General features: G+C 45.8%; 50 protein-coding genes and 1 riboswitch (2 of these 51 only partly in view). Of the genes, 35 read left to right on the forward strand and 15 right to left on the reverse strand.

Annotation, left to right across the window (positions count from 1 at the left end; genetic code table 11):
- Window positions 1-849 carry the 5' portion of a hypothetical protein gene (locus V6W81_RS00990; protein ID WP_338541271.1) on the reverse strand. The gene continues 411 nt to the left of window position 1, outside the view, so the window shows 849 of its 1,260 coding nt (coding positions 1-849); the start codon lies at window positions 847-849; its stop codon lies off the left edge, out of view.
- Between the two features lie 289 nt (window positions 850-1,138).
- Between V6W81_RS00990 and V6W81_RS00995 the strand changes: the two genes are divergently transcribed.
- The 7 genes from V6W81_RS00995 to V6W81_RS01025 all read left to right on the forward strand — a co-directional run bounded on the left by V6W81_RS00995 (window position 1,139) and on the right by V6W81_RS01025 (window position 7,920).
- A complete protein-coding gene (locus V6W81_RS00995; protein WP_338541272.1) occupies window positions 1,139-2,092 on the forward strand; it encodes an alpha/beta fold hydrolase in 954 nt (317 codons plus the stop codon).
- A 160-nt stretch (window positions 2,093-2,252) separates the two neighbouring features.
- Complete coding sequence (locus tag V6W81_RS01000) at window positions 2,253-3,509, forward strand: mechanosensitive ion channel family protein (RefSeq protein WP_338541273.1); 1,257 nt, start codon at window positions 2,253-2,255, stop codon at window positions 3,507-3,509.
- Between the two features lie 141 nt (window positions 3,510-3,650).
- A complete protein-coding gene (locus tag V6W81_RS01005; protein ID WP_338541274.1) occupies window positions 3,651-4,151 on the forward strand; it encodes a hypothetical protein in 501 nt (166 codons plus the stop codon).
- Window positions 4,148-5,017, forward strand: a complete 870-nt coding sequence (locus tag V6W81_RS01010) for a helix-turn-helix domain-containing protein (RefSeq protein ID WP_338541275.1) — start codon at window positions 4,148-4,150, stop codon at window positions 5,015-5,017. Before V6W81_RS01005 ends, V6W81_RS01010 begins: the two co-directional genes overlap by 4 nt.
- The gene (locus V6W81_RS01015; protein WP_338541276.1) at window positions 4,935-5,570 is read left to right on the forward strand and encodes an ABC transporter substrate-binding protein; all 636 of its coding nucleotides are present in this window, start codon (window positions 4,935-4,937) and stop codon (window positions 5,568-5,570) included. The genes V6W81_RS01010 and V6W81_RS01015 overlap by 83 nt, the downstream gene beginning before the upstream one ends.
- 371 nt (window positions 5,571-5,941) lie before the next feature.
- Entirely contained in the window at window positions 5,942-6,847 is a 906-nt protein-coding gene (locus tag V6W81_RS01020; protein ID WP_338541277.1) for a phosphatidylinositol-specific phospholipase C, read from the forward strand.
- 218 nt (window positions 6,848-7,065) lie between these two features.
- A complete protein-coding gene (locus tag V6W81_RS01025) occupies window positions 7,066-7,920 on the forward strand; it encodes an aldo/keto reductase (RefSeq protein WP_338541278.1) in 855 nt (284 codons plus the stop codon).
- Window positions 7,921-8,057: 137 nt separating this feature from the next.
- Here V6W81_RS01025 and V6W81_RS01030 read toward each other — a convergent pair whose 3' ends face one another.
- Window positions 8,058-11,228, reverse strand: a complete 3,171-nt coding sequence (locus tag V6W81_RS01030) for an alpha-mannosidase (protein ID WP_338541279.1) — start codon at window positions 11,226-11,228, stop codon at window positions 8,058-8,060.
- 198 nt (window positions 11,229-11,426) lie between these two features.
- Here V6W81_RS01030 and V6W81_RS01035 point away from each other — a divergent pair, with 198 nt between their 5' ends.
- The gene (locus tag V6W81_RS01035; protein ID WP_338541280.1) at window positions 11,427-12,353 is read left to right on the forward strand and encodes a helix-turn-helix transcriptional regulator; all 927 of its coding nucleotides are present in this window, start codon (window positions 11,427-11,429) and stop codon (window positions 12,351-12,353) included.
- Between the two features lie 240 nt (window positions 12,354-12,593).
- Here the strand turns inward: V6W81_RS01035 and pdxA are convergent, their stop codons facing one another.
- From pdxA to V6W81_RS01055, 4 genes are all read right to left on the reverse strand, one after another.
- A complete protein-coding gene (gene pdxA / locus V6W81_RS01040) occupies window positions 12,594-13,595 on the reverse strand; it encodes a 4-hydroxythreonine-4-phosphate dehydrogenase PdxA (RefSeq protein WP_338541281.1) in 1,002 nt (333 codons plus the stop codon).
- Window positions 13,592-14,887, reverse strand: coding sequence for a four-carbon acid sugar kinase family protein (locus V6W81_RS01045; RefSeq protein ID WP_338541282.1), 1,296 nt, complete (start codon window positions 14,885-14,887; stop codon window positions 13,592-13,594). The genes pdxA and V6W81_RS01045 overlap by 4 nt, the downstream gene beginning before the upstream one ends.
- A 93-nt stretch (window positions 14,888-14,980) precedes the next feature.
- On the reverse strand, window positions 14,981-15,967 hold the full coding sequence (locus V6W81_RS01050; RefSeq protein WP_338541283.1) for a 2-keto-3-deoxygluconate permease: 987 nt from the start codon (window positions 15,965-15,967) through the stop codon (window positions 14,981-14,983).
- A 166-nt stretch (window positions 15,968-16,133) separates the two neighbouring features.
- Window positions 16,134-17,816, reverse strand: a complete 1,683-nt coding sequence (locus tag V6W81_RS01055; RefSeq protein WP_338541284.1) for a PrpR N-terminal domain-containing protein — start codon at window positions 17,814-17,816, stop codon at window positions 16,134-16,136.
- A 229-nt stretch (window positions 17,817-18,045) separates the two neighbouring features.
- Here V6W81_RS01055 and V6W81_RS01060 point away from each other — a divergent pair, with 229 nt between their 5' ends.
- The 13 genes from V6W81_RS01060 (at window position 18,046) to V6W81_RS01120 (ending at window position 30,083) form a co-directional block, all read left to right on the forward strand.
- Window positions 18,046-18,264 (forward strand): hypothetical protein, encoded by a 219-nt coding sequence (locus V6W81_RS01060; protein WP_056695323.1) that lies wholly within the window; start codon window positions 18,046-18,048, stop codon window positions 18,262-18,264.
- A 227-nt stretch (window positions 18,265-18,491) separates the two neighbouring features.
- Entirely contained in the window at window positions 18,492-19,196 is a 705-nt protein-coding gene (locus tag V6W81_RS01065) for a PspA/IM30 family protein (protein ID WP_186381041.1), read from the forward strand.
- A gap of 50 nt (window positions 19,197-19,246) precedes the next feature.
- Complete coding sequence (locus V6W81_RS01070) at window positions 19,247-20,278, forward strand: TFIIB-type zinc ribbon-containing protein (RefSeq protein WP_056695325.1); 1,032 nt, start codon at window positions 19,247-19,249, stop codon at window positions 20,276-20,278.
- A complete protein-coding gene (locus V6W81_RS01075) occupies window positions 20,275-21,156 on the forward strand; it encodes a TPM domain-containing protein (RefSeq protein WP_338541285.1) in 882 nt (293 codons plus the stop codon). Before V6W81_RS01070 ends, V6W81_RS01075 begins: the two co-directional genes overlap by 4 nt.
- A gap of 97 nt (window positions 21,157-21,253) precedes the next feature.
- Window positions 21,254-22,297, forward strand: a complete 1,044-nt coding sequence (locus V6W81_RS01080; RefSeq protein ID WP_338541286.1) for an SPFH domain-containing protein — start codon at window positions 21,254-21,256, stop codon at window positions 22,295-22,297.
- A gap of 218 nt (window positions 22,298-22,515) precedes the next feature.
- Window positions 22,516-22,746, forward strand: a complete 231-nt coding sequence (locus V6W81_RS01085) for a DUF896 domain-containing protein (protein WP_430700962.1) — start codon at window positions 22,516-22,518, stop codon at window positions 22,744-22,746.
- Window positions 22,747-22,830: 84 nt separating this feature from the next.
- Complete coding sequence (locus tag V6W81_RS01090; RefSeq protein WP_338541287.1) at window positions 22,831-23,805, forward strand: ring-cleaving dioxygenase; 975 nt, start codon at window positions 22,831-22,833, stop codon at window positions 23,803-23,805.
- Between the two features lie 323 nt (window positions 23,806-24,128).
- Window positions 24,129-25,217 (forward strand): low temperature requirement protein A, encoded by a 1,089-nt coding sequence (locus V6W81_RS01095; RefSeq protein ID WP_310144905.1) that lies wholly within the window; start codon window positions 24,129-24,131, stop codon window positions 25,215-25,217.
- A 150-nt stretch (window positions 25,218-25,367) separates the two neighbouring features.
- On the forward strand, window positions 25,368-28,154 hold the full coding sequence (locus V6W81_RS01100; protein ID WP_338541288.1) for a glycoside hydrolase family 3 C-terminal domain-containing protein: 2,787 nt from the start codon (window positions 25,368-25,370) through the stop codon (window positions 28,152-28,154).
- A gap of 20 nt (window positions 28,155-28,174) precedes the next feature.
- The gene (locus V6W81_RS01105; protein WP_338541289.1) at window positions 28,175-28,369 is read left to right on the forward strand and encodes a hypothetical protein; all 195 of its coding nucleotides are present in this window, start codon (window positions 28,175-28,177) and stop codon (window positions 28,367-28,369) included.
- Window positions 28,370-28,563: 194 nt separating this feature from the next.
- A complete protein-coding gene (locus tag V6W81_RS01110; protein WP_145052049.1) occupies window positions 28,564-28,791 on the forward strand; it encodes a helix-turn-helix domain-containing protein in 228 nt (75 codons plus the stop codon).
- Between the two features lie 107 nt (window positions 28,792-28,898).
- Window positions 28,899-29,462 carry a hypothetical protein gene (locus V6W81_RS01115; RefSeq protein WP_338541290.1) on the forward strand — a complete coding sequence of 188 codons (564 nt, stop codon included), beginning with the start codon at window positions 28,899-28,901 and terminating at the stop codon, window positions 29,460-29,462.
- Between the two features lie 192 nt (window positions 29,463-29,654).
- Window positions 29,655-30,083 carry a VOC family protein gene (locus V6W81_RS01120; RefSeq protein WP_338541291.1) on the forward strand — a complete coding sequence of 143 codons (429 nt, stop codon included), beginning with the start codon at window positions 29,655-29,657 and terminating at the stop codon, window positions 30,081-30,083.
- Between the two features lie 118 nt (window positions 30,084-30,201).
- Here V6W81_RS01120 and V6W81_RS01125 read toward each other — a convergent pair whose 3' ends face one another.
- Complete coding sequence (locus tag V6W81_RS01125) at window positions 30,202-31,080, reverse strand: hypothetical protein (protein ID WP_338541292.1); 879 nt, start codon at window positions 31,078-31,080, stop codon at window positions 30,202-30,204.
- 232 nt (window positions 31,081-31,312) lie between these two features.
- Here V6W81_RS01125 and ytxJ point away from each other — a divergent pair, with 232 nt between their 5' ends.
- Entirely contained in the window at window positions 31,313-31,852 is a 540-nt protein-coding gene (gene ytxJ / locus V6W81_RS01130; protein ID WP_338541293.1) for a bacillithiol system redox-active protein YtxJ, read from the forward strand.
- Between the two features lie 137 nt (window positions 31,853-31,989).
- On the opposite strand, the gene V6W81_RS01135 is transcribed toward ytxJ, so the two are convergent.
- Window positions 31,990-33,291, reverse strand: a complete 1,302-nt coding sequence (locus V6W81_RS01135; RefSeq protein WP_338541294.1) for an alpha-glucosidase/alpha-galactosidase — start codon at window positions 33,289-33,291, stop codon at window positions 31,990-31,992.
- Window positions 33,292-33,483: 192 nt separating this feature from the next.
- Here V6W81_RS01135 and V6W81_RS01140 point away from each other — a divergent pair, with 192 nt between their 5' ends.
- The 6 genes from V6W81_RS01140 (at window position 33,484) to V6W81_RS01165 (ending at window position 39,778) form a co-directional block, all read left to right on the forward strand.
- A complete protein-coding gene (locus V6W81_RS01140) occupies window positions 33,484-34,326 on the forward strand; it encodes an AraC family transcriptional regulator (RefSeq protein ID WP_338541295.1) in 843 nt (280 codons plus the stop codon).
- A 74-nt stretch (window positions 34,327-34,400) separates the two neighbouring features.
- A riboswitch (cobalamin riboswitch) is annotated at window positions 34,401-34,590 on the forward strand.
- A 104-nt stretch (window positions 34,591-34,694) separates the two neighbouring features.
- Window positions 34,695-35,705 (forward strand): nickel ABC transporter permease, encoded by a 1,011-nt coding sequence (nikB, locus tag V6W81_RS01145; RefSeq protein WP_235540612.1) that lies wholly within the window; start codon window positions 34,695-34,697, stop codon window positions 35,703-35,705.
- The gene (gene nikC, locus V6W81_RS01150; protein WP_338541296.1) at window positions 35,706-36,539 is read left to right on the forward strand and encodes a nickel transporter permease; all 834 of its coding nucleotides are present in this window, start codon (window positions 35,706-35,708) and stop codon (window positions 36,537-36,539) included.
- A 13-nt stretch (window positions 36,540-36,552) separates the two neighbouring features.
- Window positions 36,553-38,154 carry an ABC transporter substrate-binding protein gene (locus V6W81_RS01155; RefSeq protein ID WP_338541297.1) on the forward strand — a complete coding sequence of 534 codons (1,602 nt, stop codon included), beginning with the start codon at window positions 36,553-36,555 and terminating at the stop codon, window positions 38,152-38,154.
- A complete protein-coding gene (locus V6W81_RS01160; protein ID WP_338541298.1) occupies window positions 38,154-38,945 on the forward strand; it encodes an ABC transporter ATP-binding protein in 792 nt (263 codons plus the stop codon). The genes V6W81_RS01155 and V6W81_RS01160 overlap by 1 nt, the downstream gene beginning before the upstream one ends.
- 2 nt (window positions 38,946-38,947) lie before the next feature.
- A complete protein-coding gene (locus V6W81_RS01165; protein ID WP_338541299.1) occupies window positions 38,948-39,778 on the forward strand; it encodes an ABC transporter ATP-binding protein in 831 nt (276 codons plus the stop codon).
- 128 nt (window positions 39,779-39,906) lie between these two features.
- On the opposite strand, the gene udk is transcribed toward V6W81_RS01165, so the two are convergent.
- From udk to V6W81_RS01180, 3 genes are all read right to left on the reverse strand, one after another.
- Window positions 39,907-40,539 (reverse strand): uridine kinase, encoded by a 633-nt coding sequence (gene udk, locus V6W81_RS01170; RefSeq protein WP_145052078.1) that lies wholly within the window; start codon window positions 40,537-40,539, stop codon window positions 39,907-39,909.
- 239 nt (window positions 40,540-40,778) lie between these two features.
- Entirely contained in the window at window positions 40,779-41,900 is a 1,122-nt protein-coding gene (locus V6W81_RS01175) for a DUF4179 domain-containing protein (RefSeq protein ID WP_338541300.1), read from the reverse strand.
- Window positions 41,884-42,420 carry a sigma-70 family RNA polymerase sigma factor gene (locus V6W81_RS01180; RefSeq protein ID WP_338541301.1) on the reverse strand — a complete coding sequence of 179 codons (537 nt, stop codon included), beginning with the start codon at window positions 42,418-42,420 and terminating at the stop codon, window positions 41,884-41,886. Before V6W81_RS01180 ends, V6W81_RS01175 begins: the two co-directional genes overlap by 17 nt.
- 402 nt (window positions 42,421-42,822) lie before the next feature.
- Here V6W81_RS01180 and V6W81_RS01185 point away from each other — a divergent pair, with 402 nt between their 5' ends.
- The 4 genes from V6W81_RS01185 to V6W81_RS01200 all read left to right on the forward strand — a co-directional run bounded on the left by V6W81_RS01185 (window position 42,823) and on the right by V6W81_RS01200 (window position 48,196).
- On the forward strand, window positions 42,823-43,656 hold the full coding sequence (locus V6W81_RS01185) for a PRD domain-containing protein (protein ID WP_239293503.1): 834 nt from the start codon (window positions 42,823-42,825) through the stop codon (window positions 43,654-43,656).
- A gap of 136 nt (window positions 43,657-43,792) precedes the next feature.
- Entirely contained in the window at window positions 43,793-45,724 is a 1,932-nt protein-coding gene (locus V6W81_RS01190; RefSeq protein ID WP_338541302.1) for a beta-glucoside-specific PTS transporter subunit IIABC, read from the forward strand.
- 42 nt (window positions 45,725-45,766) lie between these two features.
- Window positions 45,767-47,224 (forward strand): glycoside hydrolase family 1 protein, encoded by a 1,458-nt coding sequence (locus tag V6W81_RS01195; RefSeq protein ID WP_338541303.1) that lies wholly within the window; start codon window positions 45,767-45,769, stop codon window positions 47,222-47,224.
- A 6-nt stretch (window positions 47,225-47,230) separates the two neighbouring features.
- Window positions 47,231-48,196 carry a 2-keto-3-deoxygluconate permease gene (locus tag V6W81_RS01200; RefSeq protein WP_338541304.1) on the forward strand — a complete coding sequence of 322 codons (966 nt, stop codon included), beginning with the start codon at window positions 47,231-47,233 and terminating at the stop codon, window positions 48,194-48,196.
- A 144-nt stretch (window positions 48,197-48,340) separates the two neighbouring features.
- On the opposite strand, the gene V6W81_RS01205 is transcribed toward V6W81_RS01200, so the two are convergent.
- Window positions 48,341-49,024, reverse strand: coding sequence for a type 1 glutamine amidotransferase domain-containing protein (locus tag V6W81_RS01205; protein ID WP_338541305.1), 684 nt, complete (start codon window positions 49,022-49,024; stop codon window positions 48,341-48,343).
- A gap of 258 nt (window positions 49,025-49,282) precedes the next feature.
- Here V6W81_RS01205 and V6W81_RS01210 point away from each other — a divergent pair, with 258 nt between their 5' ends.
- Both V6W81_RS01210 and V6W81_RS01215 read left to right on the forward strand, forming a co-directional pair.
- Window positions 49,283-49,930 carry a TetR/AcrR family transcriptional regulator gene (locus tag V6W81_RS01210; RefSeq protein WP_145052096.1) on the forward strand — a complete coding sequence of 216 codons (648 nt, stop codon included), beginning with the start codon at window positions 49,283-49,285 and terminating at the stop codon, window positions 49,928-49,930.
- Window positions 49,931-50,123: 193 nt separating this feature from the next.
- Window positions 50,124-50,591 carry a hypothetical protein gene (locus tag V6W81_RS01215; RefSeq protein WP_338541306.1) on the forward strand — a complete coding sequence of 156 codons (468 nt, stop codon included), beginning with the start codon at window positions 50,124-50,126 and terminating at the stop codon, window positions 50,589-50,591.
- A 229-nt stretch (window positions 50,592-50,820) separates the two neighbouring features.
- Here the strand turns inward: V6W81_RS01215 and V6W81_RS01220 are convergent, their stop codons facing one another.
- Window positions 50,821-53,847: a DEAD/DEAH box helicase gene (locus V6W81_RS01220; protein WP_338541307.1), complete on the reverse strand. Its 3,027-nt coding sequence runs from the start codon at window positions 53,845-53,847 to the stop codon at window positions 50,821-50,823.
- Window positions 53,844-55,619, reverse strand: a complete 1,776-nt coding sequence (locus V6W81_RS01225) for an SWIM zinc finger family protein (RefSeq protein WP_338541308.1) — start codon at window positions 55,617-55,619, stop codon at window positions 53,844-53,846. Before V6W81_RS01225 ends, V6W81_RS01220 begins: the two co-directional genes overlap by 4 nt.
- A 280-nt stretch (window positions 55,620-55,899) precedes the next feature.
- On the opposite strand from V6W81_RS01225, the gene V6W81_RS01230 reads away from it, so the two are divergent.
- Window positions 55,900-56,730 (forward strand): endonuclease/exonuclease/phosphatase family protein, encoded by an 831-nt coding sequence (locus tag V6W81_RS01230; RefSeq protein ID WP_338541309.1) that lies wholly within the window; start codon window positions 55,900-55,902, stop codon window positions 56,728-56,730.
- Between the two features lie 117 nt (window positions 56,731-56,847).
- On the opposite strand, the gene V6W81_RS01235 is transcribed toward V6W81_RS01230, so the two are convergent.
- Window positions 56,848-57,671, reverse strand: partial view of a methyl-accepting chemotaxis protein gene (locus V6W81_RS01235; protein ID WP_338541310.1) — the 3' portion only. 4 nt of this gene lie beyond the right edge of the window; 824 of the gene's 828 nt are visible here — the last part of the coding sequence; its start codon lies off the right edge, out of view — the gene reads right to left on this strand; it ends in the stop codon at window positions 56,848-56,850.

Genomic DNA, 57,671 nt, shown 5'->3' on the forward strand with positions numbered 1-57,671 from the left:
TACTGGTGTGGGCAAGGAGCGTGTCCATTTCTTCTTCCCTGTAGGCGAAATGCCTTGTAACGTTTCCATCCCTGTCTTTTCGTCGATAAGAGGAACAAGAATGGTACCACCACTTAAGACATCAAAGTCGTTATGGTACGGACTGAAATATTCTTTTGGCCAAGCATAAGAAGTGACTTTTTTATTTCTTGAGATAGAGTAAATCGTTATGACTGTAGCATTCTTCTCATAGTTGGCGATACCAACATAATCCCCTTGGATGTGTCGAATACTACCATTGTACAATCTACTAACGAGTTCTTTACCTTCTGGTGAATAGAGTTTAAGTAGGTTTTTCTCGCCAACAAAATCAATGACTGCATAACGACCATCACTAAGCACCTCGAAGTTTCCGCCATCAGGAAAGACCTTTTCCCATCGTGGCTTCATATTGGCATCCAATGCAATCAGCTTGCTCCCATGTTTGTTTCCGACTTTAACGTCCTCTACATAATAGGTATTTCCATTGGCATCCATGTTGTATGGATTATATCTGTAAGGTGAGGTGTGAACCCATTTTTGTTTGCCGGTTACGTCGTTGACAGCCATCATCTGATAGGTAGATTTGTTCCCTACTTTATGACGTAGCAGCATGTAGGCCGTATTGTCCTTGGTAGACACGATAGGTAAGTACTGATGTTCTATAGGTTTGTAGGCAAAGTCATTTGTGCTGGTATTGGCTGGTACCGTGGTACTCCAAGTAGGCTTGGGGAATTCTGTGAAGTCTGCCGCCGAAATTGTACTTGCTAGTGTCATACTCAGTGCGGTGATTAGCATTATTACCTTAGTACCGAGGGAAAGTCTGTTCATTCCGTCATATCCTCCTATGATTCATCATCTGTACGCGTATAACTAAAAAAACTAATATGTAATTATCGCCATCATACCAGATATTGTAGTATATTTCGTATAATAACGAATGGTAGAACGTGCTCCAGGTATATCCATTTTACGAGAATATGAGTATGGCATTATGCAATATCGAGCTAACACTAATAAAATTTGGGTCACAATAGAGCTTCATGTAGAGAGTCTAACAGTTTGGATTGTACATACACATACCTGATTTACGGAGCAAACATGCTGTAGGAGGATAACAATGAGAGTTTGGCTGAAAAGAATGGGATATAGCATCATCGCTTTGCTGGGTCTTCTGCTTATATTTATCGCTATTAGCTTCACGAATCATCGGATTCAATTAAAACAAGAATCAGCTTTACTTGTACCACCAGGAACGATGGTCAATGTGAATAATCATGAGATGCACGTCTACACCGAGGGCACAGGAGCACAGACGCTTGTCTTTATGTCGGGCGGGGGCACATCCGCTCCTGTACTGGATTTCAAAGCCTTATACACTAGATTATCGGATCAATACAAGATCGCAGTTGTGGAAAAAGCAGGTTATGGCTTCAGTGAAACGGCCAAGGTCTCCCGTGATATCGATACGATGCTAGAAGAGACACGAACCGTCCTGGCTTTGGCAGGACAGCAACCACCATATGTCTTGTTTCCGCATTCGATGTCAGGCATTGAAGCCTTATACTGGGCACAGATGTATCCAGCTGAGGTCGAGGCCATTATCGGACTTGATCCAGCGGTTCCAGAGGTGTATGAAGAATACCCGCTTCCTTCGCCTGGAACGATGGCACTTACAGGTATGGGAGCACGCATCGGAATCACCCGCTTTTTCCCTGGCATTGTAGATTCATCGGCAGCTATTCAGCAGAAGCATCTCTCGTCGCAAGAAGAGGAGCTTTACCGAGCCCTATTCTACAAAAGTACGCAGACGTCGAATATGAACGATGAAGTGAAGATGATTAGAGAGAACGCGGCCAAGGTTTTGGAACACGGTGTTCCAGATGTACCGATGTATTTCTTTAGTTCGAGCGGAGAGGAAGTGCCGGTGCAGAACTGGCAGGCTGTTTTGAAGAATTACATAGCTTCTGTGAAGAATGGCGAAATTCTAATCTTACCTGGTGGACATTATATTCATAACGAGGCACCAGATCGCATTGCGGAGGAAAGCAAACGATTTATAGAGCAGTTATAACAAGCCAGCTGGCAGGCTGCGACTAAAGCGGTCTAGTGAGGTTAGACGAAAGAAAGACGAAGAAGCCACCTACTTAGGTGGTTATTTTTGTAGGCATTTTGCGTAGCATCACAAACTACTCTATAATAGTAGGCTAAACTAACTGTGTGGGGAGGAAACTATGGACTTTATCAGAAATCAACTAGAGCAACTTGGCATGAGTGAACCATCCATTAGTTATCTTTCAAATATCATTATGGTTCTGTTTATCGCGTTGATCTCGATACTGGCAAATTATATCGCCAAGCGAATCGTGCTGAAGACGGTTCATCAAATCGTGAGTAACAATAGGTTCCATTGGGGTCACATCGTTGTTCAGAAGAAGCTGTTCCACAGACTCTCTCATCTTGTTCCCGCCATTATCATCTATTATTCAGCTTACATCTTTCCGCCTTATCAGGCAGTAATTGAAAAAGCAGCCATGACCTACATGATTATCATCATGATCACGGTGCTGAATGCCCTGCTGAATGTGTTCGATGATATCTATCGCACCTATGAGGTGTCGAAGATTCGCCCGATCAAGAGCTACATCCAAGTGGCGAAGATTATCCTGTTCATTATCGGCGGTATTATCGTTATTTCGAGCCTGATTGGTCAGAATCCATTGATCATTCTTAGTGGACTTGGTGCATTATCGGCGGTACTGATGTTGGTGTTCAAGGACTCAATCCTTGGTCTAGTCGCGGGGGTGCAATTATCATCCAATGATATGGTACGCGTAGGCGACTGGATTGAAATGCCGAAATATAATGCAGACGGTGACGTCATCGACATTACACTGAATACCGTGAAGGTGCGAAATTTTGATAAAACGATTACGATGATTCCCAGCTATGCTCTAATCTCTGACTCGTTCCGAAACTGGAGAGGTATGCAGGTCTCGGGCGGAAGAAGAATTAAGCGAAGTATCTATATTGATATCAGTAGTATCCAGTTTTGTACGGAGGAGATGGTAGCTGAATTTGAGAAAATTCACTACTTAACCGATTATGTAACCGCCAAGCTAGAGGAAATTGAAGCCTACAACGTTGAGCATCAGGTAAACCGGGAAAGCAATGTGAACGGTAGACAGCTCACCAATGTGGGTGTCTTCAGAGAATATATTCATCAATACCTACGGAATCATCCCAAAATTAATCAGGATATGACGATGATTGTAAGACAATTAGCACCGGAAGATCGCGGACTTCCTCTTGAAATTTACGCGTTCAGCAATGATATCAATTGGAGTGTATATGAATCCGTGCAGGCTGATATCTTTGACCATATCTTTGCGGTTGCGCAAACTTTTGGACTTCGTGCGTTCCAGAATCCAACAGGTCATGATATTGTGCAATTGAAAGAAGATAAACAATATGTGCGTGAGTACTCATAAAGGTAATCTTGATGCCGTTAACCCTTAAGGGGTTAATGGCTTTTTTTCTGTGATATAATAGACATATTTTAAATCAAAACAAGCTGAAGGTAACAGCAACTATAAAGACCGTTCTGCCATCAAAGTGGGGGAGGAGCATGTATGGATTGGGAAGCTCATATCGAGCAGTGGAGCCGAACTGCCGTTAGATTGCTGGAGATTCGGCATTATCGTGTAGCGTATGGTATAGTCCCTGATCTTGATCTGGGGCAAGACAGTATTTTCGTAGTCATCACGCATGGAAAAGCCAGGATAACTTTATCAGGAAAGGTGTATCAGGCTCAGGCTCCCTATATTCTGCACGGGGGAGAGGGAGCTGAACTGAGTTTGCATCCGCTAGATCAGGACTTTGCCTGTTACTTCATTCAATATACGTCGTTCTGTGCGTCACTAGAGGATGCGCAAAGCTTTCGTATACCGTATGTTTTTACACCCTATGCATTACTGGCGATTCAAGAAAAATGTGATACGATGTTCCGTTCATGGCAACAATCTAGTCCGATGGATAAGTTACAGGCACAGTCTACGTTCCTCCCGTTTGTATACGAGGTCTTGAGGCAAATTCAGACGTCGACGAACCAAACAGCAGAACGACTATCGTGACAGAGACAATCAACTACATTCACACGAATTACAACGAATCGATTACAGCGGAAGAGCTCGCGAGAAGGTACCATTGCAGCACAAGTTACCTGTCTCGTTTGTTCAAGAATCAGATTGGACTTGGCCCGATTGAATATCTCATTCATGTGCGCATACACAAATCGAAGCAGCTGCTATTAAGGACAGAGGCACGTATTCAGGAGATTGCAAGCAACGTGGGGTATGCGGATGTCTACTATTTCAGTCGGTTGTTCAAAAAGCATACTGGCTTATCGCCGCTACAGTTTCGTGCAGAACATCAACAGACGGTTCAGGTTCAGTATAATCCATTACGATGGTTGGAATCGTCTATTGTAAGCCCCAACGCCTATTCTCATAATGAGAATGAGACTTATTATCAATTGAGCGGGGAAGGGGACACATCGATGTTTAGATTTTCAAGACCAACCTTTGGAGCGATGATGCTACTATGTACATCCTTGCTTCTCAGTGCGTGCCAGACAGGCAGCACTACAGATACAGCGGCTTCCCAGCCGACTACATCATCAGAACCATCGACGACTACAGCTACATCCACAGACAGCAACACTACAGAAACGCGGATGTATACTCATTTGAAGGGCGAAACGGAAATTCCCGTGCATCCTCAGCGTGTCGTCAGCTTCTATCATATGGGTGAACTGATGACACTTGGAGTGAAGCCCGTTGGTACAACAACATACATTCTGGATAATCCGCTGATAGAGGATATTTCCGGCATTGAAGATGTGGGCGTTCCGCCGGATGCAGAGAAAAATTCTGTCACTGAATCCAGATCTGATTGTGACAACGGCTGCCTTTGCAGAGGCCATGGAAGGTGGATATGATGCACTGAGCCAGATTGCTCCGACAATTGTTGTCGAACAGTATAATGACCCGATTAAGGATGTCGAAATGTTTGGTGATATTCTTGGGAAGCAGGAGGAAGCCAAGCAGTGGAATGAGCAGTTCGCAGCCAAAATCGCTGAATATAAGGAGAAAGTTAGCCCTTATGTGAGTGATGATGAGACCTTTTCTATTTTGAACGTGCGACCTGATGCGCTCTTTGTCTATGGGGATACCAATATGGGAGGCAATATCATTTACAAATATCTTGGTCTGAAGCCAGCCGCAAAAGTAGAGACAGACGTAATCAAAGGTGAAACCTGGGAGATCTCAGCCGAGGTGGTTCCGGAGTATATCGGTGATCGGTTATTCCTCGCGGTGACTGAAGGTTCAGACGAGCATCTCAAGGACGTACAGAAGTTGATTCAACAATCGCCTGCAGGGAAGGCGGGCAAAGTTTACTCTATTGATTTTGATAAGTTTCTGATGAGCGATCCAATTAGTTTGGAGAAACAGCTCGACATCGTGGTTGATATACTTACAGAGAATGAATAAACAAAGCACCGATTAGGTAAGGCAATAGAATGCTAATCACTCAAAAGAGTTATCAAAAAGCCCTCATTATTCATGATGAGGGCTTTATTCTGTCTTACCTCTATTTGTTATTCCATACAAAATATTCTCTACTAAACCCTTCATAAAGTGAACATACATGTTCTGTTAAATGTATTTTTTGTCCATTTTCTCAATTAATCTGCATTTTACCTAGAACTAATCACATGTAAACACTAGAGCAGTAGAGTTGAGGTATAGACATCTAGACAACCCTACAGTATGCACATCAGCCTGTAACAGGCATTTGATCATTGAGCTGGCGCCGCTTCCTGATCAGACGCACACCAAACCAAGCAAAGGTGGTATTTACATTGTTCAAAAGACTAAGCCTGGCCCTTGCATTCGTCACTCTCTTTTCATGGACGTTGACCAGTGTGTCCTCCGCGTACAGCAGCTCGAATTGGATGGGATCGCTTCCTTCCAGCACCTCACTTGCTTCTCTTTCCATTCCGGGAACACATGACAGCGGCGCTCTATATGAGCCCATCAGTGGAACGGCCAAGACACAGGATCTGACGATTGCACAGCAATTAAATATTGGGGTTCGCTACCTCGACGTGCGTACGAGACATTACGGGAATGCGTTCACCATCCACCATGGGGCTGTCTATCAAAATCAGAACTTTGATGATGTATTAAATGCGGTCATCGGCTTCCTGAACAGTAATCCATCGGAGACCATTATTATGAGTGTAAAAGAAGAACATACCCCTGCAAATAATACGCGCAGTTACGAAGAGACATTTAAATCCTATGTCGCCAAAAATCCGGATAAATGGCTGTTAACCGACCACATCCCCACCCTTGGCGAAGCAAAAGGAAAGATTGTATTACTTCGTAGATTCGATATGACTCAAACTCCGTACGGTATTAATGCTACCGCTTGGCAGGAGAACACAACTTTTAATATCCAGAATGCAGCCAAAATGAAGATCCAAGATTACTTTAAGGTATCGGATAAAAACAAGAAGTGGACGGATGTCCAGAACATGTACAATGAAGCCAAGACGCAAAATCCTTCTTGGCTGTACCTGAACTTCACAAGTGGATATGACCCAGGCTGGTTCGGTATCCCAAACATTCGCTCCATTAAAGACGATCTGAATCCTAAAGTAAATTCATTCTTTACGACGAATACCAAAGGACGCTTTGGCGTATCTGTGATGGATTTCATCGACGAGGGCACAGCAGCTAAAATCATTTCAACTAATTTCTAATGTAAGAGATACAAGCTCTCGTATAAAAACCTCAAAACAAGCAAGACGCTGGTCCGCTGCGACTGACGTCTTGTTTTGCTATTTTTTAGTTCATTCTATAAGGCACAGGTCTTGCTGAATTGATTCAAGCATATATGAGGGGTTAAGATAAACCGAGAGGGGATATCCCTTTTTTCTCCAAACCACATAAAGAATATCGAACAAAGGAGTGTTCTCATATGAAACATTCAATCCCGCAATATACATTAAATGATGGCTTGCAAGTGCCTGCGATCGGGTTCGGTACGTATAGTCTAAAAGGAGAAGAAGGCGTCAAATCAATCGTGTCCGCCATGGATGTAGGTTATCGGTTGATTGATACAGCGTACAACTATGAGAACGAGGCAACGGTTGGAAAAGCGGTCAAGCAGAGCTCCGTTCCTAGAGAGGAACTGTTGATTTCCTCGAAGCTACCCGGACGCTATCACGCGTATGATAAAGCATTAGTAGCTATCCAAGAATCGCTCTACAGAGCAGACTTGGATTATTATGATCTCTACTTAATCCACTGGCCTAATCCGAAGAAGGATGTGTATGTGGAGGCGTGGCAAGCTCTAATTGAAGCGAAGAAACGTGGATATATCCGTTCCATTGGCGTAAGTAACTTCCTGCCTGAACATAATGAACGACTGATTAAGGAAACGGGCGTAGCACCAAGCCTGAACCAGATTGAGCTTCATCCATTCTTTGACCAGACGAATCAACGGGAACAGGATGCGAAGCATGGCATTGTAAATGAATCCTGGAGCCCAATTGGACGTGGCAATGATGCCGTACAGGATATCGTGAAGGACGACAAAATCCTCCGCATTGCTGAAGCGCATGGCAAAACGCCAACCCAGATTATTCTGCGCTGGCATATCCAGCTCGGTTCTATTCCCATTCCTAAAGCAAGCTCACTCCAGCACCAGCAAGAGAACATCGATATTTTCGACTTCGAGCTGAATGCAGAGGAGATGCATGTCATCTCTTCCTTTAGCAGACCAGATGGACGACTGTGGGATCAAGATCCGAGTGAGTATGAGGAATTTTAAAGGGTACAAAGTAAATAGTTGTATATATATCCTATAGTGAATTGAGTAATTGTCATTATCAAAAAAAAGTGCTCCTGTCTTTAACGAGACTAGGAGCACTTTTGTGATAAAAGAGTACATGTAACATACCAACGTTATTATGCTTTCGGAATACGGAAAGTCAGTATTTCATACGGTTTGATATCGAAGGAGATACGACCATTGTCTACGGCACATTCGGCTTCAACATTCTCCAACAGATCACATGCATATGCCGTTGAACTAGAACCCTCAGGCAACTGCAGAGCAGCCCGAGTGCGACGACCATGTGCTTCATAGACCCGGATGATCATATCATCGTTGTCCTCGGCTTTTTTGATAACCTCTAACACGACATTGTCCTGATCGACGGATGCAAGCGACCACACCTCTGGCATGGAGCCAGCTTGCGAGCCAATCTCGCGAGCGACTAGTGGACGATTGACATCGTACGCCGTTTGGATGACACGTCCCTCACGGAAATCACCTTTGTGCGGATAGAGGGAGTACGTGAACTCGTGCAGCTCTTTGTCGGCATTCTCATTCGGATACGTTGCACTCTTAATGAGTGACAGTCGCATCACCGAATTATGGATGTCATATCCGTACTTACAGTCATTCAACAATGCGACACCATATCCATTTTCCGCAAGATCCGCCCATTTCTGTCCGCAGACCTCGAATCTAGCCTGATCCCAGCTTGTATTCCGGTGGGTTGCACGCTCTACGTTACCGTATTGAATCTCGTAGACGGCCTTCTCACTCCAGATATCTAGCGGGAAAGCGGTTTTCAACAGTAAATGCTCCTGCTTCCAATCTACCAACGTACGGAAATCAATCCGGCGTGTATGCGCATAGAAAATGATTCTCTGCTCAACGACGGAATCGAGGAATTGCCGTTTGACTTGGAGCACCGAACGCACCGGTCCGCTTTCTACCCATTCAAGTGCCTGTAGGTCACTAACTTCCCACATATGCTCTTCATAATATTCGTCAATGTTCCACGCCTCGTATTCGGCAGGACGATCTTCAAATACTTGCAGCACATTGCCACGTTTGCCAGACTGGAGCAGCTCGCGACCCTCTAATTTGTCCCAAACGGATACAAACTCGGCACTTTCATTCAATTGAACTTCGTACCTTGGTGTCTGAATACGTTGCTGATCAGCTTCCCATTGTGCAACCGATACACCGACAATCTGTTCAGTGAATACATCAGCCAGGATACGGAAGCTTTTGTACCCAGAAGGTGGTACGTTCTCCGCAAGGAATACCAGTCCACCCTCCGGTGTACGCTGACTTGGTACAGGACGATCCCCGTCGTAGATTGTCACTTGTTTCGTAAAAGCAGGCAGCTCGACGACATCGGTTCGTTCGAAGCCGGTAGTGTTAAACACAACGATGGTTTCTCCATCCGATTGAATACTACTCACAATTCCGTTCAACGCACTGTTTTTCAATTCATCCGTAACTTGAAAGACCTCTTCATATTGTTCTTTCGAATCAATATACACTTGCTCAATGGCACTTCCCGGTAGCGTGTCGTGGAATTGATTCAGCATGGTAAGCTTCCATGCATGCTCTAGAGCATCCGTTGGGTAGGTCGCTTGTGCATCTACCTGCTGACGAATGACAGAGAATAGCTCGGCATCAGCCAGTGCAAATTCACTGTGGCGGTTGTACCGTTTGTTGCGAGCCATAGAGGTATAAGTCCCCCGGTGGTATTCCAGATACAGCTCCCCTGACCAGCGAGGAACGGAACGAACATCGGCCAGATTCTGCTCCAGCTTTTCAAAGAACTCACGGACAAAGGTACGTTTAACCGTAGGCATGCCAGGCAACCTTTTCTCAAGACGTCTACCCTGCTCCAGCATTTCCTCTGTCGGGCCACCGCCTCCATCGCCGAATCCGTAGCACTGCAATACATCGGTATTGATGTTTTTGTTCTGGTATCGCTGCCATGTTCCCTTAATCTGAGATGCATTGAACCGTCCATTATAGGTTGTCTCGAACCTGCGCTGTCTGAATTCGGGATGCTTGTCGTAGTCTGTTGCTGTGATGAAATGCGTTAACACCTCAGAGCCGTCAATACCTCGCCAGTACATCGTGTCGTTCGGAATTTGGTTCGTATCATTCCAAGCGATTTTGGTCGTCATAAAATAATCGATGCCACTCTTGCGCATAATCTGCGGCATGGCTGCACTGTAACCAAACACATCGGGTAACCATAACACCCGGTTTTCCACGCCGAATTCTTCCTTGAAGAAACGTTTGCCATAGATAATCTGACGAATCATTGATTCACCAGAGATCAGGTTACAATCGGCTTCCAGCCACATCGAGCCTTCGGCTTCCCAGCGGCCTTCGGCAACTTTTTCTTTGATTTTGGCATAGAGTGCCGGATAATCGGACTTCAGGTACGAGTACAACTGAGGCTGTGAAGACATGAACGTGTATTCTGGGAACTTGTCCATCAGATAGAGCACACTCGCGAAGCTTCGGATGACCTTTTCCCGGGTCTGATCCAACGTCCATAGCCATGCCACATCAATATGGGTGTGACCGATACAGTGGACTGTAGGGATATGATCTCCCGCAGGTCGGGCATCACTGTAGACATGATTTTGCAAATATTGACGTGCTTCCAGCACCGATGCATGGAAATCAGCACTGTTCTCCTGGCGAAGATCCAGCAGATTTACCGCCTGATTCAGATGTTCAATCAGCTTGAGTCGTTCTAGATCATCGTCACGTAATAGGTCGGCGGCTTCAAGCGCCGCTCTGAGATCATAGTATAAGTCAGATACAGGCTGATGGTGTTCAGCTATATATACATTTAAGAATACATCCGCTGCCGAAGTGCTACAGTACGCATATAATGCGAGTTCGAACTCTTCGCCCTTAACTGCAGCCGGGGTGAGATCAATTTCGGTGTGGTTGACGTCGAGTCCGCAGATCAATTCCCCATTCAGGAATGCAAAGAATTGAGGGTTATCATAGTTCCATACATCGTCAGCACCCGTTACGATGGCGCAAACTACTCTTTTTCCTTCCATATGGTCAGGTATGCGAATACGGGTCTTGAAGCAACTGTGTACATCCTTGCCGCCCCAACCGTCTCCCTTGCGAAAAACATTCCAGGAGGTCGGGTCTTCATGCACCAGTTCCCATGAATGATAACCACTTTCTTTATGGTAAAGCTCGGGTATATCTGTTTTTGAAGTCAGTCGTGCACGTTCCAAGTGTTTAACAATGGTATGGATCCGAGTATACAAGGAATTCATTTTCATGTTTGTTTCCCACCTTGGTTTGAAGTAAGTACAAGCTGTAGTCATTGAAGGAGCCGAATTATTGCAAGCGCTAACATATCAACTTTATCATACCAGAAGAGAAATGGGCGAAACTATGTATTGTATGCTGAAAACAACGTTTTTTATTGCATTTCATGCTAAAATAAATTCAACAAACTCGGGATAGGGGGCATGTCCATGAGACCATCCGTTTTGGCATACGAGCAGGGATATGCAATCCATGTTAACCAGCCTGGAGATGCATTGTTCTATCACTTGGATTATGATGAACGATCCCATGATCTGAATATGGAGTTTCAGCATTTCCATGATTTCTATGAAATCTGTATTCTTCTGGATCGCACGGCTGCGCATATTATTGAAGGCAACATATACGAGATTCAGCCTTGGGATATTGTCCTGCTAAGGCCTTCATTACTACACAAAACCAAATACCCCACAGGTACGCCGCCCAAAAGGTTAATTATTAACTTTGCGATACCACGTAATGTACCTGGTCTTGAGAGCGATTACAAAGAGCTGTTCTCCATATTTGAGGAGCAGATACCGATCTTCAGATTTTCCGAAGAAAGGCGTGCCGAGGTACTCGCGCCAATCAATGAAATTTTTGCCCTATCACAGCGTCCCTCTGCGCTTCATTCCGTCGCTATTCATAGCAAATTTGTTGAATTTCTCTGTGCAATCCATCATCATTCCGCAGAGAATGACTACGTTCGAGAAGAGACAGGGTCTGCGATGTCGAGACGAATGTATGCCATTGCATCATATATCCATAGCCATTACCAGCATGAGCTGTCCCTTGAGGAGATATCTAAGAAATTTTTCGTGAGTGCTCATCACTTGTCTCGCCAGTTCAACAAAGTAACAGGGTTTACGTTCACGGAATATATTCAGATGACTCGAATTCGCAACGCCCAGCAAATGCTTCTGAACACCAATCACAAAATTACAGATATTGCGGCACAGTGCGGCTTCGCGAGTTTCTCTCAATTCAATCGTATCTTCAACAAATTCAATAGCATGTCACCGAGTGCATATCGTCGAAGTAGACAGCCGCAGCGTGAGCGTGAAGTGATGCTGGTAGGGAGCGACCCAAGTATATGAGGCTCTGAGCCATTTGAGAAGTAAGCAATAAACTGGAACAATCAACAGAATGGCCGTGCAAATGACAACCCGGAGCATATGATATAAATTCAAAGAGACAGGAAATATGTGAAAGAAATATAAACAAGGCAAACCCTCGGAGTCAAAGAGGGTTTGCCTTGTTCCTTCTATATAAAGATACATCTACATAGAGATAGTTTCCTGACCAGACTCACTGATGTGCCCGTGTGCAGGATGCTTTTAAACTTGATCTTTCGGAGCCAGCTCAATAGCAGAGCGGATGGCAGCCAGCATGCTTTTATCATCGGCGATATTTTTGCCGGCGATATCGAAGGCTGTACCGTGGTCGACTGACGTACGGATGATGCCGCCTTTCAGGCCAACGGTGATGTTCACGCCTTCCTCGATGCCCATCACTTTGATCGGTGCATGGCCTTGGTCATGGTAGCAGGCTACCACAATGTCGAAGTCGCCGCGGCCTGCGCGGAAGAAGAGTGTGTCCGCCGGGAGTGGACCAACGACGTTAATGCCTTCCTGCTGCGCACGCTCAATGCCGGGCTGCAGTTTCTCTTCTTCTTCTCCGTTACCGAACAAGCCGTTCTCTCCGGCATGAGGATTGATTCCGCATACGGCTACGCGCGGATTCTCAAAGCCTGCTTTTTTCAACGTATCATGAGCAAGCTTCACAACGGTATAGGTTCTTTCCGGGTTGATACTTGCAATGGCATCGATCAGACCCATGTGTGTTGTCAGGTGAATGACTCTTAAACTAGGCGTTGTCAGCATCATGGAAAAGTCCTGTGTATCCGTCAGGTCAGCCAGAATCTCGGTGTGTCCCGGATACAGGTGCCCCCCTTGGTGTAAAGCTTCTTTGTTCAAAGGCGCCGTGCAGATGGATTGAATCTGCTGCTTTTTGGCAAGGTCAATGGCTTTGGCAAGAAACTGAAATGCTGCGTCTCCTGCCACGGCAGAAACTTTGCCATATTCCAGATCGGCAGGAACGAGATTTAGATCAATCACATCCACAGTACCGAATTCATATTTGGCTTCGGAAGGCTCTTGAATAGCGTTGACGTTCAGACTTGAGCCGATAACCGGCAACACGCGCGCTAGAATCTTCGCATCACCGATAACGAGTGGATTGCACTGATCGTACATCTCTTGATGACCCAGTGCTTTCATAATAATCTCCGGCCCAATACCTGCTGCGTCGCCCATCGTAATTCCAATTGTAGGTTTCATACGAGAATACCCCCTTTTAATTTTTGAATCGCATGGATAAAGACATCGGGTTTGCCGAAGCCGCCAGCTTTGGTAATCACGTGCAGATCATCAATCCCGATAAACTTGGAGATCGGCACACCGATTTCAAGCTCATCCAGCAGCTCGAAGCCGCTAATATTCCATTTCAGACAGATTTGTTTAGCCGTATCGCCACCCGTCATGGATACCCCTTTGAAAAGTCCCTCTTCCAGTAGTCTGGCACAGATCTCACCCATCGCCAGTACAATTTCATTGCTGACTTCCGTGTGATTGAGACCACGCAATTCGCCCGTTGCCCGTGCCAGTTCAATATCGACTTGTTCTGCGGTGGAGTATAGGACGACATCTTGTCCTTCCAGCGCTTTGGATCTCACCTCTGCATAGACACGTTCTATTTCCTCTGCTCGGTCTGCTGACGTAGACACAGCTTTGAAAGAGTGGAATAGAACGGACGAGATACGTGTCTGTTTCAGCAGTAGATTTAACTGCTCGCGGGAATTTTTGTTCACGCTGCCCACAACCGTCAGGATGGGGCCGGGATTCCTCGGTATTGTCAGTTCGGCGGACTTGGATTCAAGCTCGTAATGAGCAGGGAGGTAGTTAGCAATGCCAGCAGATCCTGCCCAGGCAAAGGTATACTCTAGCTCGCGAGTCATCTGCAAGATCATCTCCAGATGCCGTTCTTCTGTGGAATCTACGAGTATATACGGAATGTTATTTTGTTTAAATTGTTCCAGTTTCAATTGAATGTGACCTTGGCCAACCTCCAGATCAGCAATCGTAATTTCGCCTACTTCATAATTCGTCTGCTGCTTCAGCAGGTCTGGAAGGTAGGAAAGAGTTACGGGTGTCTTCGGATCATTAGCAATCTCGGTATCTGCAAGCGGAACGCCATTCAGGTAATGGATACCCTTAAGGATGGTACGGTTATTCTTCGGATAGCCTGGAGCGATCATCATAAAATCAGGTTTGACGACATCATACAGAGCATCAATCTCGATGCCGATATTTCCCCGCATGGTCGAATCCATCTTTTTGAAAATCGTATCAAATCCATTGTTCTTCAGCAAATGAGCTGCCTGATATACACGTTCATACGCTTCCTGCGAGGATATAGAGCGACTATCTGTATCAAAGACGACGGCATCGTAACGTGTAAGAGGCTCCTCATCCATATTAAAAAGAACACTGGTCTTCAAGCCATGGCGGGCAAGCTGCACCCCGCTGTCATTGGCACCGGTCAAATCATCTGCAATAATGGCTAATTTCATGCAGTCATCCCTCCTTGTAAGCACAATTTTATAGGTCCGTTCAGATCATTAATTAAGCAGAGATTAAGCATATTTAGGTCGTGTGAAAACCATTTATGTGGATGGCCGCTGATTGTATTTCTCGACTCCGCCTGATTTCTCCAGTCGTTTGGAGAGGAACCCGATGAAGATCGGTAACAGGATAGCCGTCGTAACAACACTCGCGGCAATCTGTACTGTTGCAATCTCGGCAATAGGGCCAAATGAAGCATTCGCAGCCACGATGGCAGCAGGTGTACCTACCGCATTTCCGGCTGTTGAACCTTCGGAAGCACCAACGATGGGATTCCAGCCAATCGCTTTGAACAACAGATATCCAATTCCGCCTGTGAGGAGAACAGTCAGAACGCCAAGTAAGATTCCACCAAGTCCACCTTGGATGATCGAGGAGAAGTTGATTCCCATACCAAGTGAGAAGGCGAAGAACGGAACAAGTTTGTCACTGCCTTTGTGCAGCCAATCCGCCAGACTGCGATCCAGATTACCAATAATGACACCAACGATGAGCGGAAGCAATACAGCAACGAAAGCCATAGGAGAGAACATGCCGTTGGCAAAGCCCATCGCACCGAAGATGGAGAGCGCTACCATGGTTAGGAATGGACCATCGCTGAGTGCGAGGAATGGATAGGCGGCTTTGTCATCTTCTTTACCGTATTGACCAGCGAGTGCAATGTACAAACCGCCGTTCGAGTTGGTCATGGCAGCAATAATGGCAAGTGGGGCAAGACCTAAGAATAACCCGCTTGAGTCGGCAAATATAATGGCAACGAGGCCGAGTGCTGCACCGATCGCCCACTTGACGACCAGCAAGGTAACACCTTTACCGACGGATGAACCTGCTGTTTTGAACGTAATCTGTGTACCCGCAATCAACAGGAACAACGCGATCAACGTACTGGAACTGTTAACGAAGAGAGCTTCCGTGAATCCACCAATGCGCAGAGCATTCGGGAAGAATGTATTAATGGTTGCACCAAGTAGCAGGGGAACGACCATCATACCGCCAGGGATGCGATCTAAAGTTGCTTTAATGTTCATAGTAGTAGCTCCTTATGAAGTAATCGTTTTTATAAAGCGTTTGCAGGGATTATGTTATCCCAAAATGTTTAATATAGCAACAATAAATTATTGTAAATTTAAAGTACAATCCAAAGTGTTTAAAAATGCAACACAAAAAGGCGATAAAAAAGACGCAAACTTAAAGTTAATCTTTAAGTTTACGCCATAATGTGGCTCGGTTAATCCCAAGGCGTTCTGCGGCCTTTGATTGATTATTATTTTCCTCCTGAAGTACGGACTGAATAACTTCTTTCTCAATTTCCTTCAGCGTACCGTTCAACTTCATGTGACTTGCAGAAGGTTGCTGACCCAGCAAGCGGGACAAGGTAGCCGTGGTGATTACATAATCCTGTTCATTGAGTGCAGCCTGCTTAATCAGATGCTTCAACTGGTTGACGTTCATATTCGTGATCTGATCCCGGATGAGCTGTAGTGCATCCTCTTTGATCTTCACCGCAGTAGTTCCGTATTTCTGGTAGTAACCTGTAAGGAAATGCTGCATAAGTGGAGCCAGGTCCTCGGGTCTTTCCGCAAGATTTGGCATGATGATCGTATTAAGCTCCAGATCGAGTGACCACTGTGGGGTCAATGCTTGCTCCCCGAGTATAAACACCCCAATCTGGCTTCGAAGGCAGTCTTGGATAAAGGAGAGCAACTCCGGATCTATTATACGTGCTTCCATATGATTAATCTCTACATTTCGAACTTTGGCTAGTGGTATCTTGTGCAAATGACCGGACGGAACTTGCGAGAGATCAATCTGTAATAAAAGTCCACCACCAGAGTACATCTGATGAATGTGTTTGACCAGAAAAGATTTACCGGAATCCGCTTCACCCAGCAGATAGATCGGTTCATGATGCTCGTACAGTGCCCGAATGTTATTCAATACTGCCTGCATGGCAGGGGACTCGGCGACGATGGGTTCCATCGATGCATCCGTGAAAGTTGTTATGCCGAATTGTGCAAAGGTATAGGGTTGTCCTTTTTCCAGCATATATACCTTGTAGCTATTGTTGTTTAGAGTCGTTACATAGGCATTGACCGTGAGTTGATAATCGTCCACCATGAACACATTTTGGATCTGGGATTGATGAAATTCCAGGCTGGTGTTGGTCAGATACATGTGATTATCGGTCAGCGGATTTTTCTCAAAGTCGGTCAGGTTCTCGAACACGACTTCATTGCGTTCGTTTAAAATAAGCAAATTCGGATGTTCCTGTGTGACCAGGTCATTCAGGATGATCGATATCGCATGATTTTTGCTCAAATAACGGTAGACCAGCTGTGCATCCTCCATCGCTCTAAGGATAGATTCCTGGCCGGATTGGATCAACAATCCCTCCAGACCATAGGTCTTGGCGGTGTTGACAGTGATCACATCTCCGACAATCTGACGGTAACCAGAAGCTTTCAACTCCAAGAGCAATCGTGCCACATCTTCCGAGCTATGTATGGTATAGACCTTGAGGGGCAGATCCATCAGATCAATAATGGATTGTGCACCAGAGGTGATGTTGGAGAAACCAACGATGGCCGTTTGACCGTTAAACTGGCTTGCCAGTGTAAGTGAACGAATCATATCATAGCCCGATAACTGCACATCAATGACGGGAATGGTCACTGCTTTCTTAATCAATTGAGCCGTTCCGCCACGACTGATAATAATCTCTGCACCGTTTTTCTCAGCTTGAGTGGCTAATTCCACACCGTTCGCCAAATCGCCCACATCCGTCTGAATGGCTAACTGGGGAAAGCGAGGAATGCACTCTTGTATGATAGGAATCATTGATTCGTAGGGAGCGATAAAGTGAACTCGTGTACGCATAATTTTCCTGCCTTTTATAGAAATCATTGATCCCCTTATTATAGCCAACTTGTGGAGGAATGGCACCTTTGGAGGAACCAACACGGTCATGTCTACAAAATGCCTATATGGTATGTTGCCGCAACTCTTTGAGTCGAATGTGATGTAGTGCACTGAACCGAACCGTCATGTATTTCAAAATGAATGGAAAATTGCACACCATCAGTGTGGAGAAGTAAGGAGAGTTCATATGGGAGATATTCATAAAGTGGCTGAATCGGATCACATCATTAAAGATATTGTTGGGAAGTTCCCGTGCAGGGTGCTGTGGAGTGAGGGCCGTCCATGTCTGGAGTATCAGAGGGAAGAGGATGTGGCATTAATAACCGAATACGTTCGCACAATATACAATGTTGAGCTATTAGATGTCTTTTTCACAGCGGTGGAGAGCCTTCCAGTGGAACTGTAGTTCGGGAAGTGTTTGTGGAGTGTGAGAGAAGGATGGATAATTGAGTTATTGTGTGTTTATACAAGAATATAAGGCGACACTATACGTGCTCGTCTTTTCTTATATTACGTTGTTATCGTACGGATGTGGATCGGAGTAACTCCACTTGCAATCGTGAAATGTGAAACCTCGAACCTCATATTCATGTATTATAGTTACATATGAACTTATCGGAGGAGGAACAAATTATGGGAATCTTGTCGAGGTTTAGGGACGTGATGAAGGCAAATATGAATAGCTTGTTAAGCCGATCTGAGGATCCGGAGAGAACGGTAAATGAGGTTATGCGTAGCTTGAGCAGTGATCTTGGAAAGGTAAAAGCAGAGGCGACTGCGGTCCTCTCGGATGAGAGTAGAGCAAGAAGAGCTTTGGATGAATCGAGTGCGGAACTACGCAAGCTTCAGCGGTATGCAGAGAAGTCAGCAGAATCCCGAGATGAGGATAAGGCGCTCCAATTCCTGCAGAAAAAAGCGAAGCAGGCTGAGAAGCACAATGAATTACAAGCTGCTTATGATCGAGCCGCTGCCAAAGCCAAAGTGATGAAGCATATGCAGGATAAACTGATTGCGGATATGGCGACGATGGAAGCGAGATATACTGAGTTGAAAAGCAAAATGGCAGATGCCAAGGCCAAGCAACAGGCTAATGAGCAGAACGCATCGGCGGGTAGAGCAAACGATGCACTCCGTGCAATGGAAGACAAGGCTAATCAAGCATTGAACGAAGCAGAGGCTCTGGCAGAGCTTCGGGCAGGTGCGCAGGAAGATGACCTGGACGAATTGATTGCACAATTGGAGAAGGACATGAATGCCGAAACGGGTAATGAACAGAAGAAAGTGCCAACGGCTGAGGAAGAGCTTGCAGCCATCCAACAGCAACTGAACGATAAGTGAGCCTATTTGTAGATGTAACGAATACATTTTTAAGACATTGAGGTGAGCAGATGCCGGTTATTGAATACAGATGTCCGAACTGTGGTAGTGGGATGAACTTTGATGGGAACACGGGAATGCTATCCTGCCCTAGTTGTGGGCGACAGGATAATATTGAGCAGATTCCAGACCCACTCAAGAAACAGGTGTTTAAAGAGAACGAAATCAAGTCGTACCACTGTACCAGTTGCGGGGCTGACCTTGTGACAGATGCAGATACGAGTGCAACAACTTGTAGCTTCTGCGGAGCTGCGGTTGTCTTAAGTGACCGATTGAGCGGAGAGCTGGCTCCAGCGATGGTGATTCCTTTTGCTATTACGAAGGAGACTGCGAAGGAAGCATTCAAAAAGTGGTGCAAAAACGGCCTGCTTACGCCAAGTGGCTTCATGACGGCTGACCGAATCAAAGAAATAACCGGAATCTACGTGCCCTTCTGGTTATATGAGTTACATAACAGAATTGAAGTTCATGGTCGTGCCACCAAGGTGAGAAGCTACACGCAGGGTGATTATCACTATACCGAAACCCAGCATTATGAGATATACCGGAAAATCCGGCTGAATTATGTGAATCTGCCCATTGATGCATCCAAGAAAATGGATGATAAACTGATGGATAAGTTAGAGCCGTTTCCTTACAACCAATTGAAGGATTTCAAAACGCCTTATCTCGCGGGTTATATTGCGGAAAAATATAGCTATACCGATGAAGAGCTCTATCCCCGAGCTAAAGAAAAAACGCAACCTTATATTGAATCTTACATTGCTTCTACTGTATCGGGGTACACCAGTGTGAGTTATACGGATAAACAGATTGATACCACACTGAAAAATGCAGATTACGTCTTGCTCCCCGTGTGGATGGTGTACTATGACTTTAATCGCACGGAATACACGTTTGCCATGAATGGTCAGACAGGTAAGGTCGTGGGTAGACCTCCGATCAGCAAAGCAAAAGTCGCGGGATGGTTCGCAGGCGTGTCGGCCGTATCATTTCTCTCCATTAAGGTTGTGGCATGGATGATGGGAGGTGGCTTCCTGTGAAAAAGGGAAGGTACATTGCGTTAATGACCGCCTTCATCTTCATAGTAATGTGTGTTGCAGCCCCGTGGATTCCAGCGCAAAGCGCGGCAGCGGCAACGAAAGAACTGATTCTTGATGAAGCTAATTTGCTTAGCTCGCAAGAGATTGAAGATTTGAATACCTTGGCAAATAAGTACAGTGCGGAGCGCGAGACAGACCTCATCGTTATTACGACGAATAATGAGGAGCAGATCACGGATGAATTGTTCACAGAGAACTACTATGATGAGCAGGCACCCGGTTATGATAAGCCTCATGGTAATGCGGTTATTATGACTTTGGATATGTACAATCGTACCGTGTATGTGGGTGGTTTCTACAAAGGGGAAGACTACGTTACCAATAGCAGAGCTGATGAGATTACGGCTCAGATTGCTCCTTACCTATCCGACGGTAACTACAGCCAAGCCTTTGAGAAGTATCTTACGATGGCATATGAGTACCTAGGTGACAAACCTCTGGATGAAGATTCAGGTACAGGGTCTACTTATCCTGGCTCAAGTTCAGGTACGGGTTCAGGTAATTATCCTAGTGGAGGTTCGAACGCGAACCCTGATAATATTCTGTTCAATACATGGTTTCAACTCGCGGTCTCTGTGGTTATTGGTGGGATCGTGGTAGGCATTATGGCATATAATTCGGGCGGACGCGTAACCGTCAATCGTGCAACGTATGAGGATTCAGGTGCTTCTAGTGTGGTAGATCGCGGAGATCGGTATATTCGGACAACAGTGACCAAGACCAAAATCGAGAGAAATAACAATAATGGTGGCGGAGGAGGAGGCGGTGGTACCACTCGCGGGGGACATTCCCATAGTGGTAGCAGCCGATCGTTCTAATTAGCCCACCATGATAATCAATCACAGTAATACAGCGTAGAACGTGGTGCTCGTGTGACGATGCAGCATGTTTACTATAGAAGGGACGGGATTGAGTATGAGTTTTTTCAGAAATCAATTTTCGAATGTGGTGGAATGGGAAGAGTTCAGAGATGATATGATCTTTTGGAAGTGGAGCAATCGGGAGATCAAGAAAGGCAGTAAGCTGATTATTCGTGCAGGTCAGGATGCGATTTTCCTGAATAACGGCAAAGTGGAAGGGATTTTTGAGGATGAAGGCTCATTCAACATTGATTCCGAGATTATTCCGTTTCTGTCGACGCTGAAAGGTTTCAAGTTTGGCTTTAATAGTGGTATGCGCGTTGAAGTGTTGTTTGTGAATACGAAGGAATTTACGGTGAGATGGGGAACCCAAAGTCCAGTATTAATTCCAACGCCGCAGCTTCCGGGCGGGATGCCGATTCGTGCCAACGGTACATTTAACTTCAAAGTAAGTGACTACGTTACGCTAATTGATAAGATTGCAGGCATTAAGCAGAGCTACTTGGTCGATGATGTCAAAATTCGAATTACCTCTGTGCTTGATCAATTGCTGATGAAGTGGATCAGCCGTGAAGGAAAAGATATGTTCAACCTGCAGGCGAATGCAACAGATATAGCCAAAGGGATTCAGGAAGATCTGGATATGCAGATGATGGATATCGGGATTGGCATTACCGGTTTCCAAGTGATGAGCTTCAACTATCCGCAAGAAATTCAGGATATGATTACGAAGACGGCTTCACATGAGATGATCGGCAATCTGCAAAAGTACCAACAGGTGAGCATGACCGACGGCATCTCCTCAGGTAAGGTGCAAGGCGGCGGCGCAGCTTCGGATATGGCAGGCATGATGATGGGCATGAACATGGCGAATGAAATGATGAAGAACATGAACCAGAACCAAAATCAGAACTCAGGCCAAAACCAGAATCAGAACAACCAGGGTCAGAGCCAAAATCAAAGCCAAAATCAAAATCAAGGCGATAACTCAGGCTCCGCTTCATCCTCGGAAGGCAAGAAGCCTAACTTCTGTCCAAACTGTGGTGCCAAAAATGAAGGAGCTAACTTCTGTCCGAACTGCGGGCAGAAGCTTGGCTAGAGGAATAAGGAAGATCGGGCTAACTCACAAGTACATGGTACTGTGCAGTTAGCTCTTTTTTTGTTATAACGAAAGGCAATGTTTTAACTTTTAAATAAAGTGTTGACAACGAAAACAAAATCATATATCTTTAACTTAAGATATTTAATTTAAAAATAAATTACACCAAAACACATTCAAATTAAACTTAATTAATGAACATATAAGGAGAGATCAAGATGATTATTCCTACATTAGATCGCATCAATGAACTTTCAAGAAAAGCAAAAGAAGAAGGATTAAACGAAATGGAGCAAGCGGAGCGGGCTCGTCTGCGCCAGGAATATTTGCAAACGTTTCGGGGTTCGATTAACGACATTCTACTAAACACAACCATCTATGATCCGAATGGCGACGATGTTACTCCAGACAGATTGAAACAGGAACAAGCAGACCAAAAGCAAGACTGATTTATTTTTAAACTAATATCTTAATATTAAGACAAAATACAAAACAAACATCACAATCAACCATTCCCTAAGGAGGAATTTATCATGACACTTCAAACCGCAGGTATCCACCACATTACAGCTTTTGCAGGAGATCCACAGGCCAATGTTGACTTCTATGCAGGTATTCTCGGACTTCGTTTGGTGAAAAAAACAGTTAACTTCGATGCTCCTGACGTATACCATCTGTACTTTGGTGACGAAGGCGGAAGCCCAGGAACGATCATCACGTTCTTCCCAGCAGCCGGATCTCCAAAAGGTAAAATTGGCGGCGGTCAGGTAGGGATTACCTCTTATGTCATTCCTCCTGGGTCTATGGACTTCTGGCAAGATCGTTTAGAAAGTTATAATATTCAGGTAACGAGAACAAGCCGTTTCAACGAACAATTCCTTCAATTCGAAGATAGCGAAGGCCTGCGGCTTGAGCTGGTTGAGCGGCAAGAGGGTGCTAATAGCACTTGGGCGCATGAAGGGATTGCAACCGACCAAGCCATTAAAGGATTTGGAGGTGCCGTATTATTCAGCGTCAATCCGGCAAGAACAATGGATGCACTGGATAAAATCCTTGGATTCACCAAAGTAGGTGAAGATCAGGAGTATGTACGTTATCAGTCTTTTGGTGAGATTGGCAATGTAATTGATGTGCCTGTGGCTCGTATGCCGCTTGGCGTAGGCGGGGCTGGTACGGTTCACCATATCGCATGGCGTGCCAAAGATGATCAGGAGCATCAACAGTGGGGCGAGGCTGTATATCAATATGGCTATCAACCAACACCAGTGCGGGATCGTCAGTACTTTAACGCTATTTATTTCAGAGAAGCCGGAGGCATCCTGTTCGAGATTGCTACAGATCCACCTGGATTTGCGAAAGATGAGCCTGTAGAAACGTTGGGTCAAAAATTAATGCTGCCAGAATGGTTCGAGAAATACCGTACACAGATTGAAGACAATCTGCAACCGATCCAAGTTCGTACGTTGGAACCAGCACGTACAGCCATCCCAATGGAAACGACCGTTTAATCACAGCAAGGCACCGCGTGCAGAAATTGCACGCGGTGTGTAATTTGGCTATTTAGATTGAACTAGACATTTACACAAGAACGGAGAGGGCAGAAATAACATGAAGAAGCGAAGTGTTCGGCTGAAAGCTTTCTGGAAGAAAGCTACATCGGAAGCATACGCTATCCCCGGATTTGCCCTTAGAAAAAGGGAATCAGAAAAATCTGGGGATAACAGCGATCGGAATGTTGTTCTGTCATTGGAGTGGTCAGTGTAAATATTTTCAGTTCAATCTAGATAGAATGTGCAACGAGATGAAATTGAACGAAGGAGTATGACGGATGATTATGGAGAAGAAGGTTACCTGGCTAGAGCTATTCTACGATCTGCTTTTTGTAGCTGCGGTGGCCAAAGCGAGTCATGTGTTGTTACATGCCGAACATGGAGTGATTACATTTGAATATCTGATGAAATTTGTATTGATTTTCATTCCAGTCTGGTGGGCATGGGTGGGTCAGACCTTATTTATCAATCGGTATGGCCAGGATATCTTCATCCATCGAGTATTTCTCATCCTACAGCTCCTGTCTGTTATGGTGATGACAGCGAGTCTCTCGGTTGATTTTGACCAGCATTATCTATCCTTCTTCGTGGGTTATATCGGTTCTAGGGTATTCACGATGATTCAATATTTCACAATCCATAAGTCTAAGAGTGAGCAGCAGCAACAAGCCGCTCGTTTCCTAGGTCAATGTTTTCTCATCGGGATATTAATCTCGACCAGCTCTTTGTTCTTTGATTCATGGCTTAGATACGTGATTCTGTACGCTGGGATTGCGGTAGATATTATTCTTCCTTTGATCGGTCGCAAAAAACTGGTGAAGGTGCCGATCCACACGCATCATTTATTGGAACGGTTCGCGTTGTTTACACTCATTCTGCTGGGTGAATCGGTAGTTAGTATTATTGCGGTATTACAACTGGATCACTGGGATCTGAAGTCAGTACTGTTCATCGCATTTACATCTGTATTTGTTATTGCACTGTGGTGGCAGTACTTTGACAACGTAGAGAAGAAGGTCAGCAAAGAAATACAGACGGCTGGTCAAGCAATTATATATGGACACTTGTTCATCTACATCTCTATGAGCATGATTGCAGCTTCAATTCAACTGTTGTATCTGAATAAACTCAATTATTTGTTCATGCTGGGCTTTGTGTTTGGATCAGTACTGTTGTACTTTATGTCCACGTCGCTGGTGTTTCACCGTTACAGATATACACATATGCGACTGAGACCATATCATTTGGCGATTATGCTTGGCGTCATTGGAACCTTTATCATCATAGATCTAATTTATCGTGTGCCGAATTATGCAATTGTAGGAGAGAACATGGCGTTCTTCCTCATCTATGCCAAAATGACAACATGAATAAATAGCGCATATTTAACCCTGCAACTTTAAAAGTTGTAGGGTTTTTTCGTCTTCCTATGAATATCTTCATTTATTTTCTTATAGGGAATCTGTTAATATGAGACTAGATCCAAGAGAAACTACTCAGACACACAGGAGGGAAACCATTTGAGCACAAATTTAATCGGCGTTCCATTGGAAGGGTTTGCAGACTTTAGTCGAACAGTTGCGGCAGAAGGTGCAGTATTGTTAAGAAACAAGGGGAATATTCTTCCGCTTCAGCATAACGAAAACGTTTCAGTTTTTGGCCGAATCCAGGTTAATTACTATCGCAGCGGTACAGGTTCAGGAGGAAGCGTACATGTAGCATATACAACGAACTTGTTAGACGGATTACGCAACAAAACGAATCTAACCGTGAATGAGGAGCTCGCTTCGGTATATGAGAAGTGGATTGAAGCCAACCCATTCGATGATGGTGGCAAAGTATGGGCGGCAGAGCCATGGAATCAGAAGGAAATGCCTCTGACTGACGAATTGGTAGCACAGGCGAGAAGCAAATCTACCAAAGCCATTATCGTCATCGGACGTACAGCAGGTGAAGATCAGGATAACGCAGACGCACCTGGAAGCTATCAGTTGACGGAAGATGAGCAAGCAATGCTGAAGCAGGTGACGAATCATTTTGAACAGACGATTGTGGTGCTAAACGTTTCTAACATCATTGATATGAGCTGGCTGGATGACGAGAGCTATGTGCATCCCATTCAAGCGGTCATCTACTCATGGCATGGGGGGATGGAAGGTGGTAACGCCATTGCTGATGTATTGGCAGGAGACGTTACGCCAAGTGGTAAATTAACCGATACGATTGCGTATTCCATTGATGATTATCCTTCAACGAGCAACTACGGGAATGAGTTCAAGAACCTATACCAGGAAGATATTTACGTAGGCTATCGTTATTTCGAAACGTTTCGACCTGAGAAAGTTCAATTTGAATTCGGTTATGGGCTATCGTACACCACATTTGCAACCGAATTTGAAGAGGCCAAAAGTGTCTCTAGAGAAGGAGAGTCCTTCCTTGAAGTGAATGTAAACGTAACCAATACAGGAAATACGTATGCAGGCAAAGAAGTTATTCAGGTGTACTACGAAGCACCCCAAGGCAAGCTAGGGCAACCTCTAAAATCATTAGCTGCATTTGGGAAAACCAAATTGCTTCAGCCGGGAGCATCGGAGCGTCTGAAGATCAGCTTCCCGGTTCATACGATGGCATCTTACGATGATGAGGGTGTAACCGGTCACGCATCTGCGTATGTATTAGAAGAAGGCACGTATCGCTTGCATGTGGGGACAAGTGTCAAACAAGTAGAACACGTTCTTGTTGACGGTCAAGAAGGCTATGTGGTCGAGGCGCTTCAGGTTGTAGAGCAGCTTCAAGAAGTTATGGCGCCGACAGAAGACTTTACACGTATGAAGCCAGGTGCACGCAAGGATGACGGTTCATACGAACTGGTGTACACAGCGGTACCGAAACGCCAAGTTTCCATGGCTGACCGAATTCAGCAGAATCTGCCGCAAGCCTTGGAGCAAACCGGGAATCAGGGTTACAAGCTGAGAGATGTAAAGGATGGCCAAGTGAGTCTAGAAACCTTTATTGCTCAGTTAAGTGATCAAGACCTGGCTGCCATTATTAGAGGTGAAGGAATGAGTAGTCCACTCGTTACCTCTGGTACGGCATCTGCATTTGGTGGGGTTAGCGACAGTCTGTTCAATTACGGCATTCCAGTGGCGTGTACGGCAGACGGCCCATCAGGTATTCGTATGGATAGTGGAGAGAAGGCAACGCAGGTTTCCATTGGAACGCTGTTAGCAGCTACGTGGAATACAGAGCTTGTCGAAGAACTGTATGTGTTGGAAGGGCAGGAACTCTTGAGAAATCAAGTAGACACATTGCTGGGGCCTGGATTGAATATCCGCCGCAGTCCGCTGAATGGACGTAACTTTGAGTACTTCTCAGAAGATCCGCTGATTTCGGGCGTATTTGCTGCGGCATGTACGAAAGGCATCATGAAGGGCGGTTCTAACGCTACGTTGAAGCACTTTGCATGTAATAACCAAGAGAAGCACCGGAGTAAAGTTGACGCCGTTGTATCTGAACGTGCGCTCCGCGAGATTTATTTGAAAGGCTTCGAGATCGCTGTGAAACAAGGCGGCGCGAATTCGATCATGACTTCCTACAACCCGATTAACGGTCACTGGGCAGCTTCTAATTATGATCTGAACACAACCGTTCTTCGAGGAGAATGGGACTTCCAGGGAATCGTGATGACCGACTGGTGGGCGATTATGAATGATGTCGTTGAAGGTGGAGAAGCTGACCGGAAATACACCAACTGGATGATCCGCGCTCAGAATGATCTGTACATGGTTGTTCCTAACTATGGTGCAGAGATTAACGGCTGGGATGACAACACCATCGAGTCTTTGGAAAATGGAACCTTAACTCGTGGGGAGCTACAGCGCTCTGCTATGAACATCTGTACATTCATTATGAATGCGCCAGTCTTCTCTCGAAAACATGAGATTTTGGAGACCATTGCTTCATTCCAAGCGAATGAATCTCTTTCAACCCAACAGGCTCAACCGCTCGCTGAGAATACACAAGTGAAACCTGCTGTGAACGAACCTGTATATATGAAGGTAGACCAAGCAGGACAATATCGAATCATCGTACAGATCATGTCTCCAGAGCCTGAGCTTGCTCAAAGTGCTTGTAATGTGCTGTTGAACGACCAATTGATGACAACGATCCAAACGAATGGTACGGAAGGAAAATGGATCAGACAGAAGCTTGTCAAAGTAGAGCTTGCAGCCGGCGTGTACGAATTGAAGTTAGATTTCACTAAACCAGGCTTGCAGATCGACTGGATCGAGTTTAAACCACTGTAAGGTCAGGAGTGTTGCAAGGAATGAAAAGGTACAATTTTTGGAGTCCACTACTGCTGATTGCGGTAGCACTGATTACGAGAAGCCTGGTCACAAACTTAGGTTTATTGTTCGGTATGTCGCATGAAGCAGCGGGTAACATTGCCATTATTGCCATGATCATTGCCGCACTGATCATGTTTAATCGTTTGACCAAGGCTCGTCGTAATCGTAAATAAACCCGTAGCTCTAACGAGCAGAGCATTAGAGAAGAAGGCACCCGTGAGGGTGTCTTTTTACATCCTAGTTAAGGAAAATGCGGATGGTTACACGGGTTATGGCGATGATGAAGTGACGGATATCACAAATGTGCTATAATTGAACTATTCAGCCTGGAAAAGTACTGGCTATGGATGGGAGAGGTAACTGATCTATGCAGGTATTTGAAGACTGGAACCAGAAAGTGAAGAAAACGTTTAATGCAACGAATCCAACGGCTGTACTTACTGTTGCCGAAGCGGGCAGCGCATTAGGTTTGTCGAAAGACCAGATGAAGCTGTATGTGGATAAAAATAAATTGACCAAGGTTCCGATTATGAGGAGTGTACACAGATACCTCTTATTGAAGAGCGAGATCGATGATATCGTTAATAAACGTTAATTGCATAAGAGTATGACATCAGCCATTTAACCGATTTGTATTTCGGAAAGTGGTTATTTTTTTATCATGAGCTATTTTGCCTAAACCTGTATAGAGAGGGGATCAGCATGAATACCTTATCCAGCTGGTTGTATGATCGGGTGAATTGGAAGTGGGTTGTGTCTGCGATTGTGCTGTTTGCTTGCTTTATCGCATTCATTTTGCCATGGCAGGCTGCGGAGTCCAAAGAGGCAACCGGAGGAGGCGAATCTCCAGATTCGTCATTTTGGTATACTGCGGATGATCTATATCAAATGGCAGAAAGCTATGGAGAGACAGGGCGCAGTGCTTATATCTATGCAAGGTTTACGTTTGACCTCATCTGGCCGTTAGCTTATCTCTTTCTATTGATAGTTCTAATATCAGCCCTCTACCGGGTGCTCCCAGCTGTGAGTTATTGGCGCAAATTAAATCTGGTTCCACTGGGTGGCTGGGCTTGTGATATGTTAGAAAATATAGGCGCTTCGATAACGATGTATCGTTATCCGCTCCGCACACCATTCATTGCCGAACTGACACCGGTATTTACGATTGTGAAGTGGTGCCTGATCTATGCTAGTTTTGCCGCACTCGTGCCAGGGGTGATTCTTACGATCATCCATTACGTCCGTGTCCGGTTGAATAAGGGATAACGTCGTGATCAAGGGATAAAATCAGTATTTTAGGACAATCCTACCTCAGGGTAGCTATTGATTAATATGGAAGACGGCGAGAGAACTGCTATTGCTAGATCCTTGCTTGCCAAAGGGACAACCTGTCATTTATACTCTTGGCGCAAGGCCGTAGCATGAGACGAATTTATAGTCCAAGGAGATGAATAATGCATGGCAATCAGCTTGAATGTGTATCTAGTAACAGATGGTAATGGACGTGAAGCGGTAGAATTCTACAAAGATGTGTTTAATGCAGAGGTACTAGCCATTCAGACATTTGGTGAAGGCCCGTCTAGCCCAGATCATCCGATTCCGCCGGAAGCCAAAGATCGTATTATGCATGCCTCCTTGCAGATTGGTGGCTCTGTATTAATGTTGTCCGATACGTTCCCAGGCATGGAACACACCATTGGTAACCATATAACCGTTACAGTGAACACAGACACAGCCGATGAGGCAACGCGTATTTTCAACAAGTTGGAAGTTGGCGGAGAAGTGAAAATGCCGATTCAAGAGACTTTTTGGAGCCCGGCTTACGGATCGGTGACTGATAAGTTTGGTGTTCAGTTCCAAATTAGCTGTACGCCGAGCAACGCGTAATTTCATACATTATATATGAAGAAAACCTCATGGACATCAGCAAGATTGTCCTGAGGTTTTTTGGTTTTATTTCAACATAATATGGTACTGCACAAGCAGCTAAGCAGCCTGTGATGAACTAGCCTTCCTTTTGAATCTTGGATGGGTTATTGATTTTGTAAGGAACCGGATTGCGAGTCAGCTTCTTCTTAATGATTTTGCCTTCAAAAGAAAGAATGTCTCCCACTTCAAGTTCTTGCTTCTTCATTGTGGCACTGTGGCTGGACCAGGCTTCGCCAATTTCAATGAGTTCAGGTTCAGTAATCGCCACTGCTTCATATATAATGACTTCATCGTCATTATCAGAGAAGTGATTGGGTACAGTCGTGAATTCTTTAACTACAGCAGACATCTTCACTTTGCCATCTGGCAGATCAATCTTAATGGCTTTTGATTTACTTGCTGTTTTCGCTTTCGGTTTAGCATCCGCAGTAGTACTGTTTTGGGGGCCAACATACTCCTCGACCAAACCATCCGGATCGCCAACAAGACCCGAAACGCGGTGATCACCATCATCGATGTAGTCCATATGATCAGGGTACTCGGAAGGGATCGTTACCGTTGGTGGTGCAGATGCTTCAACATTTGGTTCATCGTTAGCGCTAGGCTCGTCCTCTGATGTCGCCGTAGATGTCGTAGCTGTGGTTGAATCGCTCACCTTAACAGTCCCAGCTCCTGCCAAACCTCTAGCACTGTAGCTAGATGCCTGCATTTCCTTCAGATACGAAGGATGGATGCAGTGCCTTTGATCATTATCCAGTTGAATGACCGCAGCCATATGATCTACATAACCCAGGATGGTGCAGGGCAGATTGAGCCCGTTTCCTTTATAATAGAACGTTTTGAGCTTGGTAGCCTTACCTGAAAGTAGCCCCCACTCCTGACACTTTTCAATGAGTTCATCTTCGCTTTCCAGGGCTGTATACTGTTGTGGTTCAATCATAAAAGCATATGCCATAATGCATTTCCGCCTTTCTCTGGTTCTCTATGTTCATCGTTTCCAAATTACAATCAGTGTATCACAAAAGTGTACCGTGACATAAACATATCCGTGCGTTCGCAAGGAGTGTCTATGGTATAATTTTTCTAAGCAAGACACGTTGAACAACAATCAATTAGCAAGCCGTGTACCCCAAGTATACCTTGCGTTATGCTGTGTATATACCCAACATCTGCGGGAGGTAACTTCAATGAATCTAAAAGTAAATCATCAGCTTCTATGGACTTTAGTGGGCATCGCTATCGGGACGAGTATCGGTATTGCTACGAACCAGACAGCGTTGGGTGTTGCATTCGGGATCACCCTTGGCATACTAATCGGTTCTGTTGTTAGCAAAAGAATTCGTTCTGATTCGCATGAGACGCTCCGTGAACATGTGAGTGAATTGATTAAACCAAAAGACTGGCAGGAAGCACTCCAGAACTCGGAAGATCATCCTGTACTTATTTTTAAACATAGCACGACCTGTCCGACGAGTGCTCGTGCCTATCGGGAATTTATGGCCTTTGTAGGCTCCAATGCATCCGAGTCTGGACAGCGAATGGACTACTATATTGTCAAGGTGATCGAAAGTCGCGCGCTTTCTCGCCACATTGCGGAAGAGACAGCGGTTATTCATCAATCACCGCAGGTGCTGCTGCTTGAACAGGGGCGTGTCATCCAACATACGTCACACGGTAAAATAACGAAAAAGAGATTAATTCAGTGGGCTCAAGATCCGTTTAGTTAATGGAGACGATTAGTCCAGCAAGGTAACGAGCCATCAGCATCTAATTTAGGTGTGACTTCCAAACACCAAACAACACTAGCCCACTCTAAAATGAAACGCCGTTCCCTCTTTATGAGGCGAACGGCGTTTTTAATAAATTAAGATGTGAATTTTGGCAACCAGTCACCGTGAGCTTCGATCAATTCATCACACATGGCAACGATGTCGTCGATGGACAACTCGGCAGCAGTATGTGGATCAAGCATTGCGGCATGATAGATATGATCCTTTTTACCTGTAATTGCAGCTTCAATTGTTAGCAGTTGAGTGTTGATATTGGTACGATTCAGTGCTGCCAGTTGTGGTGGCAGATCGCCAATGTACGTTGGGCTAATGCCAGATCCATCCACAAGACAAGGCACCTCTACACAAGCTTCACGTGGCAGGTTCGTGATTAAACCAGTATTCATGACATTACCGGCAATTTTGTAAGGGCGATTTGTCTCCATCGCCTCCATAATGTGGGAAGCGTACTCCCGGCTGCGGGTATGCTCGATGTTTTCGCTAGCGAACAGCTTTTCACGCATTTCTTTCCAGCCTTCAATCTGGTTCACGCAGCGACGTGGATACTCATCCAGCGGAATGTTGAACCGTTCAATCAGTTCAGGATAGTTACGTTTGATAAAGTATGGGTGGTACTCAGCATTATGCTCGGAGGATTCCGTTACATAGTAGCCAAAACGCTGCATTAGCTCAAAACGAACCATGTCATTATGCTGTTCTTTTTGTTTTTCTTTCGCTAAACGTTTGATCTCAGGATAGAGATCCTGTCCATCACGCGTTACTTCCAGCAGCCATGCCATGTGGTTAATGCCCGCAATCTTAGCAACCACGCCTGTCTGATCGATGCCCAGGGCATCAAACAGATGAGGCACACAGATCTGCACACTATGACACAGTCCTACCGTTTTGATGCCGCCATGCACGTTCATGACATTGGTAAGCACGGCCATCGGATTCGTGTAATTCAAGAACCAAGCATCTGGGCACACTTCCTGCATATCCCGTGCAAAATCCAGCATCACCGGAATAGTACGCAGGTTGCGGAAGATTCCCCCGATACCAAGCGTGTCCGCAATCGTCTGACGCAGTCCATATTTCTTCGGAATTTCAAAATCGGTAATAGTACACGGATCATATCCGCCCACTTGAATTGCATTAATGACATATTTGGCTCCGCGCAGAGCTTCTTTGCGATCCGTATATACTTTCACGCTACAGCGGCTTCCCAGAGAGCGTGCCATGCTAGTTAACAGACGCTCCGAATCGCTCAGGCGCTCGGCATCAATATCATACAAAGCCAGCTCGAAATCTTGCAGTGCTTCGGTCATCATAACGTCACCTAATACATTTTTGACAAAGACGGTGCTTCCTGCACCGAGGAATGTAATTTTGCTCATCTAAAGTTCAGCCTCCCTGAATTTGTTGTACCTTCACTATAGGCTCATTGGAGGAGGATAACTATGGTGCAACCTATCTTAAATATGGCATAATCCCATTTATGGTGTCGCTTACAGAGACAATAAGCCCTATTTACCTGTTATAATTTAAATAACATTTGTTATGTGTATCGATGGAAGGAAGTGCGTGATATGAGTCGAATTGAAATGAATGTGGTTTCTATAGATTGGACACAGATGGAGCTGGTACTGCTCTTTTTCGGGTGGGAAGCTTGTGAGCCGTCTCATTATTGGGGGCCTGGTGTCCGCGATTCCTACATCATTCATTACATTCATGAAGGGCGAGGCACGGTGCAGATGGAGAACCGGGAATACCATCTGTCACAAGGACAGGGATTCATCATTGTTCCAGATACGATCATCCACTATGAGGCAGATGCAAGTGATCCATGGACATATTCGTGGTTTGGATTCAGAGGTGTACATGCCAAGACATTTATGCAACGAGCCTATCTAAGTCCAGAACACCCGGTGTTTCAAGCTCAAGACCCTGTATGGTTTGAACGATTGTACACCGACATGGTTCAGGCTTCATCGCGGCATGGCGGAGATATATTTAGCCAGAGCCTGTTATACCGGTTAATTGCGGAACTGATCGCCTCTTCTCCCGAAACAGAAGAACAGACACATCGTCCTGTGTCCACCAAGGAAGAATATATCCGTCAGGCCCTTCAATATATGGAGAATAGGTACAGTCAGAAGACCTCGATCCTGGATATCGCTCAATCTGTGGGGTTAGATCGCACGTACCTTTCAGGGCTTTTCAAGGAGCGGTATGGCAAGTCGCTTCAGGCATTCTTTCTTGAATATCGGATCAACCGCGCGGCTGAGCTCCTGCAAAATCCTGTATTATCTATTAGTGAGGTAGCCCATTCAGTGGGTTACACGGATCCGCTGTTATTTTCTAAGATGTTCAAGCGGGTCACAGGAGTATCCCCCAAAGCATCAAGATCACAGCCTAATCTAACGATATAAATTGATTATTTTAATTTCATGTAATAAAAGTTTTGAACATTATTGGCCTGCCAGCTATACTTGTACAGAAACCAATTGAATATGTGGAATTAGGTGCTTTATCGATTCGGATAAAAGCTTAATAGGGAAGTCCGGTGTAATACCGGCGCGGTCCCGCCACTGTAACAGAGGAGTCAACAGCGTATTGCCACTGGTGTAAGCCGGGAAGGTGCTGTCTGACGGTGATTCTGGAGCCAGGAGACCTGCCTAATTTAACGACACGTTAGTAACCTACGGGAGATAGGAAGGTGTTTAGAGAAGCATGATTTTTTCTGAAAATCTGTCTATTTAAGGCGTCCTTAACCGGTAACACGGAGAAGGGCGCTTTTTTGGTTGAACGGGATAGATCGTACCATTCCATTGCAGAGCGATGGAGCTTCGGGGAGAGGACGTCTGAACGCGTGAGCAGATATATCATTAAAAGATTAGTTCAACTGGTAGCCGTATTGTTCGGCATTACCTTTCTGACTTTCCTGTTAACCTACTTGTCTCCAGGAGACCCGGCAAGGCTGATGCTGATGTCTACGGGGATCACGCCAACCGACGAGTTGGTCAGACAGGTGCGAAGCCAGCTTGGGCTCGACCAGCCCTTTTGGATGCGTTATGGGACATGGCTGGGGCAGGTACTGCAAGGTGATTTTGGTACTTCCTATAAGTATGATCGCCCTGTAGTGGACATATTGTTGTCTCGTCTACCAGCAACACTACGGCTAACAGGCAGCGCTATGCTTATCGTCATCGTGATCTCTTTTCCACTGGGGATTCTCTCGGCAATTTATCGGAATAAATGGTTGGATTATGTGATTCGTTTATTCTCTTTTGCTGGGCTATCCATGCCAAGCTTCTGGCTGGGGATGTTACTCATGCTCGTATTTGGCGTTCAATTGAAGCTGCTGCCAGTGATGGGGAGTACGGGATGGAATAGCCTGATCCTGCCAACCTGCACGTTGGCGGTTCCGCTGATTGCACAATACAGCAGGCAGATTCGAGCGGTTATGCTGGATGAAATGTCTCAGGACTATGTGAGCGGAGCGAGATCCAGAGGTGTGAAGGAGAGACAGGTCATTATGCATCATATTTTGCCGAACGCACTCTTGCCGATTGTGACCTTGATGGGCATGTCTACCGGGACACTATTAGGCGGTGCAGCCATTGTAGAGAGTCTGTTTGTGTGGCCAGGCGTAGGTCAGATGGCGGTAGATGCCATTTTCACACGGGATTATCCGTTGATTCAGGGTTACGTCATGTGGATGGCGACGATATACGTCACGCTGAATCTGCTTGTTGATCTATGGACGCATCTGCGGGATCCTCGGATTCGACTGGAAGTGGATGTGTAGATGAGCGAAATGATGCAGATATTTAAACAAAATCGTTGGTTTACGTTGATCCTATCTTTAACTGTGGCCTGGGTAATTCTAGCGATGATCGCACCACTCTTGGCACCCCATAATCCACTGACAACGAACTTTGCCCATGTGCTGCAACCACCTAGCGCGGAATATCCCTTGGGTACAGACCAGCTTGGGCGCTGTACTCTGTCACGTCTTCTGTATGGGGCGCGCACATCATTACTTCTCACCTTTATGATGACGGGTATTGTCTTTGTACTCGGTGTAACGATTGGCATGATATCGGGATTCGCTCGGGGGATGACAGACACCATATTAATGCGTTTAACAGATACGCTTATGGCTTTTCCGGGGTTGATCTTCGCTATTGCTGTAGTTGGTATGTTGGGGCCAGGATTATTCAACACGGTGGTGGCTCTGTCTGTGGTGTGGTGGGCGAAATACGCACGTCTTGCCAGAGGGATTGTCATTTCATTACAGCAAAAGGAGTATGTCGCGGCCGCCGCCTTCGGCGGTGCGCGGTGGAGTCAGATCCTTATCAGGACGATCCTGCCCAACATGATCTCACCGCTAATCGTCATGGCTATGATGGATGTGGGCGGCATGATGTTATCGATCTCGGGTCTATCCTTCCTCGGACTTGGTGCACAGCCGCCTGAACCGGAATGGGGAGCAATGCTGAATGAAGGCAGACGGTATTTACAGACTGCGCCATGGTTGTTAATTTATCCGGGGCTCGCGATATTTGGCACGGTTATAATCTTTAATTTATTGGGAGACAGTCTTCGGGATGTGCTTGATCCTAAGAAAGAAATCAAATAACGGGGGAACGAAAATGAACTTTATTCGCAGGAAGTCATTTATGCTTATGGCATTATCGATTGTGATGTTATTTGTGCTTGCAGCATGTGGAGGTGCATCCCAGACAACCGATGGAACGGACAAGTCTGGGCAATCAGCGCAATCTGAGCAATCGGATCAGAGCCAACCGGGCAAGCCAACCCACTTGAATGTGGCGTTATTTTGGCTTGGCAGCAATCTGGATCCTGCAGAGGAATGGAATGGCTGGACACTTACGCGTGCAGCAATTGGGGAGACATTGGTTCAATTTGATGAAAATATGAAGTTGGTTCCCAAAATTGCGGATACGTGGGATCGGATTGATGAGAAGACATGGCATTTTCATATTCGTGATGGCGTAACGTTCCACAATGGCAACAAGGTGACCGCAGAGGCTGTGAAGACATCAATTGAACGCTCACTGGAATTAAACGAACGGGGACAGTCCACGTTACCGATTGCTTCCATGACAGCAGAAGGGCAAGACCTTACGATTAAGACGACCGAGCCTTACGCATCGCTGCTTGGAAATATTGCCGAACCACTGTTTGTCATCGTGGATACCACTGCAGATACATCCAAGTTCAGCAGTGAGCCTATCGCTACAGGACCATTTATGGTGACATCCTATACCCCGGATCAAGAGATTCAGGTGAAGAAGTATGATGGGTATTGGGACGATGCGGCTGATCTAGATACAATGACGCTAAAGTATATCAAGGATGATAGCACGCGTGCGCTTGCCTTACAATCCGGTGAAATTGATGTGGCAAGTAATGTTGGTCGAAGCACACTCGCATTATTTCAGGATAAGAACCAATATACGATTGATGAAATTCCGAGTCTACGAACACAGTTTGTCTGGTTTAATCTGAAGAACCCATTCTTGAGTGATCCTGAAGTACGCCATGCCATTTCCTATGGTATTGATCGGGACATGTATGCGAACACACTTGTGGGAGGCCAGGGAGCCAAAGGGCCGTTCACGTCAGCTCTGCCTTTTGGCTATGACCAAATCACCGGATATAGCTACGAACCTGAGAAGGCTAAACAATTGCTCGATGAAGCGGGCTACAAGGATACTGACGGCGACGGTATTCGGGAAAAGGATGGAGAGAGAATATCACTCCAGTTGATTCTCAACACGGCTTACGAATCGGATTCCATTGTAGCTGCTGCGATGCAGTCCCAATTGAAGGAGATTGGTATTCAGTTGGAGATGACCTCTTATGAGGATCTGACGGATCATCAGAAGAGTGGCAATTTCGACCTCGCTTTAACCAGCATTAATACAGGAATTACAGGAGATCCGCAATATATTCTCGATTTCTACTTCAAGACCGGAGCCGAGTGGAACGTAGGTGGTTATAGCAACAAGAAGCTGGATGCTGTGATCAATCAATTGCATTCGGAATTCGATGTGGAGAAAAGGTATGCTTTAGCGGCAGAGGCGCAACAGATGATTCTGGATGATGCGGCATATCTGTTCGTGACCTACACGCCCATCAATATTGTTAGCAAAAGCACGGTTCAGGGGGCGACGATGTATCCAATCGACTTTTACTTACTCGATCGTAATATCAAGGTTGACCAATAATGAAGCCGTTATTAGATATACGGAATCTTTCGGTGACGTATCAGAGTGGATCAGCCGCGCTGCGAGATCTGTCTTTTACGATGAAGCCCGGTGAGATCGTGGGTATTGTAGGCGAGAGCGGCAGCGGGAAGTCTACATTACTTCGTGCGATACTTGGTATGTTACCCGAGGGAGGGCAATGTACGAGTGGAGAGGTTTTTTTTCAGGGAAGGTCGATATTAAGCTATTCTCCGGCAGAGTGGAGCCAGATTCGGGGTAAACGGATAGCGATTGTATTTCAGGCGAGTGGTTCGTATCTCAATCCGATTCGTAAGGTGGGAAGCCAATACGTTGAGGCCATTCGTGCCCATTTCACTATTTCCAAGAAGACAGCCTACGACATGGCGCTGAACATGTTATCTGGGATGGGATTGCAGGATCCACAGCAGATCATGAATGCATATCCCAACCAGCTCAGTGGCGGAATGAAGCAACGAACGGCGATTGCCATGGCGGTAACGATGGAGCCAGAACTTCTCCTGACCGATGAACCCACCAGCGCATTGGATGTAACGACCCAGCTCGAAGTGCTGAAACGTCTGCATGAACTGAGAGATCGAAAAGGAACAGGCATCATCATGGTAACGCATAATATGGCGGTTGCAGCCCATATGGCAGATCAGATTGGCGTAATGCAGCATGGTGAACTGGTTGAGTACGGAAGGGCGGCTGATCTGATTACAAATCCACGGGAAGAGTATACTCGGCAGCTATTACAAGCCGTACCCGAGCTCGATCTGGGAGGGCAATGAGCATGAGACATGGAGTAACGCCGATTCTAGAGTTGAAGGATCTGTGCAAGACGTATGAAGCGAAGGGGCAAAAGGCAGTGCATGCACTACGCTCCATCAACTTAAATCTTTATCCAGGCGAGTGTCTAGGAATTGTTGGTGAGAGTGGTAGTGGTAAGAGCACCCTTGCCAAATGTGTGACACATCTGGAGAGAGTGAGTTCAGGGCAGATCAGGTATCATCAGCAGGATATTACTCGATTGAAGGGAGAAGCCCTGAGGCTGCAGCGCAAGCAGATTCAGATGGTTTTTCAAGAGCCGTCGGCGATTTTTAACCCACGCTTGAAGATCGGAGCCTTTATTGGCGAGCCACTGCTGAACTATGGACTGTCTAAACGCCGACAGGTCGGCGAAGCAGTAATCCAATTGTTAGAACGAGTAGGGTTGCCGGCATCTGTTGCCAGTAAATATCCTCACGAGCTGAGTGGTGGTGAGCAGCAGAGAGTTGTCATCGCCCGTGCCATGGGGGTTCAACCGGATATCATTATCTTTGACGAAGCAACTTCGGCGCTGGATGCCTCTATTCAGCAGCAAATTCTCCAGCTGCTTAGACAGCTCCATTTGCAAACGAATATTTCTACGATCTTCATCTCCCATGATCTAGCCGTGGTACAGCAGGTAAGTGATCGGATTGCGGTGATGCATCAAGGGGAAGTGGTTGAAGTGGTGGAAAGTTCGCAGTTGAATCATTCGGCTAATCATCCCTATACCCGTAGTCTAATGGCCTCAGTACTGTCGGTAAGAGAGATTAGGCAGCAAATGCAGGTGGGCGATCTCCAAAGTATTACAGGATAGAGGAGCAATACAAGAGTAACAAAACAAAAGGAACATAACAAAAGGAACATAACAAAAGGGTTACCTCAACGTCATGTAATGACATCAGGGTAACCCTTCTTTTTATGGATTAGGTAGCTTCACCGATATTAAGCTTGATTCCAGTTCTCTCCGGTGAGGTACTTCTCGGTGAGGATGGATAACATCTGAATACCGACTTCATTATGTCCACCTTCAGGAATAATGATATCTGCATATTTTTTGGATGGCTCGATAAAAGCATCATGCATAGGTTTTACGGTTTCGAGGTATTGCTTGTACACGGATTGAATCGTCCGTCCGCGTTCCTCGATATCCCGCAGCACTCTGCGCAGAATCCGTACATCGGAATCCGTGTCTACGAACACCTTAATGTCCATCAAGGCACGTAGCGTTTCATCGATTAGCACATGCAATCCTTCTACAATGACGATATGGTTCGGTGCCAGTTCAACCGTCTCATCGGCAGCACGGTTATCTATGGTGAAGTCATATACGGGAGCATACGCCGCTTGGCCTTTTTTCAACAGGGTGAGATGCTCAATTAACAGATCATTATCAAAAGCAAAGGGATGATCGTAATTGGTTAGTCGACGTTGCTCAGGGGTGAGCTGTGACTGGTCTTTGTAATAATTGTCTTGGGATATAAACGTTACTTTACCTGTTCCCAGACGGTCTATAACGGAGCGGGCTACCGTCGTTTTACCGGATCCGGTTCCTCCGGCGATACCAATGATGAGCATGGTTATTCCATAAACCTCCCTAGAATGGCAGCATGATCATGGATGAAGAGTGTGATATCTGATCTATTCATCACTCTTATCCACATGTCTGTCTGTGAATGCACAATTCCTTCATTGTACCATAGGGCACCACTTTTTTCACCTGAAGCATGTGACCATGTTTTGCCTACTTGGGAGATTGTGCGCATACTGTCACGAATGGAATAATCCTTCTACTCTTATACTCATATGTCCTCAGGTTAATTCAACTCAATTTTCATATCCAATCCTGTGATGAATTGATCGTCCTGAATTTCTTCCGCAAAGTCGTCCTTGATCTCAAAGGGTTTAACCACCAAATATTGAATATCGCCAGATGTGCTAGCATAGATACGTTCAGAAGTAAGCTGATTGCCCTCATACAAGCCCTCTCCACTAAGAGCAGTTAGTTGTCGGCCTTGATTATCGTAGATGGCAAAACCGATCTTACGCAATTGCTCCTCCTCTTTTGCCGTGAGCGTGTCTTTGTTGTTTAGTGAGATGCTCGTAGATACGCGTGTAGTGATCGGTGTAACTTCAGCTTCGGTAACAGATACGGTGAATAGTTCATTGGAACGTATGCTATCCGGTTGAACATGTTTAATATCTTGCGTTGATTTTGTAAAAGGAACGTTCAGCTTAAATTCATGGTCGATACCCTGCAAAGTTAATGTGATTTCTGCTTCAAATTGATCGGGTAGTGAGGCAGTTCCTTGATCGGCAGGAATAACCTGTTCGAATAAGAGGGTGTCCGGCTGCTTATCTCCTATGGAACTATAGAAGAGACCGCTATCCTGACTTGCTCCGTTGACTTGGAAAAAGACGTTATCGATTCCGTTACTCAGCTTCACAATATCTTTGCCGTTATCATATTGCCCTTGCTCCAAGTTCGGTGCAGTGAAATGAACCAGGAATGCTGCACGAGTGCCGTCGTATACCGTCTCCAGTACTTCCAGCTTCACATCCTCATACGATACTTGGCTGTTCACAGCCTGGGTCAAGCCAGCTTCACCGGCTGTTCTTAGACCCATATCAGCTTCAATCGCACTGAAGAGACTGCCTACTAGCGGAATGTTACGCAAGGAGTCTGCCATGACAGGTGATACAAATCCAGAGGCGAACACTGTCAATCCTAATACTCCAGCTGCAATCGTTGCAGCTACGGTTCGACGCATACCCTTTGGAAGTCGAGTGGAGCGCATCGTTTTTTCTGTTCTATACGTAGAAGGCTCCGGTAATGAGTCCAGTGTGGCGTCAATTCGATTCCGTACGAGCTCAGACATGATGGGGCGCGCTTTCGCTTGATCCTTTAACTCTTGATCGATATTAAATGGGTTTGACATGTATATTGACCTCCCGGAAATTTTTGAATTTCTGATATAACTCCTGTCTTGCCCGAGACAATCTCATCTTGACAGCACTCTCGGAGATATTCAGCGCATCTGCGACCTGACGTAGGGTTAAATCTTCGAAGTAGTGCAATACAATGACCATTCGTTTGGATTCCTCCAGACGATCGACCGCTTCTCTCATATCCACCTCATCATAGGGACTGGAACGTCTCTGATGTGCTTCCGGTACTTCCGCATAGGATGTGGAGAGGGAACGGCGAGATAACATGGTGTTGCATTCATTGATGAGTATGCGGAACATCCAGGTTCTGAAATACTGGGCTTCACGCAGCGTGTGCATCGATTTGTAGGCTTTCAGGATCGTTTCCTGAATGGCATCAGCCACATCCTCCTCTTTTCGCAGCATGGATTTTGCTGTATTGTATAGGGAGTTTTCGATTTCTCTGATGAGACTGATAAAGGCCTCGCGATCTCCTGCTATAGCCTGATGAACGAGATCGGTTGAATCCATGGATAACAGCTCCTTCCTGGTAGCAGGGATATAAAGACAACTCCCCGTTTGCTTAACCATGAATTAGACTTGCAGTCAGCGTATATGGTCACAATTATTTTCTTAAACGAAAAAAAGGGTGCTGTTATATATGACGTACGCATACGGCATGTCCACTTCAACAGAGAAGGGGGACATTTCGGCTGAATCCCATATTCGATGTCGAGATGCCTTCAGGCATCCGTCGTAATCAAAAGCGGACTTTTTGAACGACCTCTAATATTGAATGATTGACTTTTTTGAAGACAGGCCTATAATAATACATATATACTTAACACGGACTGTTACTGGGAGAGCCAGGCATGACCGAATTCGATTATTTAACTGTAATCGCTTTCGGTCTTTTTTTATTTCAGGCGGGGGGTGAGGGCATTGAAGGTTATTAAAAAAGTAAATAACAACGTGGCAATTGCCATTAATGATAAGAATGAAGAGGTATTTGTCGTAGGTAAGGGTGTAGGATTTCTGAAAACCCCTTATGAGCTGACGGAGACGGATCTGGTAGAGAAGATTTTCGTGGCACCAAAGAACATCCGTATGTATGACCTGCTGAACAGCATTCCGATTGAAGATATATATCTGGCAGAGGAGATCATCAAGCTAGGCAGTCAGATTTTGAATAAACAATTTAACCCGAACCTGCTTCTCACCCTGTCCGACCATATTAGTTTTGCACTAACCCGGCATCGTGAAGGTGTGCATATCAAGAACCCGTTGGAATGGGAAGTTCGCACCTTATATCCAGATGAGACTCGTGTGGGTGAGGCAGCGTTGAAGCTGATTCAGGAGAAAACGAATGTGGACTTGCCACCGGCTGAGACGACACTGATCGCCCTGCATTTTGTGAATGCACAGGTGGGCTCGGGTGAGATGAGTGATACGACCAAAGTAACGACGGTAACGGGTGAAATTTTATCCGTGATCAAATATGCACTCAAAATTGACTTTCAGGAAGACTCCATTCATTTCATGCGATTTGCAACACATATAAGGTACTTCATCATGCGACAGATGAGCGGCAAATCGCTGAAGGATGAGAATGAATCACTTTTCCTGATGGTCAAAGAGAAGTTTCCTAAGGAATTGGCTTGTGTTGAGAAAATCGCCGATTTTCTGAGTAACAACTATGGCTGGACCTGCTCTGATGACGAAAAGTTATATCTAATTCTGCATATTCAACGATTAATCTCGAATTAACTAACCGAATAACAACTTATGGACTGTTACTGATTCGATCAGGCATGACCAAGCGTAGGGAATGACGATTCCCCGGCTTGGTCATTTTTATATACATTTAAAATCATGTTAATTTTCGATGTAGAGGAGAAGGGTCATGAACAACAAAGACTTAGCTAAAAACGTGCTTGATCTTGTTGGTGGGGAACAAAATATCTCGGGTCTGACACATTGTGCAACCCGGCTACGATTTGTATTAAAGGACGATAACAAGGCAGATCTTAAAGCATTGGATCAGCTCGAGGGTGTGCTTCGCGCGCAGAACTCCGGCGGCCAGGTGCAGATCGTCATTGGTGCCAAAGTGGACGCCGTATACAATGAAGTGAGAAGTTTAACGTCTGACCGCATTGGCGGATCAGAACCATCCGCAGAGAGCAGTGGACCGAAGAAAAAACGCAATCCGATCAATGTCGTGCTTGAAACGATCGCGGGTATATTTACGCCTGTATTACCGGCTCTTGTTGGTTGCGGGATGATTAAATGTTTGGCTACCGTTATAGCTGCAATGGGGTATCTGGAGGGTTCCGGCTTTCTGACGATCATTAATATGATCGGTGACTGTATCTTCTACTTCTTGCCATTCTTCCTGGCGGTTAGTGCTGCACATCGCTTCAAAACGAATCCATATCTGGCAGTTGCTCTTGCGGCAGGCCTGATGCATCCAACTATTCTGAACGCAGCATCCCAGATTGCCGAGACCGGTGTGAACAGCATTGATTTCCTCGGTATGCCGATTCTGCTCATGAAATATTCATCATCTGTCATTCCGATTATTCTGGCGGTATGGATTATGAGTTACCTGTATCCACTCGTTAACCGAGTGATTCCTAAGTTCTTGCAGGTCCTGATTACACCCATGATTGTATTGTTCATTATGGTTCCAGTGGAACTCATCGTGCTTGGCCCAGTAGGATCACATATCGGTGACTGGCTGACCAATGGGATTAACTCACTGTTCTCAACGGCAGGTGTTCTTGCAGGTGCCATTCTCGGGTTCTTCAAACCAATTATGGTTATGTTCGGTATGCACTATGCAATCATGCCCATTCAGGTTCAACAAGTGGCTACACTGGGTGCAACGGTGCTACTGCCAACTGCACTCGCGGCGAATCTGGCTCAGGCTGGAGCGGCCTTTGGTGTGTTTGTATTGACGAAGAGTAAAACGATGAAATCAGCGGCGGCTTCGAGTGGATTCACCGCTTTGTTCGGGATTACTGAGCCAGCGATCTATGGTGTAACGCTGAAGTACAAACGTCCATTCTTCGCAGGCTGTCTAGCAGCGGGGATAGTCAGTGGTTTCTACAGCTTGGTTCACACCTCAGCTAATGCGATTTCCCTTCCGGGTCTACTGGCATTAGGTACGTACACATCAGATCGTTATATCTATGTCGTGATTGGCTGTATCGCAGCGATTGTTCTCGGTTTTGTGTTTACACTGATGGCTGGCATCAAGGAAAATGTCGAAGGAGCTAAACCGAAGCAGCAAGCTACAGATGCGGTGGCAAATATCAGCACTACGGTTGCAACTCCAGCAACTTCCGCACCATCTGTGTCAGAGACATCCGCTTCTTCAGACATGTTGATCGTAAGTCCGATGACAGGAGAGACCAAACCGATCTCCGAGGTAGAGGATCAGGCTTTTGCACAAGAACTAATGGGTAAAGGCATTGCCGTGGTTCCAACAGAGGGTAAAGTTTACGCTCCATTTGATGGTGTGGTTGAAGCACTTTATCGTACCAAACACGCCATTGGTTTGAAGGCGGCGAATGGGGTTGAGATTCTCATTCATATCGGGGTCGATACCGTCAGTCTGAAGGGGAAATATTTTAACGCTCATATTCAACAGGGTCAGGCTATCAAGGCAGGTGATTTGTTGGTGGAATTTGATCCCGAGGGCATTACGGCCGCAGGTTATAACACCATCACGTCTATTGTCGTAACTAATATGCAGCAGTATGGAGATGTTCTTACTACAGCAACTAGTGGCCCGATCCGTGAAAGTGAAGCGCTGATTAAGCTAATTCCATAAACTTTTAGAACAACTAACAAAACGTAACAGGAGGAAACTGAAATGACAAATACCAATTTTCCAAAAGACTTCTTGTGGGGCGGGGCTCTATCCGCCTGTCAGGCTGAAGGTGCCTATGATGTAGATGGCAAAACGCTGACCATTCCAGAAGTGATGAAGTTTAATGAAAAGAATGATCGTAAGGTGACCAAGCAGATTCGGGTTAATCGTGAGATGATCGAAGAGGCTAAGAATGACCCGGATATCGTGAAATATCCGAAGCGCCGGGGGATTGATTTTTACCATAACTTCCGTGAAGATATTGCCTTGTTTGCCGAGATGGGCTTCAAAGTGTTCCGTTATTCCATTGCATGGGCGAGAGTATTTCCTGGTGGCGATGATGCTGCTCCGAACGAGAAGGCACTGGCATTCTACGATCAGGTTATTGATGAAGTTCTAAAACATGGGATGGAGCCTCTGATTACGATTAGCCACTTTGACACACCGATTGTTCTGATGGACAAGTTCGGCGGATGGTATAACCGTAAGTTGGTTGACCTGTATGTGAACTACTGCGACGTGCTGTTCAATCGCTACAAGGGCAAAGTGAAATATTGGGTGACGTTCAACGAGATCAATATGAGTGTTAAAGCTTCGGCCAAGACGCTTGGAATTATTGATTATGATGCTCCTAATTATGAGGAAATGCTGTTCCAAGGCTTGCATCATCAATTTGTAGCCGCGTCCAGAGTGACTAAGATGGCTCATGAGATTGATCCGAATAATCAGATCGGCAGCATGGTGGCGTATTTTACAACGTATCCTTATACCTGTAAGCCGGAGGATGCGCTCCAGATGCAGCAGGATGATCAGATGAAGAACCAGTTCTATCTGGATGTATTGAATAAAGGAGAATATCCTTATTACAGCAAGACGTATTTCAAGAACAAAGGAATTCAGCTCAACATCGAAGACGGCGATCTAGAGGACATTCGGGCGCATACGGCTGATTTCGTGGGTATGTCGTATTACAATTCGATGATATCCAGCAGTGATACCGAGCAGCTCGAATTAACAGCAGGTAACGTGCACAGTGTGTACAAAAATCCACATCTGCCTGCGAACGAATGGGGCTGGCAGATTGATCCGATTGGTCTTCGCTATACGCTCAATCTGGTCTATGACCGGTATCAGAAGCCTGTCTTCATCCTGGAGAACAGCTCAGGCTTCTACGACAAGCTGAATGAAGACGGAACGATCAACGATCCATATCGCATTGATTTTCTAAGCAAGCATATCGAACAGATGGGACTTGCTATTGCGGATGGGGTTGAGGTGCTGGGTTACACGATGTGGGGACCAATCGACATGATTAGTTCAGGTACGTCCGAGATGAGCAAACGGTATGGATTTATCTATGTGGATCAGGACGACTACGGCAACGGTACGCTAAAAAGATATCGGAAGGATTCCTTCTTCTGGTATCAGAATGTGATCCGTACCAACGGAGCAGAGCTGTAGCCTTCCATGAATATTTTGGGTCGTATTAAGCGAATTCCGGGCGGCTTGCTTATCGTTCCTATGATGCTCGCCGCTGTAATCAACACGGTGTTCCCATCATTCTTTCAGATTGGCGATCCCACAACAGCATTGTTCACGTCCAAAGGCACGATGGTGCTCATTGGCATGATTTTGCTGGTATCAGGCACACAGCTGAACCTATCACAGCTTCTGGTAACCTTAAAGAGAGCAGGCGTGCTCTGTGCCTCGCGGATTATCATCAGTGTGTTGTTTGGCTGGGCATTCGTACACTTCTTCGGAATCAGTGGCGTTGGCGGCGTATCTGCGGTAGCCTTCATTGCGGTTCTAACCAGCTGTAATCCAGGATTATATCTGGCTTTGATGAACACATACGGAGATGATGTAGATCGAGCCGCGTTTGGCATTCTGAATCTAATCGCTGTTCCGGTTATTCCGGTCATGATATTGAATTCGGCGAGCGGAGTCGGTATAGATCTGCTCAGTGTGCTGGCTACACTGGTACCTTTTCTCATTGGCATCTTGCTTGGTAATCTGGACGCTAATATTCAGAAGATGTTCGCTCCGGGGACACTGATTCTGTTGCCTTTCCTGGGTACAAGCTTCGGGTCCAATATTGATCTTCGTATTGCATTCCAGTCCAGTCTGTCCGGCTTGCTGGTCACGGTGTTGTTTATGCTGATCTGTATGCTTCCGCTCATTGGAGTTGATCGGACAATCTTGAAACGACCGGGTTATGCTGCTGCTGCAACATGCTCGGTTGCTGGACTATCCATGGTTGTACCGTCGATGGCAGCAGAATTCAATCCGGCATATGCACCGTATGTGGACGTAGCCATCGCTCAGATCGCGTTTGCTGTGATCCTGACCTCGTTGACTGTTCCTTATATTGTGAAACGATTGGCAGGAGCGGGAGTGAAGGGTTCAATAACGGCGATAAAATCGAGCGATTAAATAAAAAGCCAATAGTTCAAGTTTATAAAATGAAACAGCACGTTATCCGTCTTGAGAAGACGGACAACGTGCTGTTTGTCATTGGTTCATCTATATCAACTCATGGGGGAGATGAAGGTAAAGTACTGTTTCCAGACCTCAGACTTACAGGCCCAGCAATTCTTTGACGCTTTCGCCTACAGCTTTGCTGGATTGCGGGTTTTGACCCGTAACTAGGCGGCCGTCAGTAGTAACATAAGAGCTGAATGCAGCGGCTTTGTCGTAACGACCTGCACGTTCTCTCAGTGCATCTTCCAGAAGGAACGGAACGTAGTCGGTTTGTTGCACTAGCGCTTCCTCTTCATTGGTGAAGCCGGATACCGTTTTGTCCTTGATCAACAGCAAGCCATTGGACAGCTTCACGTTAAGCAAGGCTGTGACACCGTGGCACACGCCGGATACAATGCCGCCTTTTTCATAGATTTCACGAGAAAGCTCTTGCAGCTCAGCATTATCTGGGAAATCCCACATCGTACCATGTCCACCTGTGAAGTAGATCGCGTCATAGTCACTAGCGTTCACGTCGCTTGGCTTCAACGTATTTTTTAATTTGTTCATGAATGCTTCGTTCTCATAATAGGCTTTAGTACTTTCATCTAGCGAATCACCCAGACTTTTCGGATCGAGAGGTACATTGCCGCCGAGTGGGCTGACCAGGTCGATCTGAACATTGTCATTATGGTCGAATTCTTCAATAAAGTGAGTTGCTTCGCTCAGCCACAAGCCGGTAGGCTCATCCTTTGTTGCATATTTATCTACATTGGTCAGGACAACTAATATTTTTTTCATAAAGAAAACCTCCAGTGTAATTTGCAGTAATTTAAGTTGTGTAAAATATAATTTTGTAAAACTAATTGACCTAAATATAGCACAGCCTAATTTCAAAGTAAACTAAAATGCCTGAAATAGTTTAGTTAGTACAATATATCTATTTCGTCTTCCATGCTATACTTTATATATCGCCTATTTTGTGCACCGTGAATCAGTTGCTATTAGAGCAATAACAACAGGGATAGGAAATTGAATGTATGCAGAGGAGGGCACTCCATGAAACGACTGGAGAACTCGCAGAAATTTTTGACCAAGATGATTCCCGTGCTACGTACAACACCCATCAGTTCGCTTCGAATGGATGACGTGGCCAGACATATGGATATTAGCAAGGCAACATTATATAAATACTTCTCTTCCAAAGAGGAAATTATCCAGCATATTTTGGAGGACTATATTGAAGAAATCCATGATTCCAGAGCTATGATGAAGGATGACTCGATCCCATTCGAACGTCGTTTCCAAATTGCGTATCAACATTCCATCTCGCATGTGTTATATCTGCCTGAATTTTTCTGGAGTGATGTGAAGAAGCTGTATCCTCCTATTTTTGAGGGGTTCTCGACCGCATTACGGCATCATAGTGAGCAGTTATGTCACTTTTTTGAAGAGGGGATGGAGCGTGGGGTATTTAATCGAATTAATCCCATTCTGTACATGATCCAGGATGAGGCAGTCATTCGCCGAGTGGCTGAGCCAACCTTCTCAATTACGTATGATATGACCATTCGTCAGGCGCTGTATGATTTTTATTTAATGAAGAAGAACCAGTTATTGAATCAAGAGCTCATTGCATCCCTCGATGATCAGCCTGTAAAAGCACATATTCAAGAGTTGATTCAACAGCTATCTCGAACGATGTAAGGCCGGAGTTTTGGTAACCAATTGGGTTGAAATATATCTGAAAATGTAAGTACAGGATGGTTACGGGATAGGTTGAACCAAACATTTCAAATTTAAAATGAAATGGATTGTACAACTAGGTCTTTTGATATAGAATATCGAAGAAAACCGTACCATATTGGTACATATTACATATCCAATCGGAGGACAACAGATGAAACGGACTGGCAAATTCTTCACTTCGACAATGGTTGCTGCTATTGCAGCAGTATCGATCGTTGGCTCGGCTTCAGCGAGTGCAATCATTAACTCGAACATCTCGTCGAGCATTAATGCGATCGACATCAGCAAAATGGACATCGAAACTGCGCTGATGATGGTTCAGCAAGAGCGTACTAGATTATTGGATACCCAATTGCAGACGCAAATTCAAGAAGTACAGAATCGGTATCAACAGATTACAGAATTGAACGCGCAATTACAGGCAGCGAAGCAAAATGGTGATGAGGCTTTGGCTCAGCAGCTGAAGAACCAAATTGATGCAATAAGCAATACACAGCAAATGGACATGCTTCGTTTGCAATCCTTGTCGAATAAGCGCAATGAAGCTTTTGACCTGTTGACCAATTTCGTTAAGAAAATGCAAGATTCCAGATCCTCCATTATCGGTAACATGCGTTAAGCGAGAAGCATATCAGCAATAATATCTGTAGCTAGATGGGGTAGAGAATTCACAGCTCCGTTTCGGTTATAACCCAAAAGAGCGAAGACGGAGTGGAATTCCGTGCTTCGCTCTTTTTTGGGATATATTCACGATGATAAATGTCCTCTTCACAGGTTTCGTCAAGCTGAAGCTATATAAGTCCTACATTTCATCGTCTGATGTGAAACGAAATGAACATAACGATAGGTTATCCTGACCAGTCCCGCCGGCGAGTGAATAGATCTGTCAGCTCATCTGTCGAGAGCTCTGTTATCCAGTTCTCGGAGCTAGTAATGATATTATCGCTAAGCTGCTGCTTGCTCTCGAGCATCTCGTCGATCCGCTCCTCAAGTGTGCCCAGGGAGATAAACTTGTGCACCTGAACATCCTTGGTCTGACCCATTCGGTAAGCTCGGTCAGTGGCTTGGTTCTCAACGGCAGGGTTCCACCAGCGGTCAAAATGGAATACATGATTGGCCGCCGTCAGATTAAGACCCACACCGCCGGCTTTAATCGAAAGAATGAAGACAGACGGTTGTTCTGACGCAGGAAGTGTCCGTGACTGGAACTGATCGATCATGCGATCTCGTCCTGTTTTGGAAGTCCCACCATGCAGATACAACACAGGTTCCTGTAGTTCTTGTTGCAGCACCTGCTGTAGCATTTGCCCCATACCAATGTACTGGGTAAAGATAAGGCAGCGCTCACCCTCTTCTCGCAACTCACGGACAAGCTCCATCAACCGTTCCAGCTTAGCAGATCGGCTAATGAGCATTGCCATGTCTTGTGGGCTGTACACGTCATACGTTGCACCTGAGTCCTCCGATGTCACGGTCTCTGGAAGAGCTTCCTTGGTCAGCAGTAATGGATGATCACAGAGCTGCTTCAATTGCGTCAGTGCAGAGAGGATCGCACCTTTACGCTTAATGCCTTCCAGCTCTTTCATCTTATCCATCAGGGCTTGAACGGATTGGTCGTATAGAGCACTTTGTTCACCGGTAAGGTGAATGTAGGTTTTCATCTCGTTTTTGTCCGGCAGATCAAGCTGGATATTCGGATCCTTTTTCTTGCGGCGCAGCATGAACGGTTTCACTAATTGCTGTAGATCCTGCATACGCTGCTCATCCTTATCCTTCTCAATGGCACTAATGAATCGGGTCTGGAATGCTCGTGCACTGCCCAGATAACCCGGATTAATGAAGTCATAGATTGACCATAGCTCAGCCAATCGATTCTCGATTGGTGTACCCGTCAGTGCAATGCGGTGCTTCGCAGGGAAACTGCGGACGGCCATAGATTGCTTCGTTTGGGCATTTTTAATATTTTGTGCTTCATCCAGACAGATGGATGCCCAGGTATAGGACTGCAACATCTCTTGATCGAGCGTTGCCGTTGCATAGGATGTAATAATGATATCCACCTGCTCTGTAGCTGAGCGGAATGCTTCTTCACTAAGCCGTTTGGCTCCATAATGCAGCATCACGTTTATGGAAGGTGCGAATCGGCTAATCTCTTTCTGCCAGTTGCCCAGTACGGACGTTGGACAGATGAGAAGTGCTGGCGCTTGCCCGGGGGAACGTGGTTCATTTTCCTTCAGATGCAGCAGATATGTGATGAACTGGATCGTCTTACCGAGTCCCATATCATCGGCAAGGCAAGCGCCGAGTCCGAACCGGCGTAGGAATCCAAGCCATGCAAAGCCTTCTTTTTGATAGGAACGAAGCTCAGCCTGTAGCCCTTCCGGAATGGGCAGGGAAGGTGCACCACCTTGTCCGCCTCCGAGCTGTGCAATCACCCGGTGCAGATGTTCATTCAGCTCTACCTCCAGCCGGATGTTCTCATTCGCCTGTGGCTGCTCTTCTTCCTCGGCTTGCTGTCCTTCCTTCCATTTCTGATTGCGATATTCCCGTTGTTCATTGTGCAACAGATGCAGGTGCAGGATATCTTGGAAGGAGAGACCTTGCTCCCGATCCACGCCGCCCATCGCTCTTCGAATCTGCTCAAGCAGAGCAGGATCTAGAGGAACCCATTCTCCGCGAAAACGAACGAGCCGTTCATTACGAGCCACTAGATCAGCGAATTCCTCTTCCGTCAGATCTGAGTCGCCAATAGCTATGCGCCAGTCAAAATGAATGATGGAGTCCAGTCCGAAGAAGGACTGTCCGCGCTCACTGCCCTCCTCCGGCTTAACCTTCGCACGCAGCTTCGGTTTTTTCTTCCGTGCAGCTTCCCACCAGCCTGGCAGCAATACTTGCCAGCCCGACTCTAGCAGTCGTCCGCTGTCAATCGTGAGGAACTGCCACGCCTCTTGATCTCCTAGCGGATCACTGAGTACATCACGGCTACCACTGACCTCACGGCTGATGCGTGGAAGGTGTGCCCGCAATTGTTCCAGCCACGCGGCAGATCGATCTAGAATGAAGGCTGTCCAGCCCTCAGGCCATTCCCCCTCAAGCCGGCCGCGCGAATCCAGTCGCACTGGAATTAGTGAAGCGGCATCCAGCTTGTTTTGCAGCACCAATCGTAATCGCCATGAAGGCTCATCATCGTCTGGCTCCAGCAATTGCAGAAGTGGCCTGAAGGGTGCGGCATCTGCCTTCCAGCCGATAGAGACGAGCCATGATTGAGCATCCATGCCAAATGTCCGTGGAGGTTCTCCATTCTGCGGGAATAACTGCGGGAACTCGCGTCTCAGATCTGTGGCTGCTACCTCCGTGCTGTACCATCGCTGGAATACAGAAGCAGAGTAGGCAGCACCTAGACCTTCGGTATAGCTCTCATCGGTTTGTTCAATGGCTTTGGTCAGCGCGGCGCGATCCTGTTGCTTCAACCGGTCTGAATCCCAGATCCATTGCAGTTGCCCTGTGCGATGAGCCGCAAAGCTAGGAATATATTTACGATCTTCAATCGTGGAAGCCAGCACGGGAGCAAGCTGAATCAGATGGGCAGCCTGCTCATCCCATCTCCATTCAATATGCAGTAAGGTGTGCATGTCTGCGAAGAAAGGAATCACTTCTTCTGCGGGCAACACCACAAGTTCAATGTCTTCAAGCTGGCGGATTTCGAGCTCCGTACCATAGAACGAAGGAGCATGCCAAGCGAACAACCGTTGCTTGAGTGATTGTCCGGATACAAAGTGGTGGGTATTGAGTGCACCATAGAACAAGGCATCTCCATATCCCGTTAGGGCAACGTGAACTTCAATCGTTTCGGTGTAAGGATGGTTAAGGCTCATGAGATTAATTTACCTTTCCGAAGCTCTTCCTGCAGAGCACGCAGTCTGCTATTACGAACTGCGAGAGCCGTGATAAACTGCTCCCAGCGTTCTTCCTGCTTCAATTTTTTGTATAGTTTCGCCAGTCGCTTTAACAGCTTAACCGCTGCTTTGTACCCGTCTCTGTTTTTGTGTCCGATATAACGTTCGACGGCCTGATGGTAGAAAGGTAGCAGCAGTTCGGGCGCATCTTTCTCGATGGGTTGAAGTATTGCGACACGGAATTCGAGTGGCTCCGCCCCCGTACTAAGTTGAAAATCGATCCAACGCCGCCACTGGCTACGACGATGAAGAGCATCCTCATAGGCAGGCCGAGAATGGGGCAACATGCTAACAAGCGTATTCCACATCGTATCTTCTGTTTCGGGAAGCTCCTGGATAACGGTGTCCCAGAGTTGCATGTAATCATGCAATGGATCATTGCGGCGATTCGCAAGCAACGGTCCGAGCTCTGCCAGCCAATGTCCGAGCCTATTCCAATCCAGTTGTTCCACCAGGACGTGCAGATAGTGCAATACATGCTCTGGTGGAATGCCATAGGCTGAGCTTCCGCTCGTTAAGATCTGCCAAGCTTCCGAATCCCGTTTCAGGTGAAAGTATATCCAGCCCTGTGCCAACACCAAAGGTAGTGGAAGCGTGGGTGGTCTTCTATTAGGTGTGCTCGTTTCTGTGCCTGAACTGCTTGGGTTCACATTTAGCACACTTCCGGTGGTTGTTTTAGTAGAAACGGAGTCATCACTTAATTTATGTTCAATCTCGCGTAGAGCTGTTAGTTCAGCTTCTAGCTCGTCTTGTCGTTGTAGAAGAGGCACAAGCCAGTTTAACCACAAGTCGCGATAGATGGACGTAAATGCCATAATGCTGGACGTTTCGGACAACATTTGCTTACGGAGATAGGTTACCGTTTCTTCAAGCCGTTTCCAATGCTCTGCGTACTGCTTGTCATCCAGATTGGATAGATCCAGTGGGCGATTTAGCTCCTTTTCTATATTTCTCTGAAGGGCATCTACAGCAAGCTGGGCAGGATAACTAAGATAGACAGGCGAATTGGTGTTCGGATTACGGCCAGGAATACAGAAGCGCATAAGGTACATATGCACGTGTAGGTCGAATATTTGATCCATGCCTGAAGATAACTTGGGTTTAATGGCATAGAGCTCGTCGGTCGCAGCCTGTATATAGCTTGTACTTGCTGTTCCTGTTCCCAGGCGGTTGAGACAGTTCCGAAACAGCTTATGCCATTCCGGAATAGGTAGCTGAGCAAGATCCATCGCTTGTTCCTTGATTTGGCTATATGAGTTGTCTGGGATTTCAAGCTCCTGCACATGAGCTTCAGAATCCGAGCGTACCGATGATATAGCAGAGGTAGGCTTCACGGATTGTTTCAGAGCAGTGCTCGAATGGGCATTTACAATGGCATGGACAGGACGTCCCGTGCTTTCAGCGTAACTCATAAGAACAGCGATCATATGTTTACAAGGGGAATGTACCGGGCAGGGGCAGTAGCTTGTAGGTAAGGACTGCATACTCAGCAGCACTTCATATTCTTCTGTACCTTGTACCATCGCATGGATGCCTCGTTGCTCCGTAAATGTTAATGGGCCAACACGTTTCTGTTTATAATATTGGAATCCGCGCATAATGGTCAGGTTATCGAAATGATCCGCAATTTCACGAATCAATTGTTGCCACTGTGCATCATCCATGATCATTTCATTGGGTATGTTCATCATTCCATCTCCTGGAGAAATCATAGGTTCATCATTCAACGCGTTCTGACGTTAAAGGTGTGAATTTAATGTATATATCATATCAGTTATAGGACAATCCGTGCAGGAGTTCTGTGAATGAAACGAACTTTTTGGTGAATTCATTTCTCCGTGAAGACAAGTTCATCGTAGCCATATGTATGCGAAATGTGCGTGTATTGTGTATGCTTAGGGTATGTATTCTATCGAGGAACCATGCAAGAACAGGTGATACCTAACATTAAAATCAGGCAGGAGAGAGTTTATGAAAATACTTACCTTAAACGCACACGCTTGGGCAGAAGAAGATCAACTGAACAAGATCAGCCAACTGGCTGAGTTTATTAATACACATCAATTCGACATCATCTCCATGCAGGAGGTCAACCAATCGATTCAGGAAGAGGCGTTAACTACGGCAGAGCTGGAGCACTACTTTGCCACAGATTCAGACACGGTAGTCAAAAAAGACAATTATGCTTATGTGCTACTAACACAATTATCTGAAAAGTATTACTGGACCTGGGTTCCTACCCATGTCGGATTCCGCAGATATGATGAAGGACTGGCGATTCTAAGCCGAACGCCAATTACACAGGCATTTGGGGAATATGTATCCCACATGCGGGATTACAACAACTACCGAACACGCAAAATCGTCGGAATCCAGACGGTGGCGGATGGTGAAGAGGCATGGTTCGTGAATGGACATTACAACTGGTGGGATGACGAGCAGGAGCCTTTCAAAGGGCAATGGGATCTAACCGAGAGCAAGCTTGCGCCGTATATGAATGAACCTTTGTATATGATGGGGGATTTCAATAATGTGGCGGAGATACGGGGACAGGGGTATGACTACATGATGAGTCATGGCTGGCATGATCTCTATACCACAGCAGCGCAGAAGGACGATGGCGCAACCGTTGTCAAAGCCATTGCTGGATGGGCGAATAACAGTCAGCCACTACGCATTGATTATATTTTCTCAAATCGTCCTGTTCAGGCGAAGTCTTCAACGGTTGTTCTTAATGGCAAGAATGGGCCCGTTGTTTCTGACCACTATGGTGTTGCTGTCGAAATTGAAATGAATACCTAAATTAAATCAAGCGAAAGCCTCCGCTGACTTCCCAATAAGGATGGCAGGGCGGAGGCTTTTTGGTATCTAAACATATGTACATAACCTTCAAGAAAATCCTTCATGTCGGAACTAGGGTTATTCGAGCGATAACATCTTATGCACGAATGTTTTGAGATCTGCACTGGTGTGGCTCAGCTTATCAATGCTTTCCATGAACTCACTTACGAGCTGTGCTTGATCTACCGTTGCTGTCGTAATCTGACCAATCTCTTGTTCCATATGTTTCATGGAGTCCTGAACACTACCGAGGGAGGTTTCAATATCAGCCGCCGCTTGTTTCGTATGATCGGACAATTTGCGTACTTCGCTCGCAACAACCCCGAAGCCACTCCCGAGATCACCTACGCGAGCAGCTTCAATCATCGCATTCAAGCCGAGCAGGTTCGTTTGTTCGGATACTTCACGAATCACGTTGGTTACTTTGGTTACACTGACCGAGTTCTCTACCGCTTGCTTGGAGTTACGCAGAATTTCTTCTGATGTCGCGGACAGTTCTTCTGAATGTGCCGCAATTTGTTGAATGCCACCAACGAGGGCGTTAATCGTGCTTTCATTCTCAGCAATTAGTGACTCTAGCGTAATGTGATTATCCAGTGCATAGTTTACACCGAGGATACCTACAACTTGATCATTTTCTTTAATGGGAATGAGAATTGCGTCGAACGGTCTACCTTGCAGATCACCAGGCATCCGTGCCACGGTACGTGTATCTTTATTAACTAACATTTTGAAATTCTTATAATCATCATGCAGCTCATCGCCGACTTTTACACCAATTTCCAAACTTTTTGCTTCGGAAAAGTATAAAACTTTCTCATGATCATTAATAGAGATGGATACATCATCACGAAACATTTGACTGACAAAAGGCATTGCATTTACCAAAGATTCAAGCGTAT

It is taken from the genome of Paenibacillus tundrae (assembly GCF_036884255.1).
GTDB lineage: Bacteria > Bacillota > Bacilli > Paenibacillales > Paenibacillaceae > Paenibacillus.

What these genes read in the sequence shown, in the direction of transcription:
- V6W81_RS01205 (WP_338541305.1), bottom strand. Translation starts at nt 49,024, where the DNA reads ATGAAAAAAATATTAGTTGTCCTGACCAATGTAGATAAATATGCAACA.
- V6W81_RS01110 (WP_145052049.1), top strand. Translation starts at nt 28,564, where the DNA reads ATGCAGGTATTTGAAGACTGGAACCAGAAAGTGAAGAAAACGTTTAAT.
- ytxJ (WP_338541293.1), top strand. Translation starts at nt 31,313, where the DNA reads ATGAATCTAAAAGTAAATCATCAGCTTCTATGGACTTTAGTGGGCATC.
- V6W81_RS01215 (WP_338541306.1), top strand. Translation starts at nt 50,124, where the DNA reads ATGAAACGGACTGGCAAATTCTTCACTTCGACAATGGTTGCTGCTATT.
- V6W81_RS01065 (WP_186381041.1), top strand. Translation starts at nt 18,492, where the DNA reads ATGGGAATCTTGTCGAGGTTTAGGGACGTGATGAAGGCAAATATGAAT.
- V6W81_RS01085 (WP_430700962.1), top strand. Translation starts at nt 22,516, where the DNA reads ATGATTATTCCTACATTAGATCGCATCAATGAACTTTCAAGAAAAGCA.
- V6W81_RS01070 (WP_056695325.1), top strand. Translation starts at nt 19,247, where the DNA reads ATGCCGGTTATTGAATACAGATGTCCGAACTGTGGTAGTGGGATGAAC.
- V6W81_RS01225 (WP_338541308.1), bottom strand. Translation starts at nt 55,619, where the DNA reads ATGATGAACATACCCAATGAAATGATCATGGATGATGCACAGTGGCAA.
- V6W81_RS01165 (WP_338541299.1), top strand. Translation starts at nt 38,948, where the DNA reads ATGAGACATGGAGTAACGCCGATTCTAGAGTTGAAGGATCTGTGCAAG.
- V6W81_RS01080 (WP_338541286.1), top strand. Translation starts at nt 21,254, where the DNA reads ATGAGTTTTTTCAGAAATCAATTTTCGAATGTGGTGGAATGGGAAGAG.
- V6W81_RS01210 (WP_145052096.1), top strand. Translation starts at nt 49,283, where the DNA reads ATGAAACGACTGGAGAACTCGCAGAAATTTTTGACCAAGATGATTCCC.
- V6W81_RS01115 (WP_338541290.1), top strand. Translation starts at nt 28,899, where the DNA reads ATGAATACCTTATCCAGCTGGTTGTATGATCGGGTGAATTGGAAGTGG.
- V6W81_RS01220 (WP_338541307.1), bottom strand. Translation starts at nt 53,847, where the DNA reads ATGAGCCTTAACCATCCTTACACCGAAACGATTGAAGTTCACGTTGCC.
- V6W81_RS01230 (WP_338541309.1), top strand. Translation starts at nt 55,900, where the DNA reads ATGAAAATACTTACCTTAAACGCACACGCTTGGGCAGAAGAAGATCAA.
- V6W81_RS01000 (WP_338541273.1), top strand. Translation starts at nt 2,253, where the DNA reads ATGGACTTTATCAGAAATCAACTAGAGCAACTTGGCATGAGTGAACCA.
- V6W81_RS00995 (WP_338541272.1), top strand. Translation starts at nt 1,139, where the DNA reads ATGAGAGTTTGGCTGAAAAGAATGGGATATAGCATCATCGCTTTGCTG.
- V6W81_RS01090 (WP_338541287.1), top strand. Translation starts at nt 22,831, where the DNA reads ATGACACTTCAAACCGCAGGTATCCACCACATTACAGCTTTTGCAGGA.
- V6W81_RS01015 (WP_338541276.1), top strand. Translation starts at nt 4,935, where the DNA reads ATGCAGAGAAAAATTCTGTCACTGAATCCAGATCTGATTGTGACAACG.
- V6W81_RS01120 (WP_338541291.1), top strand. Translation starts at nt 29,655, where the DNA reads ATGGCAATCAGCTTGAATGTGTATCTAGTAACAGATGGTAATGGACGT.
- V6W81_RS01195 (WP_338541303.1), top strand. Translation starts at nt 45,767, where the DNA reads ATGACAAATACCAATTTTCCAAAAGACTTCTTGTGGGGCGGGGCTCTA.
- V6W81_RS01125 (WP_338541292.1), bottom strand. Translation starts at nt 31,080, where the DNA reads ATGGCATATGCTTTTATGATTGAACCACAACAGTATACAGCCCTGGAA.
- V6W81_RS01105 (WP_338541289.1), top strand. Translation starts at nt 28,175, where the DNA reads ATGAAAAGGTACAATTTTTGGAGTCCACTACTGCTGATTGCGGTAGCA.
- V6W81_RS01055 (WP_338541284.1), bottom strand. Translation starts at nt 17,816, where the DNA reads ATGCGTACACGAGTTCACTTTATCGCTCCCTACGAATCAATGATTCCT.
- V6W81_RS01175 (WP_338541300.1), bottom strand. Translation starts at nt 41,900, where the DNA reads ATGTCAAACCCATTTAATATCGATCAAGAGTTAAAGGATCAAGCGAAA.
- udk (WP_145052078.1), bottom strand. Translation starts at nt 40,539, where the DNA reads ATGCTCATCATTGGTATCGCCGGAGGAACCGGATCCGGTAAAACGACG.
- V6W81_RS01140 (WP_338541295.1), top strand. Translation starts at nt 33,484, where the DNA reads ATGAGTCGAATTGAAATGAATGTGGTTTCTATAGATTGGACACAGATG.
- V6W81_RS01135 (WP_338541294.1), bottom strand. Translation starts at nt 33,291, where the DNA reads ATGAGCAAAATTACATTCCTCGGTGCAGGAAGCACCGTCTTTGTCAAA.
- V6W81_RS01005 (WP_338541274.1), top strand. Translation starts at nt 3,651, where the DNA reads ATGGATTGGGAAGCTCATATCGAGCAGTGGAGCCGAACTGCCGTTAGA.
- V6W81_RS01190 (WP_338541302.1), top strand. Translation starts at nt 43,793, where the DNA reads ATGAACAACAAAGACTTAGCTAAAAACGTGCTTGATCTTGTTGGTGGG.
- V6W81_RS01180 (WP_338541301.1), bottom strand. Translation starts at nt 42,420, where the DNA reads ATGGATTCAACCGATCTCGTTCATCAGGCTATAGCAGGAGATCGCGAG.
- V6W81_RS01045 (WP_338541282.1), bottom strand. Translation starts at nt 14,887, where the DNA reads ATGAAATTAGCCATTATTGCAGATGATTTGACCGGTGCCAATGACAGC.
- V6W81_RS01050 (WP_338541283.1), bottom strand. Translation starts at nt 15,967, where the DNA reads ATGAACATTAAAGCAACTTTAGATCGCATCCCTGGCGGTATGATGGTC.
- nikC (WP_338541296.1), top strand. Translation starts at nt 35,706, where the DNA reads ATGAGCGAAATGATGCAGATATTTAAACAAAATCGTTGGTTTACGTTG.
- V6W81_RS01160 (WP_338541298.1), top strand. Translation starts at nt 38,154, where the DNA reads ATGAAGCCGTTATTAGATATACGGAATCTTTCGGTGACGTATCAGAGT.
- V6W81_RS01030 (WP_338541279.1), bottom strand. Translation starts at nt 11,228, where the DNA reads ATGAAAATGAATTCCTTGTATACTCGGATCCATACCATTGTTAAACAC.
- V6W81_RS01060 (WP_056695323.1), top strand. Translation starts at nt 18,046, where the DNA reads ATGGGAGATATTCATAAAGTGGCTGAATCGGATCACATCATTAAAGAT.
- V6W81_RS01200 (WP_338541304.1), top strand. Translation starts at nt 47,231, where the DNA reads ATGAATATTTTGGGTCGTATTAAGCGAATTCCGGGCGGCTTGCTTATC.
- pdxA (WP_338541281.1), bottom strand. Translation starts at nt 13,595, where the DNA reads ATGAAACCTACAATTGGAATTACGATGGGCGACGCAGCAGGTATTGGG.
- V6W81_RS01155 (WP_338541297.1), top strand. Translation starts at nt 36,553, where the DNA reads ATGAACTTTATTCGCAGGAAGTCATTTATGCTTATGGCATTATCGATT.
- V6W81_RS01035 (WP_338541280.1), top strand. Translation starts at nt 11,427, where the DNA reads ATGAGACCATCCGTTTTGGCATACGAGCAGGGATATGCAATCCATGTT.
- V6W81_RS01025 (WP_338541278.1), top strand. Translation starts at nt 7,066, where the DNA reads ATGAAACATTCAATCCCGCAATATACATTAAATGATGGCTTGCAAGTG.